The sequence below is a fragment of the Nostoc sp. UIC 10890 genome, from assembly GCF_054786515.1.
This window is the reverse complement of record NZ_JBSGKF010000001.1, coordinates 5,663,991-5,721,661: the sequence shown is the minus strand read 5'-3', so window position 1 is coordinate 5,721,661 and position 57,671 is coordinate 5,663,991. Positions and strand designations below refer to the sequence as shown.

At 42.0% G+C, this 57,671-nt stretch carries 50 protein-coding genes (2 of these 50 cut by a window edge); 25 read left to right on the top strand and 25 right to left on the bottom strand.

The genetic code is table 11. The features are described from left to right. From ACWATR_RS23790 to ACWATR_RS23775, 4 genes are all read left to right on the top strand, one after another. Positions 1 to 811 carry the 3' portion of a PLL family lectin gene (locus ACWATR_RS23790; RefSeq protein ID WP_460337889.1) on the top strand. It extends 116 nt beyond the left edge of the window, so 811 of the gene's 927 nt are visible here — the last part of the coding sequence; the start codon falls outside the window, past its left edge; its stop codon occupies positions 809 to 811. 27 nt (positions 812 to 838) lie between these two features. After that, a complete protein-coding gene (locus tag ACWATR_RS23785) occupies positions 839 to 1,522 on the top strand; it encodes a radical SAM protein (RefSeq protein ID WP_460337886.1) in 684 nt (227 codons plus the stop codon). 87 nt (positions 1,523 to 1,609) lie between these two features. Next, positions 1,610 to 2,617 (top strand): isopenicillin N synthase family dioxygenase, encoded by a 1,008-nt coding sequence (locus ACWATR_RS23780; RefSeq protein WP_460337883.1) that lies wholly within the window; start codon positions 1,610 to 1,612, stop codon positions 2,615 to 2,617. Positions 2,618 to 2,848: 231 nt separating this feature from the next. Beyond that, the gene (locus ACWATR_RS23775; protein ID WP_460337880.1) at positions 2,849 to 3,802 is read left to right on the top strand and encodes an isopenicillin N synthase family dioxygenase; all 954 of its coding nucleotides are present in this window, start codon (positions 2,849 to 2,851) and stop codon (positions 3,800 to 3,802) included. 85 nt (positions 3,803 to 3,887) lie between these two features. Here ACWATR_RS23775 and ACWATR_RS23770 read toward each other — a convergent pair whose 3' ends face one another. Next, complete coding sequence (locus tag ACWATR_RS23770; protein ID WP_460337877.1) at positions 3,888 to 4,721, bottom strand: aldo/keto reductase; 834 nt, start codon at positions 4,719 to 4,721, stop codon at positions 3,888 to 3,890. Positions 4,722 to 4,924: 203 nt separating this feature from the next. On the opposite strand from ACWATR_RS23770, the gene ACWATR_RS23765 reads away from it, so the two are divergent. The 5 genes from ACWATR_RS23765 (at position 4,925) to ACWATR_RS23745 (ending at position 12,563) form a co-directional block, all read left to right on the top strand. Beyond that, positions 4,925 to 6,196 (top strand): glycosyltransferase family 4 protein, encoded by a 1,272-nt coding sequence (locus ACWATR_RS23765; RefSeq protein WP_460337874.1) that lies wholly within the window; start codon positions 4,925 to 4,927, stop codon positions 6,194 to 6,196. A gap of 2 nt (positions 6,197 to 6,198) precedes the next feature. After that, on the top strand, positions 6,199 to 7,584 hold the full coding sequence (locus tag ACWATR_RS23760) for an MFS transporter (RefSeq protein ID WP_460337871.1): 1,386 nt from the start codon (positions 6,199 to 6,201) through the stop codon (positions 7,582 to 7,584). A gap of 179 nt (positions 7,585 to 7,763) precedes the next feature. Next, entirely contained in the window at positions 7,764 to 9,791 is a 2,028-nt protein-coding gene (locus ACWATR_RS23755; RefSeq protein ID WP_460337868.1) for an ABC transporter ATP-binding protein/permease, read from the top strand. Positions 9,792 to 9,919: 128 nt separating this feature from the next. After that, the gene (locus ACWATR_RS23750) at positions 9,920 to 10,345 is read left to right on the top strand and encodes a hypothetical protein (RefSeq protein ID WP_460337865.1); all 426 of its coding nucleotides are present in this window, start codon (positions 9,920 to 9,922) and stop codon (positions 10,343 to 10,345) included. Positions 10,346 to 10,415: 70 nt separating this feature from the next. Next, on the top strand, positions 10,416 to 12,563 hold the full coding sequence (locus tag ACWATR_RS23745) for a single-stranded-DNA-specific exonuclease RecJ (RefSeq protein WP_460337862.1): 2,148 nt from the start codon (positions 10,416 to 10,418) through the stop codon (positions 12,561 to 12,563). Between the two features lie 64 nt (positions 12,564 to 12,627). On the opposite strand, the gene psb30 is transcribed toward ACWATR_RS23745, so the two are convergent. Further along, the gene (gene psb30 / locus ACWATR_RS23740) at positions 12,628 to 12,771 is read right to left on the bottom strand and encodes a photosystem II reaction center protein Ycf12/Psb30 (protein WP_435023345.1); all 144 of its coding nucleotides are present in this window, start codon (positions 12,769 to 12,771) and stop codon (positions 12,628 to 12,630) included. A 192-nt stretch (positions 12,772 to 12,963) separates the two neighbouring features. On the opposite strand from psb30, the gene ACWATR_RS23735 reads away from it, so the two are divergent. The 4 genes from ACWATR_RS23735 (at position 12,964) to ACWATR_RS23720 (ending at position 14,427) form a co-directional block, all read left to right on the top strand. Further along, a complete protein-coding gene (locus ACWATR_RS23735) occupies positions 12,964 to 13,131 on the top strand; it encodes a hypothetical protein (RefSeq protein WP_460337858.1) in 168 nt (55 codons plus the stop codon). 6 nt (positions 13,132 to 13,137) lie between these two features. Continuing rightward, a complete protein-coding gene (locus ACWATR_RS23730; RefSeq protein WP_460337855.1) occupies positions 13,138 to 13,488 on the top strand; it encodes a YkgJ family cysteine cluster protein in 351 nt (116 codons plus the stop codon). A 101-nt stretch (positions 13,489 to 13,589) separates the two neighbouring features. Then, complete coding sequence (locus ACWATR_RS23725; protein ID WP_460337851.1) at positions 13,590 to 14,012, top strand: TMEM165/GDT1 family protein; 423 nt, start codon at positions 13,590 to 13,592, stop codon at positions 14,010 to 14,012. 112 nt (positions 14,013 to 14,124) lie between these two features. Next, positions 14,125 to 14,427 (top strand): TMEM165/GDT1 family protein, encoded by a 303-nt coding sequence (locus ACWATR_RS23720; protein WP_099100177.1) that lies wholly within the window; start codon positions 14,125 to 14,127, stop codon positions 14,425 to 14,427. Positions 14,428 to 14,832: 405 nt separating this feature from the next. On the opposite strand, the gene ACWATR_RS23715 is transcribed toward ACWATR_RS23720, so the two are convergent. Then, the gene (locus tag ACWATR_RS23715; protein ID WP_460337848.1) at positions 14,833 to 15,759 is read right to left on the bottom strand and encodes a cobalamin-binding protein; all 927 of its coding nucleotides are present in this window, start codon (positions 15,757 to 15,759) and stop codon (positions 14,833 to 14,835) included. 474 nt (positions 15,760 to 16,233) lie between these two features. Here ACWATR_RS23715 and ACWATR_RS23710 point away from each other — a divergent pair, with 474 nt between their 5' ends. Next, positions 16,234 to 18,426 carry a hybrid sensor histidine kinase/response regulator gene (locus ACWATR_RS23710; protein WP_460337845.1) on the top strand — a complete coding sequence of 731 codons (2,193 nt, stop codon included), beginning with the start codon at positions 16,234 to 16,236 and terminating at the stop codon, positions 18,424 to 18,426. A gap of 492 nt (positions 18,427 to 18,918) precedes the next feature. Continuing rightward, a complete protein-coding gene (locus tag ACWATR_RS23705) occupies positions 18,919 to 19,377 on the top strand; it encodes a hypothetical protein (RefSeq protein ID WP_460337842.1) in 459 nt (152 codons plus the stop codon). A 213-nt stretch (positions 19,378 to 19,590) separates the two neighbouring features. Here ACWATR_RS23705 and ACWATR_RS23700 read toward each other — a convergent pair whose 3' ends face one another. The 4 genes from ACWATR_RS23700 to ACWATR_RS23685 form a co-directional block, all read right to left on the bottom strand. Next, a complete protein-coding gene (locus ACWATR_RS23700; RefSeq protein ID WP_460337839.1) occupies positions 19,591 to 20,733 on the bottom strand; it encodes a BMP family ABC transporter substrate-binding protein in 1,143 nt (380 codons plus the stop codon). Positions 20,734 to 21,308: 575 nt separating this feature from the next. Then, a complete protein-coding gene (locus tag ACWATR_RS23695; protein WP_460337836.1) occupies positions 21,309 to 22,079 on the bottom strand; it encodes a WecB/TagA/CpsF family glycosyltransferase in 771 nt (256 codons plus the stop codon). Positions 22,080 to 22,322: 243 nt separating this feature from the next. Continuing rightward, the gene (locus ACWATR_RS23690; protein ID WP_460337833.1) at positions 22,323 to 23,390 is read right to left on the bottom strand and encodes a glycosyltransferase family 4 protein; all 1,068 of its coding nucleotides are present in this window, start codon (positions 23,388 to 23,390) and stop codon (positions 22,323 to 22,325) included. Positions 23,391 to 24,141: 751 nt separating this feature from the next. Then, positions 24,142 to 25,647, bottom strand: a complete 1,506-nt coding sequence (locus ACWATR_RS23685; protein WP_460337830.1) for an RtcB family protein — start codon at positions 25,645 to 25,647, stop codon at positions 24,142 to 24,144. Between the two features lie 597 nt (positions 25,648 to 26,244). On the opposite strand from ACWATR_RS23685, the gene ACWATR_RS23680 reads away from it, so the two are divergent. The 3 genes from ACWATR_RS23680 (at position 26,245) to ACWATR_RS23670 (ending at position 29,118) form a co-directional block, all read left to right on the top strand. Continuing rightward, on the top strand, positions 26,245 to 26,439 hold the full coding sequence (locus ACWATR_RS23680; RefSeq protein ID WP_460337827.1) for a heavy-metal-associated domain-containing protein: 195 nt from the start codon (positions 26,245 to 26,247) through the stop codon (positions 26,437 to 26,439). Positions 26,440 to 26,531: 92 nt separating this feature from the next. Beyond that, positions 26,532 to 28,871, top strand: a complete 2,340-nt coding sequence (locus ACWATR_RS23675; protein ID WP_460337824.1) for a heavy metal translocating P-type ATPase — start codon at positions 26,532 to 26,534, stop codon at positions 28,869 to 28,871. Positions 28,872 to 28,890: 19 nt separating this feature from the next. Beyond that, positions 28,891 to 29,118: a hypothetical protein gene (locus ACWATR_RS23670; RefSeq protein WP_460337821.1), complete on the top strand. Its 228-nt coding sequence runs from the start codon at positions 28,891 to 28,893 to the stop codon at positions 29,116 to 29,118. Positions 29,119 to 29,124: 6 nt separating this feature from the next. On the opposite strand, the gene ACWATR_RS23665 is transcribed toward ACWATR_RS23670, so the two are convergent. Next, positions 29,125 to 29,550 carry a heavy metal-responsive transcriptional regulator gene (locus ACWATR_RS23665; RefSeq protein ID WP_460337818.1) on the bottom strand — a complete coding sequence of 142 codons (426 nt, stop codon included), beginning with the start codon at positions 29,548 to 29,550 and terminating at the stop codon, positions 29,125 to 29,127. Between the two features lie 512 nt (positions 29,551 to 30,062). Here ACWATR_RS23665 and ACWATR_RS23660 point away from each other — a divergent pair. Continuing rightward, entirely contained in the window at positions 30,063 to 31,151 is a 1,089-nt protein-coding gene (locus ACWATR_RS23660; RefSeq protein ID WP_460337815.1) for an aromatic ring-hydroxylating dioxygenase subunit alpha, read from the top strand. 694 nt (positions 31,152 to 31,845) lie between these two features. On the opposite strand, the gene ACWATR_RS23655 is transcribed toward ACWATR_RS23660, so the two are convergent. Next, positions 31,846 to 32,526 (bottom strand): hypothetical protein, encoded by a 681-nt coding sequence (locus tag ACWATR_RS23655; RefSeq protein WP_460337812.1) that lies wholly within the window; start codon positions 32,524 to 32,526, stop codon positions 31,846 to 31,848. 93 nt (positions 32,527 to 32,619) lie between these two features. Next, positions 32,620 to 34,614, bottom strand: coding sequence for a heavy metal translocating P-type ATPase (locus ACWATR_RS23650; protein WP_460337809.1), 1,995 nt, complete (start codon positions 34,612 to 34,614; stop codon positions 32,620 to 32,622). Between the two features lie 556 nt (positions 34,615 to 35,170). Between ACWATR_RS23650 and ACWATR_RS23645 the strand changes: the two genes are divergently transcribed. Continuing rightward, positions 35,171 to 35,545: a hypothetical protein gene (locus ACWATR_RS23645; RefSeq protein WP_420762247.1), complete on the top strand. Its 375-nt coding sequence runs from the start codon at positions 35,171 to 35,173 to the stop codon at positions 35,543 to 35,545. A gap of 289 nt (positions 35,546 to 35,834) precedes the next feature. Here the strand turns inward: ACWATR_RS23645 and ACWATR_RS23640 are convergent, their stop codons facing one another. From ACWATR_RS23640 to pipX, 5 genes are all read right to left on the bottom strand, one after another. Further along, the gene (locus ACWATR_RS23640) at positions 35,835 to 38,510 is read right to left on the bottom strand and encodes a DEAD/DEAH box helicase (RefSeq protein ID WP_460337804.1); all 2,676 of its coding nucleotides are present in this window, start codon (positions 38,508 to 38,510) and stop codon (positions 35,835 to 35,837) included. A gap of 134 nt (positions 38,511 to 38,644) precedes the next feature. After that, entirely contained in the window at positions 38,645 to 39,463 is an 819-nt protein-coding gene (gene proC, locus ACWATR_RS23635) for a pyrroline-5-carboxylate reductase (protein ID WP_460337801.1), read from the bottom strand. A gap of 106 nt (positions 39,464 to 39,569) precedes the next feature. Beyond that, positions 39,570 to 40,172, bottom strand: a complete 603-nt coding sequence (locus ACWATR_RS23630; RefSeq protein WP_435025015.1) for a cell division protein SepF — start codon at positions 40,170 to 40,172, stop codon at positions 39,570 to 39,572. 366 nt (positions 40,173 to 40,538) lie between these two features. Next, entirely contained in the window at positions 40,539 to 41,207 is a 669-nt protein-coding gene (locus tag ACWATR_RS23625) for a YggS family pyridoxal phosphate-dependent enzyme (protein ID WP_460337798.1), read from the bottom strand. Then, positions 41,204 to 41,482: a transcriptional coactivator PipX gene (gene pipX / locus ACWATR_RS23620; RefSeq protein WP_069068710.1), complete on the bottom strand. Its 279-nt coding sequence runs from the start codon at positions 41,480 to 41,482 to the stop codon at positions 41,204 to 41,206. Before pipX ends, ACWATR_RS23625 begins: the two co-directional genes overlap by 4 nt. A 104-nt stretch (positions 41,483 to 41,586) precedes the next feature. Here pipX and ACWATR_RS23615 point away from each other — a divergent pair, with 104 nt between their 5' ends. Further along, on the top strand, positions 41,587 to 41,796 hold the full coding sequence (locus tag ACWATR_RS23615) for a hypothetical protein (RefSeq protein WP_460337795.1): 210 nt from the start codon (positions 41,587 to 41,589) through the stop codon (positions 41,794 to 41,796). Between the two features lie 567 nt (positions 41,797 to 42,363). On the opposite strand, the gene ACWATR_RS23610 is transcribed toward ACWATR_RS23615, so the two are convergent. The 4 genes from ACWATR_RS23610 to psaK all read right to left on the bottom strand — a co-directional run bounded on the left by ACWATR_RS23610 (position 42,364) and on the right by psaK (position 47,181). Next, positions 42,364 to 43,284, bottom strand: coding sequence for an energy-coupling factor transporter transmembrane component T family protein (locus ACWATR_RS23610; RefSeq protein ID WP_460337792.1), 921 nt, complete (start codon positions 43,282 to 43,284; stop codon positions 42,364 to 42,366). Positions 43,285 to 43,471: 187 nt separating this feature from the next. Beyond that, positions 43,472 to 44,842, bottom strand: coding sequence for a ribosome biogenesis GTPase Der (gene der, locus ACWATR_RS23605; RefSeq protein WP_460337789.1), 1,371 nt, complete (start codon positions 44,840 to 44,842; stop codon positions 43,472 to 43,474). Between the two features lie 520 nt (positions 44,843 to 45,362). Then, positions 45,363 to 46,559: a site-2 protease family protein gene (locus tag ACWATR_RS23600; RefSeq protein WP_460337786.1), complete on the bottom strand. Its 1,197-nt coding sequence runs from the start codon at positions 46,557 to 46,559 to the stop codon at positions 45,363 to 45,365. 367 nt (positions 46,560 to 46,926) lie between these two features. Continuing rightward, entirely contained in the window at positions 46,927 to 47,181 is a 255-nt protein-coding gene (gene psaK / locus ACWATR_RS23595) for a photosystem I reaction center subunit PsaK (RefSeq protein ID WP_069068715.1), read from the bottom strand. 121 nt (positions 47,182 to 47,302) lie between these two features. Between psaK and ACWATR_RS23590 the strand changes: the two genes are divergently transcribed. Continuing rightward, positions 47,303 to 47,935, top strand: a complete 633-nt coding sequence (locus ACWATR_RS23590) for a phosphoribosylanthranilate isomerase (protein WP_460337782.1) — start codon at positions 47,303 to 47,305, stop codon at positions 47,933 to 47,935. A gap of 128 nt (positions 47,936 to 48,063) precedes the next feature. On the opposite strand, the gene folE is transcribed toward ACWATR_RS23590, so the two are convergent. The 5 genes from folE to ACWATR_RS23565 all read right to left on the bottom strand — a co-directional run bounded on the left by folE (position 48,064) and on the right by ACWATR_RS23565 (position 52,932). After that, on the bottom strand, positions 48,064 to 48,771 hold the full coding sequence (gene folE / locus ACWATR_RS23585; protein WP_181928917.1) for a GTP cyclohydrolase I FolE: 708 nt from the start codon (positions 48,769 to 48,771) through the stop codon (positions 48,064 to 48,066). 91 nt (positions 48,772 to 48,862) lie between these two features. After that, the gene (locus ACWATR_RS23580; protein WP_069073546.1) at positions 48,863 to 49,588 is read right to left on the bottom strand and encodes an SDR family oxidoreductase; all 726 of its coding nucleotides are present in this window, start codon (positions 49,586 to 49,588) and stop codon (positions 48,863 to 48,865) included. 356 nt (positions 49,589 to 49,944) lie between these two features. Next, a complete protein-coding gene (locus tag ACWATR_RS23575) occupies positions 49,945 to 50,925 on the bottom strand; it encodes an acetyl-CoA carboxylase carboxyltransferase subunit alpha (RefSeq protein WP_069073547.1) in 981 nt (326 codons plus the stop codon). A gap of 162 nt (positions 50,926 to 51,087) precedes the next feature. Beyond that, positions 51,088 to 52,107 (bottom strand): long-chain acyl-[acyl-carrier-protein] reductase, encoded by a 1,020-nt coding sequence (locus tag ACWATR_RS23570; protein WP_181928918.1) that lies wholly within the window; start codon positions 52,105 to 52,107, stop codon positions 51,088 to 51,090. Between the two features lie 126 nt (positions 52,108 to 52,233). Beyond that, entirely contained in the window at positions 52,234 to 52,932 is a 699-nt protein-coding gene (locus tag ACWATR_RS23565) for an aldehyde oxygenase (deformylating) (RefSeq protein ID WP_460337777.1), read from the bottom strand. A 179-nt stretch (positions 52,933 to 53,111) separates the two neighbouring features. Here ACWATR_RS23565 and ACWATR_RS23560 point away from each other — a divergent pair, with 179 nt between their 5' ends. The 3 genes from ACWATR_RS23560 (at position 53,112) to ACWATR_RS23550 (ending at position 57,009) form a co-directional block, all read left to right on the top strand. Continuing rightward, positions 53,112 to 53,939: a carbohydrate ABC transporter permease gene (locus ACWATR_RS23560; protein WP_460337774.1), complete on the top strand. Its 828-nt coding sequence runs from the start codon at positions 53,112 to 53,114 to the stop codon at positions 53,937 to 53,939. Between the two features lie 195 nt (positions 53,940 to 54,134). Continuing rightward, the gene (locus tag ACWATR_RS23555; protein WP_181928921.1) at positions 54,135 to 54,398 is read left to right on the top strand and encodes a hypothetical protein; all 264 of its coding nucleotides are present in this window, start codon (positions 54,135 to 54,137) and stop codon (positions 54,396 to 54,398) included. Positions 54,399 to 54,561: 163 nt separating this feature from the next. After that, complete coding sequence (locus tag ACWATR_RS23550) at positions 54,562 to 57,009, top strand: filamentous hemagglutinin N-terminal domain-containing protein (protein WP_460337770.1); 2,448 nt, start codon at positions 54,562 to 54,564, stop codon at positions 57,007 to 57,009. A gap of 142 nt (positions 57,010 to 57,151) precedes the next feature. Here the strand turns inward: ACWATR_RS23550 and ACWATR_RS23545 are convergent, their stop codons facing one another. Beyond that, a protein-coding gene (locus ACWATR_RS23545; RefSeq protein WP_460337767.1) for an ABC transporter permease crosses the window boundary here: on the bottom strand, positions 57,152 to 57,671 show its 3' portion. The gene runs 257 nt beyond the window's last position; the window shows 520 of its 777 coding nt (coding positions 258–777); its start codon lies beyond the right edge, outside the window; its stop codon occupies positions 57,152 to 57,154.

Genomic DNA, 57,671 nt, shown 5'->3' with positions numbered 1-57,671 from the left:
TTTAGACGGATATTGCCAGTATGGTGTTACAGCCACTTCTTGGTCAGAGAATCGGCTGGATGTTTTACTCACAGCGAGTATTGGCCCTTTATGGCATAAGTGGTGGAATGGCTCAACTTGGAGCGATTGGCAAAGACTTGGTGGTTATTGTATTTCCTCACCGGCTGCGGTTTCTTGGGGATTGAATCGCATTGATACCTTCGTTTTGGGTAGCGATCGCGCTACTTACCGGACATGGTGGGATGGTTCAAAATGGAGTCGTTGGGAAAACCTTGGCGGATATTCCCACTATGGTGTCGCCGCCGCTTCTGGTGGTGAGAATTTGCTAGATATTTTTAATGTTGGCATTGATGGTGGGCTGTACCACAAGCGATGGAATGGTTCTACCTGGGATGAGTGGGAAAATCTCGGAGGGTACTGTGTTTCTGCACCGGCTGCGGTTTCTCACGGGATGGACTGCATTGATACCTTTGTTTTAGGGGGGGATGGTGCGATTTATCATAAGCGGTGCAATGGCTCAACCTGGGGTGGTTGGGAAAATTTGGGAGGGTATTGCCAGTATGGTGTCGCTGCTACTTCTGTTGCGAAAAATCGGCTAGATATCTTTACTGTTGGCTGTGATGGTGCAATGTACCGCAAGAGTTGGGATGGTTCAGTCTGGAGTGATTGGCAGCATCTTGGTGGTTACTGTACTTCTGCACCGGCTGCGGTTTCTCGTGGGAAAGACTGCATTGACACCTTTGTTGCAGGAGGCGATCGCGCCGTATACCACAAAACACTCCGGTTAGAAATCAGCAATCGTGTTGAATAACTGTTGACATTTTAGGAGTTCAAAACGATGTATATTTATCAAGTTGAAATTTCCAATTTTTGTAATCTAACTTGCTCTTACTGTCCTCATCCATCTCAAAGTAGAGCAAAAGGAAATATGTCATTTTCTACATTTGTAGATGTTGTTGAATTAGCAATACAATGTGGACAAAAAGATTTATTTCTTAACAATTTTGGAGAACCCTTACTTCATCCAGAATTATTCGATTTTATCTCTTATGCGAAAACGAAGGGAATAGAATGTAATTTTATCACCAACGGTATACTCCTTGATGAGGAAAAGGCATGGCGCTTGTCTGAATTAGGTGTGCGTGACATTTATCTGTCAGAACATCTTGCTGGGCAGAAAGAGCGTATTCAAGAAATGTTTAAGGAAAATTCTATTCCTTTGTCTATCGTCTATACCTATAATCCTCATCAGCAAGAAAAGCATGATTGGGCTGGACAAGTTAATTCTAAAACTACATCAGGTCGAAGCTTAACTAGTACGATAGAAAAGTATAAACCTTGCATTTTTGAAGCGAAAAAGCGAGTTGTGGTTTTGTGGGATGGAAGTATCAACACTTGTTGTATAGATGTAAATGGAACAGGTGTTGTAGGTTCTGTTAAAGATTATCTTGGTAGAACACATGAATATGAATTTAATTCAATCCCGCTATGTAGCACTTGTGATTTAATGCGTGAAGAATAATTTTTGAATCAGGCAGAGAATTCTATTTTTAGATAAATACTATCAATTACCAAGAAAAAATCATCAGTTTTTAGGAATGTTTTAACTATGACCTCAATCAATGAACTGGCAAAGCAAACAACTGTTGCATCACAGATACCCATTATTGACTTTCACCCTTTTATTGTGGGTGACAGCAATACCAAAACAGCAGTTGCTAACCAAATTTCTTGTGCTATTGAAGAAATGGGCTGTTTCTATTTAAAAAATGGAGTTTCCCAAACTTTAATCGACCAAGCCTTTACCCAAGCCGAGAGGTTTTTTACACTCCCATTAGCAGAAAAAGAGAAAGTAGCCTCAGCAGTAACTGGGCGAAGTCGGGGTTACATACCTTTTGAGAAAATGTTCATTGGCGAACAACCAGGACAATTACATGAGTCCTTTAGTTTTGCTAATGAATTTGACCCCAACAAATCTGGGGCTGACGATTATACAGAGTCCTTAGATGTCCCTAATCAATGGCCAGAAAATCCGCCGGAATTTCGTCAAGTTTTGCAGCAATTCTTTCAAGCTAGCCAAGAATGTGCTTTGAATATCCTAGAAGCATTGGCGATCGCCCTGCAACTACCAAATTCCTACTTTACCGATTTACATTCTCAGCAAAACCACGCCGGAGTTTTCAATTACTATCCCAACATTTCCCAAGCGCCAAAAACAGGACAAACTCGCTTTTTTGAACACACTGATTTAGGCAGCATCACCTTACTATTTCAAGATCAAGGAGGAGGACTAGAAGTATACACACCTCAAGGAGAGTGGATTACTACTTCTTCTGTTCCTAATACCGTTTTGGTGATGCCGGCAGATATGATGTCACGATGGACAAACGATAAGTTTTGCGCTACACCTCATCGCGTTTCCGTACCGACTGATTTCCATAAAGTAAAAGAAAGGTACTCATTTAGCTTTTTTGTGATTCCTAATTACGAAGTAGAAGTTACTTGTCTAGAAAGTTTCTTAAAAGCCGATGAATCTCCTAAATATCCCCCAACATTTGTAGGCGATCATCTCCTCAAAAGAACAAAAGACCGAGCCACAAAATATGGACGTAGTTAAGTCTGGTAATTCATCGCATTAATTATTTTCTGAGGTTCGTAGTGAGCGATTTATCGCTGAAATCTAAGAGATTGTTTTAAAAGTCATGATTGATGTATCAAATATTTTTTTACCCCACCCTAACCCTCCCCTTAGAAAGGGGAGGGAACTAGATTTTCCGGTTTCCCCCCTTTATAAGGGGGGATTAAGGGGGGTAATAATTCCGCCAACCTACTTACCGACTTTTAATTTATGAATTTCATTAAAGAACTCGAACAACAAACTGCAATTTCAACACAAATTCCCATCCTTGATTTCCATAAATTTACTGCTGATCAAGTCTTACAGGCCATTCAAGAAGTTGGCTGCTTTTACTTGAAAAACTGTGTTCCCCAAAATGCAATTGACCAAGCCTTTGGTAATGCTAATGGCTTCTTTGCGCTACCAGAGGCAGAAAAAAGACAACTCGCTTGGAAGGATGGCGCGGCTCTTGGATACTTTTACACTAAATATAACGGTGACTTTCGAGAAGCCTTCGTCTTTGGCGAAGCTGTTTTAACAGAACAGATCAATACAGATTCCCCTGTGGCGCAGCAGGTTCATCATCACCTGGGACAGCATCCCGCTTTTCGTGATGCTGTGCAGCAATTATTCACAGCTTGTCATGATGCTGGTAATCGTATTCTCAAAGCGATCGCCATTGCCCTAAACTTACCAGAATCTTACTTTAGCGATCGCCATCCTCAACAAGCCGACTATGGGCTGTTGCATCGCTACTATGAAGTATCAGAACCTCCCCAACCCGGAGAAGCCCGCTTCGAGGAACATACAGATTGGGGTAGTCTATCCTTACTTTTTCAAGATGAAAATGGCGGACTAGAGGTTTGCACCAATGCCGGAGAATGGATTGCTGCACCCCCACTTCCTAACACAGCAATAGTATTTATTGCAGATGTCATGCAGCGATGGACAAACGATAAATTCCCTGCTACCAAACATCGGGTACTAATGCCAGCCAATGCCCGTAGTCTTCCCGAAAGATACTCCTTAGCTTTCTTTCTCTCTCCTGGTGATGATACAGAGATTGCCTGCATTGAAAATTGCTTAGATACAGGTGAATCTCCTAAATACCCCCCAATTCTCACAAAAGAATATTACAAACAGAAAACTGAAGATTTAGCAAAAAGATTTAATGGTTCTAAATGAAAGGGAACAGACAAAAGTAAATCGCCTGTTCTCCCCAGAAACTTCTTAATTACGAATTACGAATTACGAATTACGAATTATTCCGTTACCAATTTTCAAGCAGGGCAATAGGTGCAGATGGTGGGGGAAAAGCAACGTCTAAAGCGCTCAATTCTTCTTTTGTTAACTGCAAATCGAGGGCAGCACTATTCTGTTCAACGTGGGTGATACTGCTGGCTTTGGGAAAGACGATCGCCTCTTGATGCAACAACCAAGCGATCGCCACTTGTGCAACTGTTACCCCACGCTGTTGGGCAATTGATTGTAATTTGGGATGTTTGAGTAGTTCACCTTGTAGCAAAGGCGAATGTGCCATGATCGGGATTTCTCTTTGCCGACACCAGGATAACAACTTCCACTCACCATTGCGATGCTGCAAATTGTAGGGGATTTGATTTGTCGCAATGGCTTCACCTCCGGGTAAAGCACTGGCTTCTTCCATATCCTCAACATCAAAATTGCCAACACCATAATCTCGAATTTTGCCGGATTGTTTCAACGTCTCAAATGCTGCCAAAGTTTCTGATAACTGTACAGGCCCCCGCCAATGCAACAAATAAAGGTCGAGATAATCTGTCTGCAAGCGCCGTAAACTATTCTCACAAGCTGCGATCGCCCCTTGCCCAATCGCATTACGAGGCGCAACCTTACTAACCAGAAAGACTGATGAACGACAATTAGCGATCGCTTCGCCGATTAACGTTTCCGCCCTACCCTCACCGTAAATCTCTGCTGTATCAATCAACGTCATCCCTAAATCGATTCCGCGACGCAAAGCAGCAATTTCATTTTCATGCTGGGCGATCGCTTCACCCAGTCCCGCAGTCCCCATTCCCAATACTGGCATCAATCGACCGGAGGTTAAACAAATAGTTTTCATCAGCAATTTCTTAACTTAAAACTTAAAAACTAGCTTTACTTATCTTCAAATATTTTTACACAATAAAACACAAGTATTTAACTTTTCTATTAAAAAAATTGCTCTTTTCTTTACGCCTTTTAGTGATAAAAATCTTAATTTAAAACACCCAACTAATAACTTATTTTATTTAGCTTTTACCTAAAACAAACATCTAATTAATTATGAAAATTGCCTTCTTCGATTATCCTGTCACCCTAGCCGAACCACCTAAAACTGGAGGAATCCGCTTAGTATCTTATGCGTTGGCGCGACGTTTAGCTCGTGCTGGTCATGAAGTTTTATTCTATGGCTCAAAAGGTCACTATCAAGAATTAGAATATCACGAAGATGGCATTACCTATCGCCGCATTCCCGAATCATGGGTTGATAAAATATTAGAACCATTAAACTTTCTTGATATCTGGAACATATCTCATCCTCAACGACCTTTCTATGCTTCTAAATTATTTTATTGTGAATTTTACCGACAAGTCGCCAAGGATATCCAAGCACAGCAATGTGATGTAATTCATATAAATATTGTTTTTCAATTTGTTCCCCTCATGCGTGCCTATAACCCACAAGCAAAAATTGTCTTACATATACATAGCGATTTTCTCCCATTGTTCGATCCCATAATCGTAGAAAAGCACCTTAAGTCAGTCGATTTAGTAATTGGATGCAGCGATTATCTAAAAAATCAGGTTCGGAAATACTTGCCTCACGTTAACAGCCAAACTTTATATAATGGTGCAGATACTCGTCACTTCGCCGTCCCTAATCATCACAATAAAGAAGCCAATAAAAAAGATATTAAACAAATTCTTTTTGTGGGCAGAATTTCACCAGAGAAGGGTATACACGTTTTAATTAATGCCTTTAATAAAGTAGTATCCCGTTATCCCCAAGTACAGCTAAAACTTGTCGGTTCAGAAACCGCATTAGTCCCGTGGTACACACTTGATAGAAAAGACCCGCAAATTCAGAATCTTCATCCTTATTACCAAGGTAGCTATCGATCGCAATTGCAAGAGCGAATTGCTTCTAACGCCACCAATTCGGTTTTTTTTCTAGGCAAAGTTCCCCATTTCGAGCTATTTGAATATTATCAGCAAGCAGATATATTTATTTTTCCATCTGTTTGGAATGAGGCATTTGGAATGCCAATTATCGAAGCAATGTCGATGGGATTGCCTGTTATTGCTACCCGTGGGGGTGCTTTCCCTGAACTGATAGAGGATGGGAAAACAGGGTTATTGGTCGAACGCGGGGATGTGGATGCTTTAGCCGACGCAATGCTGCGCCTGCTTTTAGATGACAATCTCAGAATTGCAATGGGAGAACTTGGAAACCGCCAAGCAGTTGAAAAGTTTGATTGGGATCGTCAGGCGCAAAAGCTATTGCACCAATATCAAGAAATAAAAAGTTTGAACATGCATACACTTAGGAGTTGATCGTGTTAGCAAGTATAGAAAAAACGCCACTGACTATTTTCCGTGAGATGAAACTGTTTATCATTGTTTGGGTGGGACAGCTTATTGCATCTATTGGTAGCAGCATCACCGCATTTGCTTTGGATGTTTGGGTTTATGAACAGACAGGTTCTGTCACCCAATTTGCTCTTATTACCCTTTCCAATACTTTACCTCTGATCTTACTTGCACCTGTAGCTGGGTTATTAGTGGATCGGTGGGATCGGAGATGGACAATGATTCTCAGCGATTTATTTGCAACTTTAGCAACAGTAGCGATCGCTGCTTTATTTATCATCGGTCGATTGGAAGTGTGGCACATTTACTTAGCTAATACCTTCAGTGCTATCTTCATGGCTTTTCAGATACCTGCTTTCATCGCTTCCATAACCCTATTAGTACCAAAACAGCACCTTGGTCGTGCGAATGGAATGCTGAGTTTCATGAACGGTACGGCGCGGCTTGTCGCACCACCTTTAGGAGGTATCTTACTAGGGATAATTTCTCTGCAAGGGATTATCGTGCTGCATTTAACTACCGTATTTTTGAGTATTACTCTTTTGCTGCTAGTTCAGTTTCCTAAATCCAGCACTCCTGTTATTGCAATTGAGGAAAGTTCTTTTCTCAAAGAAACAACTTATGGATTAACCTATTTATTGGCTCGTCCAGGACTACTAGGAGTATTAATTATCTCAGCTTATAGCCTTTTTCTTGTAGGATGTGTTCAGGTTATTACTATACCTCTGGTGTTATCTTTTGCTCCCGTAACAGTTTTAGGGACTATTCTTTCACTTTTTGGCGTTGCTATTTTAGCAGGGGGTTTACTGATTGGTATCTGGGGAGGTCTAGAGCGTAATATGAATACGATATATAGCTGTATGTTGCTCACGGGTGTGTTTCTTGTTGTTGCCGGTTTGCAAGCTTCTATTTATGTCTTCATTGTCGGCATCTTCTTATTCTTTTTGATCCGACCAATAATTGCTAGTTCAACACAAGCTATTTTTCAGGCGAAAGTAGAACCATTAGTGCAGGGTAGAGTCTTTTCTATTAAAGGAGCGATCGAAGCTGTAGGTTTACCCCTAGGCTATATTACGATCGGGCCTTTGGCAGAAAAGGTGTTTGAACCCTTAATGGCTACTGATGGTTTGTTGGCAGGTAGTATCGGACAAATTATTGGTGTCGGCACAGGTCGTGGTATGGGACTTCTGTGCATCATCATGGGAATTTTGACTATTTCAGCAACTTGTTTTACCTACTTCTACCCTCGCCTACGATTTGTGGAAGATGAACTACCTGATGTGATTGATGAAGTTGCGTTGGCTACGTCCGCCGCAGGCATCGCAGCTGTACCGACCTCAGATATCCTCTAAGGTCTGAGAGGATGTCTTACTCAAACTCTTATTTTTTAGTTAACTAAAAGCAAACTAGGTAAGGATAATTTCCAAAAAAGCAATAGCTAAAAAGCTTATCCAGTAAAATTTTCCGGCTATATTTGCCTTTACTTCAGTTATACAGTCATAGAAAATTTTCGACGTACTTATTATAAAATATGCAAGCTCAAGTTCTTCGCAATCAAACCTTAAAAGATACTACTTCTCCATTATCGGCTTTTAATCGATTTTGGGAGAATGTTAGAGCGATCGCAGGGCCTTATTGGTATCCAACAGAGCCAGGAGATAGAGCATTTTCAGATGTGATTCGCGCATGGGGAATGCTCATTCTCTTGATATTATTAATAATCGCGCTCGTGGGCGTAGCTGCCTTCAATACCTTCATTAGTAACTATCTAGTCAATGTCATTATTGAAGAGAAAGATATTACTAAGTTTACTCAAACCTTGTCAATTTACGGCGTTAGCCTGATCTGCGTAACCTTCTTGGTAGGATTTTCTAAATTTGTCAGAAAAAAAATTGCTCTTGATTGGTACAAATGGTTAAATGATCGCACACTATCAAAATATTTGAGTAAGCGTGCTTATTATAGAATCAATTTTAAATCTGATGTTGATAACCCAGATCAACGTATAGCTCAAGAAATTGAACCCGTTACCAGTAATGCTCTCTCGTTTTCAGCTACTTTCTTAGAAAAAGTGTTGGAAATGACGGCTTTTTTAGTAATTGTTTGGTCAATTTCCCAACAGATCGCTATTGTTATGCTTGTTTATACGGTCATAGGAAATTTGATTGCTATTTATTTTACTCAAGAATTGAATAAGATTAATCAAGAGGAACTTGAACTTAAAGCTGAATATAGTTATTCCCTAACTCATGTTCGTAATCACGCTGAATCGATCGCTTTTTTTCAAGGAGAAAAGCAAGAATCAAATATAATTCAGCGCCGATTCAGTAATCTCCTAAAAAATGCTGAACGCAAGATTAATTGGGAGAGAGGTAAGGAAATTTTTAACAGAGGATATCAGGCTATTATCCAAATATTTCCGTTTCTAGTACTTGGGCCATTATATATTAATGGTGAAATTGATTTCGGACAAGTTGGCCAAGCCAGTTTAGCTACTGGTTTGTTTGCTAACGCTATGGCAGATTTAATTAGTGAATTTGGAACTTCGGGAAGATTTTCTAGCTATGTTGAGCGTTTATCTGAATTTTCAGATGCTTTAGAAGAAGTAACTAAGCAACCCGAAAATATTAGTACTATTAAAACAATAGAAGAAAACCATCTTGCTTTTGAAAATGTCACCTTACAAACGCCCAACTATGAACAGGTAATCGTTGAAGATTTATCGTTGTCTGTTCAACCGGGAGAAGGTTTATTGATTGTCGGCCCCAGTGGTCGAGGTAAAAGTTCTCTATTGAGAGCGATCGCTGGTTTGTGGAATGCGGGAACTGGTCGTTTGGTGCGACCTCCTTTAAAAGAAGTATTATTCTTACCCCAACGCCCATATATAATTTTGGGAACTTTGCGCGAACAATTGCTCTATCCTAATACCAGTCGTCAAATGACCGACGCAGAACTCAAAGAAGTTTTGCAACAAGTTAACCTACAAAACTTACTGAGTCGAGTCGATGGCTTTGATACAGAAGTTCCTTGGGAAAATATATTATCGATAGGAGAACAACAACGTCTTGCTTTCGCACGACTGTTAATTACTCATCCTAGCTTTACTATATTGGATGAAGCAACAAGTGCTTTAGATTTAAAAAATGAAGGAAGTTTATATCAACAATTACAAGCGACAAAAACAACATTTATTAGTGTTGGACATCGAGAAAGTCTATTTAATTACCATCAATGGGTTTTAGAACTTTCACAAGATTCTAGCTGGCAACTTTTGACTGTGCAGGATTATCGAACTCAAAAAGCAATTGTCACTATTCCTTCCACAAATACTCAAATAAAAATAGATGATTCGTCTCAAGATAAATCTCTAATTCAATCAGAAACAAGCATAGTCGAAGGGTTATCTCATAAAGAAATGAACGAATTAACCTACTATTCCGTTACTACTATTAGAAGTAAGGCAAGCAAAGGGGAAACTATCACTAATAGAGACGGCACTACCTATCGCTATGATAAAGATCCCAAAGTATTGAAATGGGTAAAACTACCGATTACATAAAGCCTCACCTACTTGAATACCACTGTACATAAATACTGGGAATTACCAATAGTAATTCTGGAAAATATACTGAGGTTTGATGGGATTGATTAAAGTAATATTTCAGTACAGTGTTTGTACTATGTATTATGTTTAGACCTCTATCATTTGCTTTAGTCGCAGCTACCATTGTAGTTGCAGCAATCAATAACCCCAGCTATACCTTTGCTGGAACTTGTGCTTCTAAGTGTGGTTCTCGCCCAATTCAGTTTACACCTGGGCAACACATCCGAGTTGAAGTCGTAAATAGTACACCCAACCTGATTAAAATCCAAAAGCCCTCCGGGACTGGTGCAATTTCTTTGAGTCCAGGACAGAAATTAAATCTAGAACAAATAGAGGGTACAGAACCAAATACATCTTTGATATTTTGGAGCGAAACAGGTTTATCACTACAAGCAATTGTCTCGAAACCTAACTTTGGCACATTGCGGCTAGAACTCCGTCCAACTTGGCGCTCTCCAGGCGATCGCTCGTTGTATATTATGGATGATGGTAAGATAAACGTGTTTTAGCTCGCAAATAGTGTTATTAGTTATGAGTTAAGAAACAACTACTCATAACTGAAAACTCCTAACTTTTATTGTGCTAGACCGAGCTGTATCTGAAGTATCCAAACCTCGCAGACGCTTACCTGATCAGCGCTGGCAAATTTATCCACAAAAACCAGAATTTGCCCAAAATCTGGCTGTTTTGACAAATATTTCACCGATTATCAGCCAGTTGTTGATTAATCGGGGTATGGAAACACCAGAACAGGTACAAGCATTTTTAAATCCAGAGTCTTTAGTTTTGCCTTCACCGTTAGAAGATTTTCCAGATTTGGCGATTAGTTTGGAGTTGTTGCAAAATGCGATCGCTTCTCAAACAAAAATTGCGATTTGTGGTGACTACGATGCTGATGGAATGACCAGCACTGCTCTACTTTTGCGTAGTCTCCGCACTTTAGGCGCACAAGTAGATTATGCTATCCCCAGCCGGATGCACGAAGGTTACGGTATCAATAAACGCATAGTTGAAGAATTCCACAGCGAAGGTGTAGGATTAATTCTGACTGTAGATAATGGCATCTCTGCGTTTGAACCAGTTGCGAGAGCTAGAGAACTTGGTCTTGCAGTGATTATCACCGATCACCATGATATCCCCCAAAAATTACCACCAGCTAACGCTATTCTCAATCCCAAACTAATAGCAGAATCCTCACCTTATCGGGGTGTTGCTGGTGTTGGTGTTGCGTATATTTTGGCAGTGTCTCTAGCGCAACAGCTAGGGGAGACTAAAGGCTTGATTCAGCCGATGCTAGCGCTGTTTACACTGGGAACGATCGCAGATTTAGCCCCCTTAACTGGCGTAAATCGCCGTTGGGTGAAACGCGGTTTACAGCATTTACCCAAATCCAACTTAGCTGGGATACAGGCGTTAATTCAGGTAGGTGGAGTGCAGGCGAGGGATGAGGGAGCAGGGGGAGCAGGGGGAGCAGGGGGAGCAGGGGAGCAGGGGAGCAGGGGAGCAGAGGAGAAAATTCCCAATCCAAAATCCAAAATCCAAAATCCAAAATCGCTCAAGCCTGAAGATATCGGGTTTCGCCTGGGGCCGCGAATTAATGCTATTGGTCGGATTGGTAATCCTCAGACTGTGATTGAATTGCTGACTACAGATGATATGGGGGTGGCGCTGGAAAGAGCAATGCAGTGCGAACAAATAAATGCTTCTCGCCAGGAAATGTGTCAGCAAATTGAACAAGAAGCGATCGCTTATGTAGAAGCAGAATTTGTTGCATCTCTACAAAAAGACCGTGTATTAATTGTTGTTCAACCCAATTGGCATCATGGCGTTATTGGGATTGTCGCCTCCCGTTTAGTAGAACGCTACGGCGTTCCCGTGTTCATCGGTACTTATGAGGATGAGGGACATATACGCGGTTCAGCACGCTCAATTCCAGAGTTCCATGTATTTGAAGCTTTGGAATATTGTCACGATTTACTAGGCAAATTTGGTGGACACAAAGCAGCCGGGGGATTCTCTCTACCAGCAGAGAATTTACAGATGTTGCGATCGCGTTTGATTGAGTTTGCTAACCAGTGTCTTGAACCCCAGCATCTCAAGCCTCTGCTCAAAATTGATGCCGAAGTCAACCTCAATCACATCAATCAGCAACTTTATCAACAGCTTAATGCCCTACACCCCTGCGGTATGGAAAACCCCGATCCAGTTTTCTGGACACCTAATGTCCAAGTAGTTGAGCAAAAAATCGTTGGTAAGGGTCACATCAAACTGACAATTGCCCAAACTATTGATAATCAAGAGTACAGAATTAAAGCGATCGCCTGGCGTTGGGGCGACTATTTCCACCTACCATCGCGAGTGGATGTCGCTTACAAACTGCGAGAAAATTACTTTAACGGTAACACCACCATCGAGCTAGAGTTAATCGGTGTCAGACTGCCAATTCAGCTTCAACAATTTTTTGTTTCGCCACCTACCACATCAAGCACTACCTTTGAGTACAATCAGCGACAGTATACGTGTGGTTTCTATAAAAACGGTATTGAAGCAGAATTAAGAATTAAAAATTCTGAAGGTAAAGTTTTAGCTATGCAACCAGGACATACAATAGGTTTGCTAGGCACTAATCGGCAAAACGCCAAAGAAGTTGATATTTCTCAACCACAGTATGACAATATTATCCAAGCTGCCCTTCAGGCGTTATCAGTATTGAGTGCTGATTCATGAGTTATGAGTTTTAAATTCCAAAATTTTCTTCTACTCAGCACTCAGCACTCACTACTCAGCACTCTTATAGGTTGCCGTTGCGAAATGCCAGCACAAAGATTACTGCTGGACCAGCAATCACAATTAGCGCCACGGACAGCAATTGGAAAATAACTTCCCAATTGATACTTAGAAAAGCGTTAAACAAGTCAGACACAGCGTCAAACATTTTTCCTTTTCTCCTCTTAATTGTTTTAAAAAATTCAATAACTTAATTACAAAACCCGCAATTGATCATATCTGGCTATGGCCTATTAGATTTAATTTACTTAACAAAATTATAAGAAAAGACATAAAAACGTAAAATAGGGGATTGGGGACTGGGGACTGGGGGACTAGTTCGATTAAGGCAAGAGACGCGATGAATCGCCGTCTCTACAATAATCAGTCTTTCGTTTTGATGGCGATTTATCGCGTCTTTGTGATCTCGAATTTTCATCAAAAAACCTTAACCGAACCGTATTGGTTCGCAATCCCCAATCCCCAATCCCCAATCCCCAGTCCCCAGTCCCAAATCCCCAATCCCTAATCAAAAATGTCAAATTGGCAATGTGTAAAGCAATGTGGAGCCTGTTGTAATCTTGATCCAGCAGAGCGTCCAGATTTGGAAGACTATCTCTCACCACCAGAACTAGAACTCTACCTCAGCATGGTAGGCGAAGGGGGATGGTGCGTTAATTTCGACCATACCACGCGAGAATGTCGCATCTACGCCAATCGTCCTCGCTTCTGCCGCGTGGAAACAGAAGTGTTTCAAGATATGTATGGAGTTGAACCAGAAGAAGTTAACGATTTTGCCATTGACTGCTGTCGCCAGCAGATAGAAGGGGTTTATGGCGATCGCAGTTTAGAAATACTACGCTTCGACAAAGCTGTTGGACTTTGACACTTCCACCCTCCTTTTTTTTGTATGTAGTTGCAATTTATTACAACAATCTGAGAATATGATAGAAATATGAAAGCAACCTAGAAACAAAACTACTGCCTGTGAAACTTGACTCTGCACCTTTGGAGATTTCTGGCATATCTCAGACTGAGATCGAGCTAGAACTAAAAGACAGCACTGATTTGAACTTGACTCCTGCGATCGTTCAACCTGTAGTTGCCGATAGTCCTCAAAAGCAGCAATCAGCACTAGTAGTTTTTGGTACAACTTTTGTAACCATTTTTCTAGCAGAAATTGGAGATAAAACTCAGCTATCCACCCTCTTAATGAGTGCAGAATCTCATTCGCCGTGGGTGGTATTTATCGGATCTGCGGCGGCGCTGATAACCACCAGCTTATTAGGTGTGCTTTTAGGTAGTTGGATAGCCAGGCGACTCAGCCCAAAAACTGTAGAAAAATCAGCAGGCGTGATGTTATTGATGATTTCGCTAATGCTGTTTTGGGATGTATTGGTTGGTCATTAGTCATTTGTCATTAGTCATTGGGTATTACAAAACTCTTCCCCATTCCCCATTCCCCATTCCCCATTCCCCATTCCCCATTCCCCATTCCCCATTCCCCATTCCCCTAAATAATATGGATTGGCATCTTTTAGGACTGAGTTTTATTACAGTTTTTTTATCAGAATTGGGTGACAAAAGTCAGCTAGCGGCGATCGCACTTTCAGGACGTTCTAATTCTCCCCGTGCAGTATTTTTTGGTGCAGCAGGCGCATTGCTGTTGACAAGTCTGTTGGGATCTTTGGCTGGGGGTGCAGTAGCCGAATTGTTACCTACGCGTGTGTTAAAAGCGATCGCAGCTGTAGGATTTGCCATTCTCGCTGCACGCCTGCTGTTATTTAACAATGAACCATCAGCAGATTCAGAACAAACACCTTAAAAAAGAATTCAGAATTCAGAATCCAGGAATCAGAATTACTCCCAATACTTGTCGGTTAAGGGGGAAAGGGGAAGGTGGGCCCCCTCTGGGGATAAGGGGCGGGGGGAAAGGGAAATTAAAAACCTTTAACCCAAATCCAGTAACCCTTTCCCAAAACCAAACTTTGGGTTCAAAATGCAAAACCCGAGTAGTATTGGAATTACTCCTTGTGGGTATTGGAACCCGCCAAGGCTTGAAACCACTCGAATTCTTCTTTAACGTGAGTTCGATGAACCTCTCCCTCCCAGCCTGCCTCTGGGAAACGTAAAGGGAGGAGCAACGAAAAATTCAGCTTTTTGCTCCCCTCTCCGAGACGGAGAGGGGTTGGGGGAGAGGTCAAATAAGACTTGTCGAACTCACGTTTCTTTACAAACGTTCCCAAGCGGTTCCTTTGTAGCCGTATTGAAAAATTTCTGGATGCAAAATTTCTGCCAAAATTTCTAGAGAATCCACCAGTCGAGGCCCTGGACGATTGAAGTAAGAATTGCCGTCAGTAATGTAAACTCTACCAGCCTTAGTAGCATGTAGTTTTTCCCACTCTGGACGTTGAGTTAATAAATTGGCTTCTTTGCGAGTGCGATTTAAATCAAAGCCACAAGGCATAAAAACAATTACATCGGGATTAGTTGTTAATAGTGTTTCCCACCGCAGGATCGGAGAAGGCTGACCTGTAGCGCAAAATAAAGACTGTCCTCCTGCTAAATTAACTAATTCAGGAATCCAATTAGCGGCAACCATCAAAGGATCAGTCCACTCGATACAGGCGACAGTAGGCAGTTCATCTAAAGAAAGTCCTTGGAGTCTTTGCTGACAAATTTTGACACGAGCTTCTAAATTTTCTAAGATTTTTACCGAGTCTACGTCAAAGGTGTTGCCGACTCGCTCAATGTCAGTCCAAATATCTTTGAGAATATTGGGTTGTAAAGAAATAATCTGAGGTTTACTGTCAATGAGTGTAGCAACTGCTTTTTCCACTTCGTGTAAGCTGACAGCACAAACATCACACTGGTCTTGAGTGAGAATGTGGGTAGGCTGCAATTTCTCTAAAACATCTGTTTTGATTTCATAAATACTGAGAGCCGATTGCAATAAATTATTCACATCGTCGTGAATTTGGCTGCTGGAGGCATTGGAATTTAAGCGTGCTTGGGTACAAATCGGGCGATTGTGGATTTCTGGAGGGTAGTCGCATTCGTGCGATCGCCCCACAATAGCATTAACCAAACCTAGTGTCGCTAAAATCTCCGTTCCACCGGGAATCAGGGAAACAATTCTCACATTACTATCCGTCATCGCTCCACCTCCACAAAAGCTGCCATTGCTTCAATTCTTGCAAAATTTAAGTCTTTAGGCATCTTTCTCTAGGAGAATCAAGGGTGCTTTGATAGTAAGCACTAAGCAATAAATTGAACTAGGGACTAGGACTAAGCACTGGGGATAGGGAAGAGTTTTTCTAAAATTCAATCCCTATGACCCAGTGCCAAATTCAAAATTTTATTACTAATTATACTGTTTAACAGTAGAATCACTTAATAATGTAATCCTTAAAAATGTTAATTACCCCCTAGCAAAAACCACTGATATGAAGTAATAGAAGCGACTAGCCAAATCTAGTTTGTAACTCATTATCCACAATCATAAAATTTGATTAGAAAAATTATACTTTCCGGTTATGAAAAACCATATCAAGTAATTGTAGTTATACAAAGAAAGTTCTAGTTTTCCGTAGAACTGCAAGGCAAAATTATTTCTTCTTGAGGGCAACTAATGCAGGTGGTGTCAGCTAGAAATATTACAGAGCACAACCAGGCCCAAGAGGCTTTCCGAATCAGAGAAAATAGTCGGCGAAAACAAAGCCAGTCTCTGGTGGAACTGGCAAGAAGCAAGACATTTCAGGAAGGTAATCTCAATGCGGTTTTGAGGGAAATCACAGAAACTGCTGCTCGGACACTCTTGGTGGAGCGAGTTGGGGTATGGTTATATAATGAAGAACGTTCAAAAATTGAATGCATTGATTTATATGATGTAAGGACTAAAGAGCATACCTTTGGTAACTGGCTTTTAAAAACAAATTGTCCTGCTTATTTCCAGGCTTTAGAAGAGGAACGTACCATTGCCGCACATGATGCCAGAAATGATACAAGAACCCAAGAATTATCCGAGTCTTATCTTTCCGTTTTGGGCATCACATCTTTACTGGATGCACCGATTTGGCTAGAGGGTCGTTTGGTAGGCGTAGTGTGTCACGAACACATAGGCGAAAGTCGCCAATGGACTTTGGAGGAAGAGACTTTTGCTGGCTCGATTGCAGATTTCGTGACGATGGCTATAGAAGCGAGTGAGCGAAACTTGGTGCAGGAAGCACTACGACAAAGTGAGGCGCAATTTCGGGCGATTTTTGAGCGTTCCTCTATCGGCATTGGACTTATAGATATGAAAGCGCAGATAGTCGATACTAATCTGGCGCTGTGCGAGATTTTAGGATACAGCCGAGAAGATTTATACGGCAAGCGGTTTACAGATTACATTTCCACAGAAAGGGGGGATTTAAAACTTTACAAGCAACTGATGTCAGGAATTCGCACAGACTTAAAGACAACTTCGAGAGATAACTTACAACCCTCCAAACATCAGGAACAGCTTGTTGAAAGACATCGGATTGAGATGGAAAGACGCTGCCGGCATCAAAATGGTAGCTTAGTTTGGACTCATATCTCAGTTTCTGTTATACCAGGCAGCAATGGTGAACCTGAGTTTTTTTTAGCGATGATTGAGGACATTACTGAACGTAAGCAAACAGAGTTGAAACTGCGTGCCTCCCAAGAAGCAGCAGAAGCCGCCAGTCGGGCAAAAAGTGAATTTTTAGCAACCATGAGCCATGAGTTGCGGACGCCTCTAAATGCGATTATGGGTTTGTCACAGTTACTGCAACAAGAAATAGTTGGCTCTCTCAATGAAAAGCAGAACGAATATGTAAGTTGTATATATAGTAGTGGTGAACATCTGCTGGCATTAATTAACGATATCCTTGACCTATCGAAGGTAGAAGCCGGCAAAGAGGAACTGTTACTGTCACCTTTGCCAGTGTCAGATTTGTGTAATTATGTCATATGGACAGTTCGCGATCGCGCCTTAGAAAAGGGATTGCAACTCACACATGAAATTCACCTAGAAGCGGATATTTGTATTGCTGATGAGCGGCACATCAAGCAAATGCTACTCAACCTGCTCACTAATGCTATTAAATTCACCTCAGTCGGTCAGGTATCACTGGTAGTCAAAAAAGCACCGCAAGGGATAACATTTACAGTTTCAGATACTGGAATTGGCATAGACTCAAATCATTTTCAATTTCTATTTGAACCGTTTAAACAGCTTGACAGTCAGCTAAATCGGCAGTATGAAGGCACTGGACTGGGTTTAGCTTTAACGCGCAAATTAGCGCGTTTGCATGGTGGAGATGTTACCGTAACATCGACTTTGGGAAAAGGTAGTCAGTTCACTCTGTTTCTACCAAATCCAGTGCATCCGAGAGATGAGGGGGCAAATTTTACCTTGTCCTCCTTGTCTTCCTCTTCCCCAATCATCCCCACAAATAAAACCATTTTGCTTGTGGAAGAAGAAGAAAATACTGCCACAGTGCTGCAAGATTATCTCCACACAATTGGCTACCAAGTCAAGTGGATAGATAATAGAAACGACTTTTTGAAACAGGTGCAGAACCTCCAAGCAGATTTAGTTTTTTTTGATTTCCAGTTAGTAGAGGATGTTCGCATATTGAATTTGCTGAATATCCTTAGACAAGAGTCTTCTTGGGAAGATTTGCCAATTGTAATGATGACCATTAGCGAACCTTTAGAAGAGGAAATTAGCAAGCTACCAGGGAATGCGAATGACTACCTAGTTAAGCCAATTCGGATAGTCCAACTAGAGTCAATACTAATTAGATATTTGAGCTAATTGGTTATAAAAAATGTGTTTTTATGACCAATTAGTGAAAAAACATATAATATATTTTTACTCTGACTCTGAAAAAATTTTCTCATTGTCACATAGAGAATAATAGCTTATTCTCATCAAGTGTTTCTGAGTCGGTTAGAGCTAATTGTTTTGATGAAAAAGTCGATTTTTTTAGCCAATATTCTACACATTACTTTCATCATTTCATTTTTAAAATCTTTCAGAGTAATACAAGCATCAATTATGTATTATGTAATTTATAGCACCTTAGTCTACGTAGCTGTGATTGGTGTTGGCGCAGCCTCTCGCAAAGAAGCGGCATGAAGTCCGGGGATGAAGTTTCCTGCCGCTTTCAATAAAATTTATTTTACTCTTTGCATAAATCAATAGAAATGGGGTGAAAAGTGATCAAGCTCTCGTGGAAGATAAGCACTCCACAAAACAAAAAATTTAGAAACCCCATCATGATTATGGGGTAAGGGGTAATTAAGTATGATTCATCACATATCAATTTCTGTTCAAAATCCCCTGCACGTTGCCCAAGTTCTGGCTGAAGTATTGAATGGGCAGGCTTTTCCCTTTTTCCCTCACCCAGGTAGCTATATGGTTTTTCCCCTTGACGAACATGGAACAGGAATTGAAGTTTATCCATTAGAAACTCAGCTAATACCTGGTGAAGGAGATAAGCAGTGTATATTTACAGAAAATGTTACTCCTTCTGGGTTCACAGCGACTCATGCAGCAGTCTCGGTTTCTTCTAGTCAGGAAAAAATTGAGTTGATTGGCGAACGGGAAGGTTGGAAAGTATTACGTTGTAACCGCGACTCTTTTTTTGATGTTATTGAGTTCTGGTTAGAAAACAAAGTCATGATAGAACTAATCACACCGGAAATGTCGGCTCAATATTTGGCGGTAACACAGCCGGAAAATTTGAAGAAAGTTTTTAGTTGATAACTCAGCTGCTCCTAATTTAACAACATCATTCAGGAGGAAAGAGGCAGGAGTAAGTCACCTTCAAAAGCGTCAGACTTAGGCTGTGGACAATGCCAGATGCTCCAATTGTGTATCGCACTGGAATGTACCTCACTCAAGCGGGAACCGCTATATAACTAAATTAAAAAATTAATAAAGAGAAACCCTAGTATTGTGTATTTTTGAGCAGTGCTAGGATTTGGCTTTGGGAATTGACCCTTCGATTCCCTCAACATACCAATCCATCGCCAGTTGTCCCCGATCATCCAACACCTTACCCTTTGGCACTCGCACCATCCCTTTTTGATCTTTCACCGGGCCATCAAAAGGATGTGCAGTACCCTGAATAAACTCATCACGCTTCGCATTCACCAGTTGTTGCACATCAGATGGAATCGCCTGATTCATCGGGGAAATATCCACCATCCCTTCACCAATACCATCCCAAACATCTTGAGGCTTCCAAGTGTTACTCATTACAGCCAAGGCTTTATCTGTATAGAATTTGCCCCATTTGTTAATAGGTGATGTCAGGTGAGCTTTTTGACCAAACTTACTCATATCAGTGTTGTAGCCAAAAGCATAAATATCTTTTTCCTCAGCAAATTGGACAACTGCACCAGAGTCGGTATGCTGTGTTAGTACATCCGCACCTAAATTGACCAAAGCTTGAGCAGCTTCTCTTTCTTTAGTTGGATCGTACCAACTTTGTACCCAAAGTACCTTAACTTTTGCTTGGGGATTTGTTAGCCGCACTCCTTGAGTGAATGCACTGATTCCTCGAATTACTTCTGGAATTGGGTATGCGCCAATAAAACCAACTACATTTGATTTTGTCATCTTGCCAGCAATCATACCGGTTAAATAACGCGGTTCTTCAAAGCGTCCCAAATAAGTACCAACATTAGCAGCACGCTTGTATCCTGTACAGTGTTCAAAGATAACATCACCAAAGTCCTTGGCAACTTTAATTGTTGGGTTCATGTAGCCAAAGGAAGTTGTAAAAATCAACTTATTACCATCTAATGCTAGTTGGCGAATCACCCTTTCAGCGTCTGCGCCTTCGTTGACATTTTCGACAAAGGTAGTTTTTACCTTATCTTGGAGATTGGCTTCCATGTCTCTGCGACCCAAATCATGGGCATAAGTCCAACCAAAATCACCTACAGGGCCCATATAAACAAATCCCACCTTCAGAGGTTCATTTACCGCCATAGGTGACACTGAGAGGGACACATCCGGCTGTAAATTGGAATTTCTACCTTGAAAACAACTAGTTAAGGCAAAGCTAGATCCTGCTAAAGTGACATACTTTAGAAAATTCCGACGATCCATATTCTATTGATTGGATTTACCTGTGTAAATAAATGGGTAAAAAGGTTTTTTTGATGGCTATTAGCACCAGACACGGCTTAAATTGGCTACTTATTTAAGTTTAGTTTAATTTTAGCTTTTACTTTTGCTATCAATTTACTTAAGAAAGAAGACAAATAATGCTTAAATTTATACAAGCAGCAAAAATTTTTCACAAAACGTATATTTGAAGCCAGCTTTGTAAAAGGAATTGGGGATTGGGTAACCACCGAAACATACGACGCTAGATAGTGAAGCGTTAGCGACGCGATCAGTTAATTTTAGAAAAAATGGTTCTTCAGTAATATGCCAAAAATTTAATGGAAAGGTAAAAAATCAAACTTATTGATATTCATCATAAACTATATTATTATTAGCCTTAACATAGAATTTCAGCTATTAATTTAGCATATAGAATTCCTCTTTTCTTTTCGAACAAAATTTGATGTGGCGTGGCAAAGCTAATGCACTATTTTAGCTGTGTCACACCACTACGTATCTTTTGAAAAACAAAATAGTAGTCTTATAGTTAATACTGAAAAACCGAAAAATTTTACTCAGCGATTTGTGAGCATTGCTTGAGTAATTCGCTGTTTAAGTACACGATAAAAAAATAATGGAATGCCTACAATATAACGATCCCAGAGACGGGTAGGTTCCGTAATTAAGCGTGTTAACCACTCAAGTCCATTATCAGTTAACCAACGTGGACCGCGGTATATAGAGTCAGTATAAAAATCTAGACAAGCACCTAAAGGTAAAAATACAGTAGTTTCAATTTTATTGAAGTTATCTAAAATCCAGCGTTCCTGTAACGGCATACCAAAACCAATATATAAAATATCTGGTTTAAATTTATTAATTTTGTCTATTACCAAATTATTCTCTTTTCCTGATTTATCAAAATAACCATGATGTCCGTGTATACGCAAATTAGGCGCAATTGCTACTAACTTAGTAATTGCTTTATCGACTACGCCGGGTTTTCCAGCTAACAAAAATAAAGAAAGGTTTTCTCTCTCACATTTTAATACTAAATCTTCTATGTAATCTGGTGCTGTCATGCGATGTGCAGATTGCACTGAATAACCGTTTAATCTAGCTCCTAGTAATACACCAAATCCGTCACAAAACACTAAATCAGCCTTATTCAAAAAATCTCGATACCAATACTTTTCGTATGCTAAATTCATAGCTTTGATATTCACATGTTCTACAATTGTCTTTTTTTTACTTTTTGCTGCTTCTATTAAATAATCTATTAATTCTTGTACTTTAACTTTATGGAATCTTGTGTCAAGTAATTTCACTTCAGGAAAAGTTTTCATTTCTGAACCTCATTTATTAGCGAACACACTAAATCGAAAAAGAGATGAACAATAAAACTAGTGACTTGAGCATTCCCTTAATTGTTAAGAATATTAATTTCATACTTTTTAATACCTGCTTTCCTTCTAGAGGATGAATTGCTTAGTTTTTAAGTTCAGTATTTAATAGACTGCATAAATCCCTTAACTATAAGGGTAACTATATAACTAAAAAAACTGCCTATCTTTATATCAAGAATGCTCTCAATCTATAACTGCTTCATAAATGCATTTCAAAGATACAAAATAATCCTTTATATCCAAATGTTTAACGCTGAGTCGTGCATTATTTCCCAGAGATATTCTCAGATTTTCATCTGTAATTAAGGATTGCATTGCTTCCGATAATTGTTGAATATCCCCCGGATTAACTAATAAACCATTCTGGTCTTGAGTAACTATTTCGGGTATTCCTCCTACTGCGGTAGTGATAACTGCCAAACCCCAACTCATTGCTTCTAGTAGTGCCATAGGCAGACCTTCATTGTAAGAAGGCAACACAAATACATTAGCTTCAGTTAAAAGCTCGTCGCGTTTTTCTTGATCTACCCAGTCAAGAATAGTGATGTGGTCAATAAGATTTAGAGTTGGAATCAAACTGCGAGCTTTTTCTACATCTCCATCCCCCGCCATAACTAACTTTGCTCGGCTTTGTTGAGCAGCAGGTATAGAAGCAAATGCCTTAATTAAATCAAATGCACCTTTGCGCTCACCAATGCGCCCTAAAAATAAGAAAAATATCTGCTTGGAATCTATTCTTTGTGGAATTTGTGCGGGAATTTTTACTGGGTTAGGGAGAATTATAACTTGCTCTGATTTCAAACCAAGGTTTTCAATATAGAATTTTTTCCAGCTATCTGATAAAACAATAAAATGGGTAGATTTACGAAATGACCAACTGAGCCACTGCTTAAGCAATTGAGGAAGTTTAGAGTAAAACAAATGAAAATCAGCACTATGAGTATGAATAATTACTGGTTTTTGAAATAGCCAACCAACAATAGTAGTAATTGAGTGACGAAAAGCACTACCTCTATCAGAAACATGAATGTGAATTAGGTCAGTTTTTTGGTTTAATAAGTTCCAAAATAACTTAGCTATTGCTTGCAAAAACACTAACACCTTATGGACAGTAGAACCATTCGGTAAAGTAGTAATATGTGTAATTTGAATATCAGATGTAGTTTTTTCAAGAATGAGTTTTTCCACAGAAACTATTCCACCTTGGCGGTCTAAGCTTTCGCCTAACATAGTAATTTTCATGGGACTCATAATTGCTATTAATCTATTTTTTAAATTCAGTATGCTGCTGTATATATAAGCTATAATTAAAGATTTATTATAGATAGATAGCTTATATTGTGAACTAGACTCTACTAAAAGCATTGCTAGAGCTAATTGTACTTACTCTATTGGGCGCGATCGCGGCTTCACAGATTCCTTAAATATGCACTTTTGTGATTTTTTGCAGTATTATTTACCTCCATAACAAAAACCTGCCTGCCATAGTAAGTGTTAGAGGATGTTTAAAAAGTATAGTTGGTAACTATTGAAGGGATGGGGGTTTCAAGACCTCTCAGGAGTGGGGGAAAGGTTTGAAGAGGGGGTTTAGAGTATATAGCTTGCGACTTTTTAAACATTTAAAACGTTTACTTAAGTAACTTTAACTTTTTAATCCCGTAGAATATATCATGTATCATGTCGATAGCCAAGACAATATAAGAAAAACTGAACTTTACTTATTTTTGACAGGGGTTTGGGCGTAAGTTTACACTAATGGCGTCTTCCCCGCTTTTGGCTACGGGCGATCGTGTCCCCACGCTACAAGAAGTAGTTGAGTATTTTTTTATTTGGAAGTCTCTCAACTGTAAAGTAGACATCTCCAAAAGGAATGTAGCTATGCGGAATTTTGCTTCTCTACAAGAATTCTGGATAACGCATATTTAATTTCTGGAGATGTCTACCAATAAAACCAAAGTAGAGACGTGGAATTTCGCGTCTCTACATTTCTGCGTAGGAACCCTTACGCCTTAAACGTCAACACCGGACTCAACCGTGCCACAACATCAACCATTTCTGCCTCAACCTGCACATCAATCACAGACTGAATTGGTTTGTAAGCAGCGGGTGCTTCTTCAATGCGGCGTTCTTGACGCAGGGTGATGCAGTCTACCCCAGTTAATCCCAGTTCTGCCTCACTTTCAGATGCACCTCTGCGATTGAGGTCGAAGCGAGAATGAATTCTTCCCGCCCCGTGTGAGGCCGAATTACAAAATGCTGGATTGCCTCTACCCACCATCAGATAAGAATAAGCACCCATTGAACCTGGGATAATCACTGGTTGCCCTAAATGGGCGGGACAAGCGCCTTTGCGTGTTATCCACTTCTCAATTTTGGATTTTGGATTCTGGATTTTAGATTGGAAAGATTTTGTATACAACGTCTCTACATCTTCAAGTGGTGGCAAGGTGATGTTATGCGGCAAGTCATAAACTAGAGGTGCTTCCACATCTTTGTATACTTCTCGTAAACGCAGACGTAGTAATTCCGCCAACAGCAGGCGATTGACAAAGGCATAGTTAGCAGCAGTGGCTTCAGCTTGTAGGTAACTGGCGACTAATTCGGGGTGAGAATAAGTAGAGAGAGGAAAAATCTGAGACTCAGGGTATTTCAGACCTTTTTGCCAAGTGGCCTTAGCTTTATCTCGCCACATTCCCCCAATATATTTACCCACGTTTCGAGAACCAGAGTGAATCATAAAAGCTAGCTGTCCTTCGCGCACTCCCCAAGCGTGGGCAAGTGTGCGATTTTCGACTTTATCAACCCGTTGCACTTCTACAAAATGATTACCACCGCCAATAGTTGCCAGTCCGCCATCGCGTACTAGTCCAGCATCGGGAACTAATTCTTCAGGCGCCAGTTTCCAGTTACCATCCATTGAACCACCTAAGAAGATGCGATCGCTCTCTTGGGCAAGTTGTTGCAAATCAGATTTGACTACACTCCCCGTAGGCTTATCTAGCATGACATCCAGCCAACCGGGAACTCCATGCTGAAATAGCGATCGCATTGCGTGAGCAGTCATCGTCACGTCACGCGTACCGAAGAAGTAATCCCCCTTCATACGTTCTACAAATTGGTCGCGCTTTGCCAGAAATTCGTCGATTGTCAAATCAGCAACATGCAAGCGCATCCCACAATTGATGTCAGAACCGACAGCACCAGGGATGACTTGACCTACAGTTTCTACGACTGAACCAATGGCAACACCCGCATCACCTGGGTGAAAGTCAGGCGTGGCACAGGCACGACAAACACATCCACCTGACGGGTGGCGGACGCTTGCTAAATTCGCTAACTGCTTCAGTGCCTTAGCTTCTACGGGAAAATCTTCTGGTAGTAATACTTCTGCTACAGGGGCATCAGGAGAATTAACTAGACGAACTGAATAAGTGCAATTGTTATAAGTTACATCTAAACCTTGCCGCTCTAAAGCACGCAAGAGACGTTTCAGATTTTTTGGCTGCATGAAAACTCCAAATAGAGTCTTAAAAAAGACTCTTTGTTGTGAAGATAATGAGGAGACTTGGGTTCAGCAGCCGCGTCTCAAGTGGTGCGGAGGGTTGTTTTCTCTACAATTCTGAGAAAACAACAGGTTAATTCTGACTAATGTGGTTATATAGCCTTAATAACACACACTTTCAGCGGATGACAAGTGTTTTGTAGTACGTTGTATTTTTGATGGGCAACGGTTACCTTACATCTTGCACCTAGCCCTAGCGATTAGAAATCGTAGCTATACAAACGAACGCGAACAGCGCCTCGCAGACAAGTCCGCGGACTAACGCAAAATCAAGGCTTTTCAACCTGCCTCCGCAGGTTTTGTCTGTGTAGCCGCGACTTCTAGTCGCCTGGTGCAAGATATAAGTTACTCAGCTAAACCAAACTTGTAAAGAAATTTGAAGTTTAACGAAAAACTTTTAAAAATCTCTAGACTCTCTAGCCGGCTAGAGAGTCTAGGATAAATTCAAGGCGACTCTCTTTCCAGTTATTTCTGACTGTTGACAGATGTCCCTCAGTCATCCAGCTTGGTTTGGCTAGGTTGTTCATTTTATCCCGTAAATCTATGACTCTCCAACTCACAGTACCTAATATGTCTTGTTCTGTTTGTGCAAGCACCATCACCAAAGCACTTCAGGCAGTCGATGCTAATGCTAGTGTTCAGGCTGATCCAACAACCAAGCTTGTCAGTGTAGAAACTCAAGCATCAGAAACAACAATTAAGGAAGTATTGGCCGCTGCTGGCTATCCAGTTGCTTAAGGGGACTGGGGACTGGGTACTGGTAGAATGACCAATCCCTAATCCCCAATCCCCAATCCCCAATTCCCAGTCCCCAATCCCCAATCCCCAACATGGATACTCTCACACTCAAACTTCGAGGCATGAGTTGCGCCGCTTGCGCCAACAACATCGAAAAGGCAATTCGCTCTGTTCCTGGGGTAAGAGACTGCAACGTTAACTTTGGAGCAGAACAAGCTACCATCAAGTACGATCGCTCTTTAGCAAATTTAGAGAAAATTCAAACTGCGATCGCATCTGCGGGATACTCTTCTTACTCACTCCAGGAAGAATTGCTTTCTGAAGAAGATGATGCAGAAAAAGCAAGTAGGCAAGCATTACAACGCCAACTCTTCTTCAAAGTAATGGTGGGAGGTTTAATCAGCATTTTCCTACTTTTGGGGTCGTTGCCGATGATGACTGGGCTGAACTTACCCTTAATTCCAAGCTTCTTGCAAAATTCTTGGGTACAGTTAGTGCTGACAACACCCGTTGTGTTCTGGTGTGGTGGATCTTTTTACCGGAATGGCTGGAAATCTCTCAAGCGCCATACGGCGACGATGGACACGCTAATTGCTTTGGGTACAAGTGCAGCGTATCTATATTCTTTGTTTGTCACCATTATCCCGAAATTTTTTATTGCTCAGGGCTTGATACCTCATATTTATTATGAAGTTGCCGCCATTGTCATTACCTTAATTTTGTTGGGGCGGTTACTGGAAAATCGTGCTAGGGGACAAACTTCTGAAGCCATCCGTAAACTCATCGGACTGCAAGCCAAAGATGCCAGAGTCATTCGTGATGGTGTGGAAATTGATGTTCCCATCGCCGAAGTCAGAATTAACGATGTAATTTTGGTGCGTCCCGGTGAAAAGATTCCCCTAGATGGCGAAGTGATTACAGGTGCTTCGACAGTAGATGAAGCGATGGTGACTGGTGAAAGTTTGCCAGTTAAAAAGCAGCCGGGAGATGAGGTAATTGGGGCGACGATTAACGGTGCGGGTGCTTTTCAGTTTCGGGTGACACGAGTTGGAAATGATACGTTTTTGGCTCAAATCGTCAAACTAGTGCAACAAGCACAAGGTTCTAAAGCACCTATTCAGCGCTTGGCAGATCAGGTGACAGGATGGTTTGTACCAGTTGTGATTGCGATCGCGATCGCCACTTTCGTCATTTGGTTTAATTTCACGGGCAACCTCACCCTAGCCACAATGACAACGGTAGGTGTACTAATTATCGCTTGTCCCTGTGCTTTGGGTTTAGCTACCCCCACTTCTGTAATGGTGGGGACGGGCAAAGGTGCAGAAAATGGCATTTTGATTAAAGGCGCTGACAGCTTAGAACTAGCACACAAAATTCAAACGATCGTTCTAGATAAAACTGGCACTTTGACTCAGGGAAAACCGACGGTTACAGACTTTGTCACTGTCAACGGCACAGCTAATGGTAATGAAATCAACCTTTTACAGTTAGCAGCAACGGTGGAACGAAATTCTGAGCATCCTTTAGCTGAAGCGGTAGTGAAATATGCCCAGTCTCAAGAAGTGAGTTTAACAGAGGCAGAGAACTTTGCAGCTAATGTAGGTAGTGGCGTGCAAGCAGTTGTTGCAAATCAGCTTGTGCAAATTGGTACACAACGCTGGTTAACAGAACTTGGAATTAACACCATCAGTCTCCAGCAGTATCAAGATGCATGGGAAGCGGCTGGTAAAACAGTCATTTTGATTGCTGTAGATGGCGAATTACAAGGAATAATGGGTATTGCCGATGCCCTCAAACCTTCATCAGCAGCAGTGGTGAAAGCCTTACAGAAGTTAGGTTTAGAAGTAGTAATGCTCACCGGAGACAATCGTAAAACTGCCGAAGCGATCGCTCTGCAAGTTGGCATCCAGCGAATCTTTGCCGAAGTGCGTCCAGATCAGAAAGCGGCAATTATCCAATCTCTGCAAGGGGAGCAGAGGGGCAGAGGGGCAGGGGAGCAAAGGAGCAGAGGAGTAAGGGGAGAGAATTCTGATAAATTCTTACTCAAAACTCAGCACTCAATTGTCGCAATGGTAGGTGATGGGATAAATGATGCGCCAGCCCTAGCACAGGCTGATGTGGGAATTGCTATTGGTACGGGAACAGATGTTGCGATCGCAGCTAGCGATATCACTCTAATTTCTGGCGATTTGCAAGGAATTGTCACAGCTATTCAACTTAGTCGCGCCACCATCAACAATATCAAGCAAAATCTCTTCTTTGCCTTTATTTACAACGTTATTGGTATTCCCATTGCGGCGGGAATTCTGTTTCCTATCTTTGGTTGGTTACTCAATCCTATTATCGCTGGCGCTGCGATGGCTCTTTCTTCGGTTTCTGTTGTTAGCAATGCCCTGAGATTGCGTAACTTTCAACCAAAAATTAGCTCATAATTGCAGGATAATTTAGCAAATGTTCAGTCAAAAAACGCTTTGGGGAAGCCTTACAGCTTTAGTGCTGCTCACTGGCACATCAGGTGTAACATTAGCAGAAATGCCAGCCCACTCACCAGAGCAAAGCAGCCAATTCCAGCGCATCGAGCAACCTTTGGGCTTGAAAGTTGGGGTTGCGATCGCTGGTTTAGCCTTTATCGGACTAGAATTGTGGTGGTTTCTTCTCTATAAAAGTCCTGATTCCTGATTGGTGTCAGCACTGAAAGGTGTTTTGAATAATCGGACAAATTGTCTTCTCATGATGGTCGCTGATATTCTTCCAGCCTGAAAGTAATCCCTTTATTTCAGAGCGTAAAGTTAACAGCTGATCAATTTGCTGATCAATCTGCAATACCTTCTCTTCAAGCTTTTCTTTAATTTCACCACAGGGAGTTTGTCCTTGATCATAAACCTGAAGAATATTTCTAATCTCTTCTAGGCTAAGACCAAGATTTTGTGCCCTTTTAATGAATGCTAGACGAGTTAGCACATCCAATGAAAACTGGCGAAAGCCTCCCTCTGTTCGTCTTGATGAATTGATTAAACCTAAACTCTCGTAATAACGAATTGTCCTGATGGGGATTCCAGTTAAATCTGTTACTTGACCAATTAAAAGCAGTTTTTTATCTTGAGTTAACACGGTAACTTTTCCCAATTCTTGTAATTATTATTACATATTTTTGAGGCTATTTATAAAGCAAATCTTAAGTAGGGTGTGATATGGCTTTAGCCTAACGCACTGTGTTATGTGGCAGTGCGTTAGGCACTTAAATTATCTTTTTCGTAACCACCAATCATATCGAAATAAGCGCCTAACACACCTACATAAATTTTATTTTTAATTTATAAATTATCTCTTGTGTTTGAGAGATTGGCAAAATATTTATATCAGTAGTTAAATTTTTTATCTGACTAGAGATTTTACTAAGTTTTAATTTTTCAAATATCCATTGATGATGGATATTTGTTGATCTAAACTGATATTTACCTAGCAAAAATTTGACACTTTTGATAATAAATACTCAAAATAATACCTTATTGATTTTATCCATTGATTAGGTAACTGTTTGTCATGGTACTGAAAGTAACTGTTTTTTTTGAGTTCCCATGTTACTTCTAGATTAACTGCTTCACTTCAAGTGAAACCATAAAATGAATCTCAACTCGCAGACTTCTAGCTCAATCCGTAAACCTAAAATTTTCAATAATCCAGAGCGTTTTATTGAGGGATGGTATTGGGTAATACCCTCTCAAAATCTGCGGGTGGGTGAAGTAAAACCTATCACGATTTTGGGCAGAGAACTAGTTATTTACCGTGGTAAAGATAAAAGAGTAGTTACCCTTGATGCCTATTGTCCACACATGGGCGCTCACCTTGCTGAAGGCAAAGTTGAGGGTAATGCACTACGTTGTTTTTTCCACCACTGGAAGTTTGATGCTGAGGGGATGTGTATTAATATCCCATGTTTAGATGTACCACCTTCCCTAAAATTACAAACTTGGCCCACTGCTGAAAAATATGGGATGATTTGGGTTTGGACTGGAGAAATACCACAACAACCTCTACCTTTTGTTCCAGAGTTAGAACAAAAAGAGTGTGATGTCGCCATCCATTCCCACTTCTTGCTGAACTGTCACCCCAATGTGGTGATGATTAATGCGATTGATGCTCAACACCTCAATACAGTTCACAAATTGCCACTAGAAATTATTTTTGAAAGACACGAACTTAACGAGAATGCGATTATCTTCAGTAATACTACACCCATCAAAGACAATTTCTTTTTGATTAAGCTCATCCGTCTTTTCTACAAAAATGTCATAACTTACAGTATTTGCTATTGGTACGGTAGCATTGGCATTGTGACAATTGGCCCTGATTTCTTCCATGTCCACATGATGGTTGCAGTTCGCCTCCACGAAGGGGGAAAAACTGAAGGCCAAGTTCTGTTGATGACTAAAAAACGTAAAGGAATTTTTGGTTTGTTATGCAATCGAGTTGTACTATGGCTGACTAAGATTACAGCTAAGTACTTTCTCATGGGTGATATCAAGATTCTGCAAACAATTCAGTTTGATTTGAAAACTCCCATCAAAGCAGATCACTCAATTATACAGTTTATTAACCATGTTGAAAAACAGCAATCTCTAATTTGGGGGACTTGGAAAGAAATGCGATCGCGCGATGTAGAGAGCAAGCCCAAGCGTGAAAGATGGCAAGATACAATGAGTAATGACTAAGTAAGTCGGCGCAATTAAAGCTAACTGGTGGGGGCTGTCCTTTGTCATTGGTCATCAGTCATTGATAAGGGTTTTAAGCCTATTTAAGTTTCGTAACATAATTTGGTTTGTTCCCACCGACTTACTTAACATCATGTCTAGATGACCAGAATTCCGTCAGATTTCTTGGTCAATTAAACAGACGCTATATCTACCATTGTCAAAAATATTTGCAATAAATTAATCGTTTGTAGGGACTTACAGATATACGTCCCTACAATGTATGGATAGCAGATATTTTATGAAAAAGTATAATTAATAAAGTTTAAAAGTTCAATAAAGTTACTTTTAACTTTTAACTTATTTTTTACTGAGCCACCATATTAATAAAAAGAAGTGGCAAAGCCACTTCCTAATTCCCAGGTAGAACCTAAGTTATGAGTATAACGACTACAAAATTTTGAAATAGTATAAACAAACACCAATTAACTGAATATCTCTATTTTCCTTGTTTTCTGGGCGGGAAATCCTGATTTCCATCTGCCAAATAACTGTATATTTACATAAGTTTCATGATTGCAATGCAAACTCAATTTTATCTAGTTCATCGCTAATATGGCGCTTGTCCCATTCTGGCTGAAGTGTATCTAGTTTTTGGTGCGATCGCCGCTGCTTTTCCTTGCAAGGCTTCCAACAAGCAATCTGTGAAAGTACATCATTCCTGACTAGGATTCAATACAACGATAATTTCTGTAAGCCTCACTCCCAGACGTTTCCAGTGGGGATTGCTAGAGGAAAAAGTACTATCCCCTAACACTGCTTGGTAGTCATTGGGGAACTTTTCAGAAGCATTGGAAGCAGCGTTTACTCGTAAAATGAGTTTGCCTTGATAACGGGATAATTTACTACTATCCAACAAGATAGTACCGCCGTAATCCCACTCCAATCCATAGAGTCTAAAGTTACCTAACTTCTTGCGTAATTCGCTTAATGGGGTTCCAACACCAATACCTTCGCGGGTTTTCCAAGCCCAAGCCAGGTTACGCACATCTAGAGGTTTGGTACGAGTCTTATCACTCCAAACTACTAAGAGCGATCGCCCCTGATTTAGGTTTAACTGAGTAGCTGCAAAACTACCTATTCCTTCGGGGCCTGAAATGGTTTTATCAACGAGACGAGACGCGCCAAATAGCTTTACTAAATCTTTCTTAGTCGTTGTGCGTGTAATCGGCCCAACTCTTTCCCCAGGAACAATCAAGGTGTCTGTTAATGGTTGCGACTTAGCAACAGTAACTGGATGATTAATTTTCTGCGGTAGTGCAAAGGCTGGATTTGCTGAATAGTTTAGCAGTAAAGCTAAAGTAGCTGTAGCAATACCTTTGATCGATGAATGCATAAGTTCTATTTTGGGTAGCAGAATATGAGTCACAAGTACTCATCGTTTAACTACTACAATTTCCTCATTACAGATTCCCGATTTCCCAAAATTTTATTTCATCGCTCTAGTTGCGTTTAAAATTGCCAGCAAGGCTACTCCGACATCAGCAAAGACAGCTTCCCACATTGTCGCTATACCTAAAATACCCAACCCAATAAATACACCTTTAATTGCTAAAGCAAAGCCAATATTTTGCCAAACAATTGTGCGGGTTTTTCTAGCGATTTGTATGGCTTCTGCCACTTTTGATGGTGCATCTGTCATGATCACAATATCGGCAGTTTCTATCGCTGCATCTGAACCTAACCCGCCCATCGCTATCCCAACATCTGCTCTAGCGAGTACTGGTGCATCATTAATGCCATCCCCAACAAAGGCAACTTTACCATGCTTGCCGGCGGTGCTGAGTAACTTCTCAATGGCATGAACTTTTTCTTCAGGTAATAACTCTGCTTCGTAGGTATCTATGCCAATCTGTTGAGCAATTCGAGAAGCGATCGCTTGATTATCTCCTGTCAACATTACTGTTCTCTCTACACCCATTCGCTTGAGTGTTTGAATAGCAAGTCTTGCATCTTCTTTGAGTTCATCAGCGATGACAATATATCCAGTGTAAATATTATCAACTGCTAGATGAATAACTGTTCCCTCTAACTGGCAATTATCATGAGCAATATTCTCTCTGTGGAGCAGGCGATCGCTTCCCGCTATCACTACCCTATTTTCAACCTTGGCTCTAATTCCATAGCCTGCTATCTCTTCATAATCTCTCATCTCAAACTCATCGATTTTTCCACCATAAGCCTTGCGGATAGATTGAGCGATGGGATGATTTGAGTGTGATTCTACCTTGGCAGCTAATTGCAATAATTCTTGTTCGTCAAAGCCATTTTTTGGTACTATCTTTGCTACTTTGAATACCCCTTTAGTTAAGGTTCCAGTTTTATCAAAAACAACTGTATTGACTGCATTTAAAGTATCTAAAAAAGTAGAGCCTTTAACTAAAATACCACGTCTAGCTGCACCTCCCACACCTCCAAAGTAACCTAAGGGAATACTGATAACGAGTCCACACGGACAGGAGATAACAAGTAAAATTAGGGCACGATAAACCCATTCGGAAGAAGTTGCACCAGAAATGAATAAAGGAGGTAATATTGCAACTGCTAAAGATGTAAAAACTACTATTGGTGTATAATATTGGGCAAATTTAGTAATAAACTTTTCTGTTTCTGCTTTTTTACTTTTGGCATTTTGCACCAAGTCTAAAATCTTGGCAATGGAAGATTCATCAAAGAGTTTTGTGACTCTAATGCTGAGAACACCCATTTTATTGATCATCCCAGCCAAAACTGTTTCTCCTTGCCTCACTGTTCGCGGCACAGATTCTCCAGTTAATGCAGATGTATCAACTTGCGAATTACCATCTATAATTTCGCCATCTAAGGGAATCTTTTCTCCGGGTTTTACGACGATAATATCCCCAATATTTACTGTTTCTGGCGATACTTTCTTGAGTTCTCCTTCTATTTGGATATTGGCATAGTCTGGACGGACTTCCAATAATGATTTGATCGAATTACGGGAACGACTGACAGCAATATCTTGGAATAATTCTCCAATTTTATAAAATAACATTACTCCGACAGCTTCGGGTAATTTATGAATTGCGATCGCCCCTAATGTCGCCACTGTCATCAAAAATGTTTCATCAAATACTTTACCTCTGAGTATATTGCGCCCAGCAGTTTTTAAAACACTCCATCCACTTAATAAATAGGCAGGTATAAAAAGCAGATATTCACCTATTGAATAGAATGTATTGTGTAATTGATCTTCAAAAATTACACCAGGCACATATAAACTTAGAATCACTATTAAAGGCAATACCTCATTTTTAAGATTGAATTCTCCACCGTGATCGTGATTATGGTCATGGTTATGATTCTCATCATGATTGTGATTATGAAAATGGTTATGATTCTCGTGATGATCATGTCCACAGTTGGAACAACCTGAAGATTCTAAATGTATTTTCCGCTTCATTTTTTCTGTTGATGCTAGTAAAGTACTTAAGATATAAGCCTTTTTACAAATTTAATGAAAAAAAGAAATTTTTACAAGTTGAGAAATTAAGAACGAGAATCTATATCATTTTTATTGCTAAATATTTATACTATCTTTTGGTTTAAATTAAGATTTATAATCTTGTAAATACAGTAATAGCAGTTCTCATACCATTTATGTTGGAAGATGTGCCTATAGGATTGATGCAAAACTACAGACTGTGGTGGCAATTCATGTAGACGCATACTCCTAGGTCGAAGCAAGCTACACAAAGCGTCTTGTAGAGAAGCGGCTACTCTTACGAAAACGCTTTCAGCGTATTGCTGCTATGCGAATAAAGCGCAACCTCACATAGAATTGGTATCAATTGTATTGCTGAGTTCTGCTGTAGCAAAAAATTTGTGATCAAACTGAGTAAACATGGAACTTTCTTGAGTAACAAGTGTCAAGCCAGCTATTCTCAGAAAAAATTAACTTGAAGTTTAAAAGTTAATCGAATACCCTAAGCTAGTAGACAATTTTCTCAAGGAAATCTATGAACAAAAAAATTATCCTGAATTTGCTTTCTAGTTCCTCAATTTTTGTGTCGCTGATGTCTACGCTGGCAGTATTGAATCCTGCCCATGCTAGTATTACTCAGCGATTAATGCACACACAAGACGGTCGTACCTGTATCACTAACCCACATGGTGGAAAAGATTTTGTGTGCATTCGAGATTCAGAGAGAAAACAGCCGTATACCTCTACACGTTCCTCAACTATTGTCACATCAGTATCAGATGAGAATATTGCTATGTTGAACTTTACTGAGGAGGAAAGTGATGCTGCAATTCAGACATTTGGCTGTGACTGTCCATACTGTGTAAATTCTTTGCGTCAGTTGCGCGGTACTGGAAACTTGGTGTACTAAGCTTGAATAGTGCTGATAGCGACTATAACTTATGTTAAATATACGTGATTAATTACGTATAGAAGATATACGAAACCAAAAAAGCATTTTTAACTAATTACCACTACTATTATTTGGTCAAATGTAAATTCTATTACTAGGGGCAATTCGTGAATTGCCCCTACATCGTCTAGTAGTCTGTCAAATTCATTTTTACGGTTAGAGAGACGCGATAAATCGCCGTCTCTACAGGGAATTATCCGTCAATTAGTTCTTGACAGACTACTAGTTTTGCGTCAGAGCGCCCTGTTTATTCAACCACCTCATTCACAGGGAATCTATCAATCAACTGCATCGCCCGATAGGCATTTCGTTGGAAAGAGTCTGGCAAATGGGGAACGTGGGGTATCTGCGATAATAAATCCAACGTGCGGCGTAAAATTCTCACCACATCGCCTTCATCCAAAGTGGTGTTCTCGCAGAGTTCTGTCCACTCGATTCCTAGCGCCCATTGTTCCACTATGGCAATTAACTCAAATTCCAACCATATCGGTAGTGCTACGTTATAGCGCCGTTGTAGTTGGAACATTTGACGACGAATTCCCCGCAATTTGGCTAAGGCTTCTGCGACTTCATTACTAAGCTCAAAGTTAACTTTGCTATCTGGACGGGGCGTTTCCATCACTAAAGCGGCGGCGGCGGCGGCTAAATGGTGCGGATCTAAGTTGTCCAATTCACCACTAGCGAATACTAAACCTAGCCACAATTCATTCTCGCCTCGAATGGCGGCAGCAATTCGCCCTAATTGGGTAGGAACTAAATTATCTAAAGCGCCAAAGTGTTGCAGGATTGCAATTAAATTCAGAAACTCTTCCCAATGACGTTGTGACTGTTGCTCGACTTGCCCTTGCAACTGTTCAAGTTCGGCTTCTAGTTCGACATAGCGGGCCCGTCGCTTGAAAAGCGTGGCAGCATTGCCTGATTGATGTAGGGGATGGGCTTCTAATTGCTCTTGGACGGCGGTAGTGCGACTGAGTTGTTCTGCTACTTCTGGTGCTAGATGCAAGGATTCTATCGGATCAGGAATACGCACAGCGATCGCAAAGCTTTCTTCGTTACCACGGCGTGACTGTCCTGGCTTCAAAGGCATCTCTGGCGGTGGTAGTATATGAGGCGGCACTTCAATTCGCGGCAGTTCAGCGTACAAATCGACTACATCCCCTGTGGTTGCCACATACCAACGGTTATCGTGCCCTAAGCATACCAAGTAAGGAGCTTGACCAGAACCAGGTGATTTTCCTACTAACACTGCGGTTACTGGTGAAGACACTGTGATATTTTTGCCTTTGAGACTCAATAGAGTTCCTGACACTGCAAAGCCCAACATCATCACCAATTCTTCTTGGCGATCTTCCTGTGCTTGCTCTTGCAAGGTCTTTAATATCTGGCGTTCCACTTTCAGGCGTTGCCGCAATTTCTCATAAATCGCCAGTTCATTTTCATCAACTGCGGCGATTTGCTCATGCAATTGAGCTAATTGTCTTTCAAGTTCGGCAATCTCGTCATATTCTGGTCTTAAATGCAAGGTTGCCATGTACTGCCCAAAACTGCGTTCTATCAGTTCCCTAGTTTGCTCTAGGGTGTGGGTTTGCAGCAAGTTGAGTACCATGCCATAACTGGGCGTAAACTGGCTTACAAGGGGGTCTGGCTTGGATGTTCCCAAATACGCGGCTTCTTTGGCTCCTTCAAAGGGAGTTTGGACTGTCACCACATGACCTTGTTTATCCATCCCCCGGCGGCCTGCGCGTCCCGCCATTTGCAAGAATTCGGAAGCATTTAACAGGCGGTGTCCGGTGTCGGTACGCTTAGAAAGGGTAGAAATTACCGTTGTCCGGGCGGGCATATTAATTCCCGCTGCTAATGTTTCGGTGGCGAATACCACTTTAATCAGCCCTTGCTGAAATAGTTCTTCTACCAGTGCTTTCCAAGCAGGCAAAATTCCGGCGTGGTGGGCAGCAATTCCCCGATACAGGGGTGCAATTTGTCCAGAACGCCCTGCTTCAGGATTGCGGGCTAAAAAGTCATCAATCTGTTGCCGCAAAATCTGGGACTCTTCATTATTTACCAGCCATAAATCTCCGACTTCCGCCACTGCTTTATCACATCCCCGGCGGCTGAAGATGAAGTAAATCGCTGGGAGCATATCCCGTTGCTCTAACTGGCTCAAGGTATAAATGATACCAGGAGCTTCAGGTCTACCACTTCTCCCCCTGTCCCTTTCTCCCCCTCTCCCTTTCTTTTTCTGAAGGCGGGGGTTAATTTTGGTTTTGCTATCATTCAACAGGGGAAATAACCCTTTAGGATTGCAAAAGTGAAATTCTAAGGGGACTGGGCGAAAATCGGAGTAAATCAGGTCTGTTGGCCCGTGAACGCGATTTAGCCAATCCGTGAGTTGATCGCTATTAGCAACCGTTGCTGAGAGGGCTGCTAGTTGGACTTCACGAGGACAATAGATGATTGATTCTTCCCAAACTGTCCCACGCTGGCGATCGTTCATGTAGTGGCACTCATCAAGTATCACCGCTTCAACGTCTACCAATGAGATGCCGACTTGCCCAATGGGTGTGCCATAGAGCATATTTCGGAAAATTTCTGTGGTCATCACTAAAATCGGTGCATCTCTGTGAATGGAAGCATCTCCAGTTAACAGTCCGACTTGATCAAACCCGAATTTTTCTCGAAAGTCACGTAATTTTTGATTCGACAGCGCCTTTAGGGGAGTCGTGTAAAAGACACGTTTTCCTCTCGCCAGGGCACGATAAATGGCGTATTCTCCGACTAATGTTTTGCCCGAACCGGTGGGGGCACATACGACTACTGAGCGTCCGGCGTTCAGGGACGCGATCGCTTCTTTTTGAAACTGATCCAGTTCAAAGGGAAATATAGACCCTAAGTCAAGTTCTGGAGACGGTGCAGGATAATTCACTCAATCACATTTGCAACCAGATTGTTTACTATATTAACGAGTCTTTTGTCAACTTCGTTATTAGTCATTTGTCATTTGTCCTTTGTCACTTGTTCTTTGCAAATGACCAATGACTAATGACCAATGACTCTTTATTATTTTCCCAGCTCTTGCGATCGCTCTGTGGCAGCTTTGACTGCTTCAATTAAGGCTGAACGAAATCCTGCCTGTTCTAGCTTGGCAATTCCCGCAATGGTTGTACCGCCAGGGCTAGTAACGCGATCTTTGAGTTCTGCTGGGTGCATTTTGGTTTCATGCAACAGTTTCGCTGTTCCCAGTACGGTTTGCAAGGCTAGTTGATTAGCAATTGCTCTAGGTAAACCTGCGGCTACTCCGCCATCAGCAAGTGCTTCTACTAATAGTGCCACGTAAGCCGGGCCACTACCAGATAACCCTGTGACTGCATCCATCAGCGCTTCTGACACTTCCACCACTTCGCCTACAGCAGAAAAAACTTGCTGTGCTATTTGGTGATGCAAGGCATTGGTATATGCACCTGAACAAATCGCGGTAACTCCCGCTCCCACAGTTGCTGGGGTGTTGGGCATTGCTCTAATCACTGGCAATTGCACAAATGCAGCTTCCAGCTGATTTAAAGGCACACCCGCCAATATGGAAATGATTAGCGGTGAATGTTCTCTATTAAGAATATCAATATCTGCTAATTCTTGAGCGATCGCACTAAATACCTGCGGCTTCACTGCCAAAAAGACAACTTCTTTTGCTTCAGTGAAAACCCGGCTATTATCTGTCGTCACGACAACATCGTAGTGCTGTTTTAAGAAATCTAGGCGTGAAGATAGCGGTTCGCTAACTATGACTTCTGATGGTTGATAAATTCCACGCGTGATAAGGCGGGATAAGAGTGCTTCTCCCATTACCCCACCACCAATTAAGCCAAATTTTATAGTCATTGATCATTAGTCATTAGGCATTAGTCATCAGTCGTTTGTCATTTGTCACTATGATCAAAACCCAGGACAAATGACAAAGGACAAAGGACTAATAACTAATTTAACTTTATTGTGCCATCCGATTAGTTTCGTTGCCCCAACTTTGATTTGAAGGGCCTGTTGTCGGACGGGAGGGACGTGCAGGTGGTTGTGGTACTTCATGAAGAACGCCACCTTGGGTGCTAACTTGGACACAACTTGGTGTAAACAAAAAGATGCTCTCGCCGATGCGCTCTTGATGTCCATCTAGTGCGTAAGTACCACCCGCAACAAAATCTACTGCTCGTTGAGCTTGATCTGGGTCCATGATTGTCAGATTTAATACCACTGACTTGCGTTCTCGCAGCGCTTGAATTGCCTGGGGCATTTCTTCAAATGTGCGTGGTTCGAGTACCAAAACTTCCGAAATTCCGTTAATTGCTCCTGGCATACCAATCACATTCCCCATTGGCTTTTGACCTGTTGCTATATCATCTCCCATTGTAGGCACTGGTTCGCGCCAGCGTCGATTTTGAGCGGCTGTGCTTTCTTGTGGTGCTGGTTGGGGATTTTCTTGCTGATACAGATTTTGGTAATTATTGTCTGTTTCTGGTTCTTCTTCGTAATACTCGTATTCCACTTGCTCATTTAGACCCACAAAGTCTCTGAGTTTGGAAAAAATGTTGTTCATTCTGTGTGTACTCTCCTGGTGCGAATAGCCTGAATTGACTTGGCTGAGGATTAGTTGAGATAGGAGCGCTCGCTACATCGGTGGATACTTCAGCAAGTGTATTGCTATTTGTAGCCCATACTACGGGTTTTGGCGATGAACTGACACTTATTGGAAAGGTCTGTGCATCGCCTAAACATAATAATGAGTCAAGATTATATCCTAAGGTTTATCCGAAGGAAACTTCTTTATACCCTATTTTGCCTTGGCGATTGCTCTTGTCAATACTATATCCTTTGTTTCCAATTGCACCAGTCTGTTACAAAATTCTTGTCAACAAATCCTGATCTCTATTAATACCGTCCTCAAAGGCTGATGATTAATCGGCTAAGAGCGATCGCCAAACAATATGGTTCCTAATCGTACCATCGTTGCGCCTGCTTGCACTGCCAGTTCGTAGTCGCCTGACATACCCATAGATAGGTGCTGCATTTTAATATGCGACCAATTTTGCTCCTGGATTTCTTTTGCTAGTTCACGATTGCGATTAAACACATTAAGAATTTCGGAATCATTTAATCCGGAAGGCGGAATTGTCATCAAACCTTGAATTTGTAAACTTTTGTATTGATTGAGTGTGGGTAAATCAGCCAAAAGTTCTGGCACACTCCAACCAGACTTGTTGGGATCGGGGAGAATTTTCACTTGCAGGCAAACTTGGGGACTCACTCCTAGCTGTTGCGCCAATTGGTCTAAGCGCTGTGCCAGCTTCAAATTATCCACGGAGTGAATCCAATGGAATTGTTCGATGGCTTTTTTGGCTTTATTGCTTTGCAAATGTCCAATAAAGTGCCAGGTAATATCCGGTAAGTCTTGCAACTCGGCTTGTTTACTGGCAGCTTCTTGGATACGACTCTCCCCGAAATCACGAATTCCTGCGGTGTATGCAGACCGAATGTCCTGGGCAGAAACTTGTTTGCTAACGGCAATCAATTTGACTGAAGTTGGCAGTGAGGAGCGAATGGAAAGAATACGTTCGGAAATCGAACTGTTCATTGGAAGGTGCGCTGGAAAACACTCTGAAGCTGATCGTACTCCTGAGAATGCCCACTGCGCCGCAGGGTACGTAAGCGATTTTCCAACATCATTCTCGCCTCAGTACGTCCTAGAGACTGGAATTTGACACCTTTAACGTCATTTGCCACCAAAAAAAATAAGCGCTGGGCATAAAGTGTGGTGAACAAATCCTGGTTTTCATCAACCATACAGATTTTGTAGAGTAAACCCCAAGTTGGATGGTTTATGTAAGTTTCTGCGTTTTCTGGATTCATTTAAGAGTCAAGGTGTTGTCAAGGTGGGAGTATATATATCTTTTCGCAGTGAATTCCAAACATTCAGACGATAATACCAACATTCGCCAGAATATTTGCTTAAAATGCGAAACTGCGGTTACGAAGACCTTGATCTAGTTTCTAATGGGCAGATGAAGCTAGTGGTAGTGAAGCGGAATGGTACAACAGAAGCCGCGAAGCGTAGTAGAGGCTGGTTGATAAACATCACCATCTGCTTTGGTGATTTCAATTTACCAATCTGTAGGGACAAGGCACAAAATAGTCCTGATCTTCTAGTTGAAAGTTCGGCGTAGAAAGGAAAAACATCCTTTGAAGTTTCCAAAGGCAACGGCAAATTTTTCAACTTCTTTCCATACTGCCACAACTGTCGCTGAATGGCACAAAATCTGGATTGGGGATTGGGGATTGGGGACTGGGGATTGGGGATTGGGGATTGGGTACAGAAAATAAAACTATCTTCTATTGATTATCTAGCGTTTTCAGTGCTGGAATTGGTGTCTGAGCTTTGTGCAGAGATTCATAAGGGTACTCGGTCAAAAATCTTAAAATTAGTTTGTAGTGTTCGCGCAATGCTGGTTAATACCTAAAATCTACAGGAAATACTAGGGGATCAATTTTATGGCTGGGTAGCTGTTCAATTTACCCTACCATATCGTTACCTATACCTCAATACAGTTCGGTTAAGGCAAGAGACGCGATGAATCGCCGTCTCTACAATAATCAGTCTTTGGTAGAGACGGCAATTTAATGTTTTACTTCTGACGCCTGTTAGCGGTAGCGTGGCGTTTAGCCCATTCTGACTCCTGAATTCTGAATTCTGAATTCTGCTGTATTACCTCTTGCCATTATTCGGGGCAAAATTAGACCTGAGTTCCTATAGTTACCCGTATTCCCCAGAATAAGATTAAAGTTGCGATCGCCAGCCAGTCACGCCCTTTTAATCGTAAGTCGTGCCACTGGACTCGATGCTCATTCGGACTGGTAAAACCCCGTACCATCATGGCATTCGCCATTTGATCGGCTCGTAAGAGCAGATTTTCCAAAAGTCTCTCTGCAACTGTCATCCAAACCTTGAATGCTCCTTTTAATCCCAGCTTTTTCCAATTAATTGCCCTTGTCATCACGGAGCGGAATAAATTTTGCACTTCTTCTAAAACTAGGGGAATAAAGCGCAAGGACAAGGTTAAAGTTAAAGCAATTTCTGTGACGGGCAACTTGAAGCGTCGCAAGGGTTGCATTAGGCTTTCGATGCCAGATGTGATTTCTTCTGGTGCGGTTGTCAACAGATATAGGTTGGTACTATAAATCACGGTAAATATAAGTGTACTCAGGCGTACTGCCAAACTTAAGGAGTAGCGAGTTATTTTGACGGGGCCTTTGTGAAATAGTACGTAGCTGTATTTTTTGTTATCAACTACTTGCTCTTGAACAAGATTATTGGAGGATGCTGGCTGGGTTAAGATTTGTTCATTAGCTGGCAAACGTGGCTGATAATCTATACCCATTCCATCAGGACTGATGGCTGCGATCGCTAAGATAAAAAACGATAGCATTAATAGCCAGCCCATTTGCTGCTGCCATACTCGTCGGGGAATTCTGGCAATCAAGGTGGCAATAATCAATACTACCACTAGCAGCACACGCCAAAGGTTGTTGGCCAAAACATAGCTTGTTAAAAAGCTCATCAACCAGGCGAACTTGACTCGCGGATCAATTTTATGCAGCCAAGTTTGGGGTTGTTCTAGATAAAGTCCAAGTGGCAGCGATCGCAATAAATCCATTTTAGAGTTAGAAGTTAGGAGTTAGGAGTTAGAAGTTTTGACTTTAACTCATAACTTTTACCGTGTGCCGCTATCAAACTCAATTCGATAGGGTTCTATAATTAGCAATTTTCGCTTTAACCAATAACTCTTGTACAGACACAATTTAATCGCGTCTCTCTTGTACAGACGCGATTCATCGCGTCTCCTAACTTATTTTGACGCGAGTTGCTCTATTAACATTACCACTTTCGGCATCACGGACTTTTTTGCTCCGCCACAGCAAAATAATTGGTGTGCCTTTAAATCCTAGCTGTTGCCTAAATTGCCGTTCAATGTAGCGGCGGTAGTTGTCGTTGAAGCGTTTAGAATCATTGACAAATAGTGCGATCGTTGGTGGCTGGCTACTTACTTGTGTACCATAATAAATCTTGCCCTGACGCCCACCACGAGATGCTGGCGGTGAATGCCAACTGACGGCATCTGTTAAAACTTCGTTAATTACTGATGTGCTGACACGGCGTTTGTGTGATTCAGCGGCCGTTTTCACCAATTCGAGAATCTTTTCTACCCGTTGTCCTGACAAGGCACTCACAAAGATTGTTTCTGCCCATTCGGTAAAATGTAACCGTGATTGCAGAGTTTTTTCGTAGTCGTAGATTGTGTAAGAGTCTTTTTCGACGGCATCCCACTTATTAACGACGATGATGCAAGCTCGACCTTCCTCGATAATCCGCCCAGCTAATTTTTGGTCTTGCTCGGTAACTCCATCTACAGCATCTATGACTAATAAAACCACGTCAGCGCGGCGAATCGCTTTGAAAGCACGGTTAATACTAAAGAATTCTGTGCCGTATTCGATGTGTTTCTTTTTGCGAATGCCGGCGGTGTCAATCAAGCGGTAGGTTTGTCCGGCTCGTTCAATAACGGTATCAATAGCATCACGGGTTGTGCCGGAAATTGGGCTGACAATTGCCCTCTCTTCCCCGACAAAAGAATTGAGTAAGCTCGATTTGCCCACATTGGGGCGACCCACAATTGCTACTTTGATTTCATTAGTTTCTGGGATGTCTTCAACAGCAGGTATGTGATTAACTAATTCGTCGAGTAACTCTCCTGTACCACTGCCATGAATTGCGGAGATAGGGTAAGGTTCGCCCAATCCCAATTCCCAAAATTCGGCAGCTTGCATTAAGCCTTGGTCTGGAGATTCACATTTATTTACAGCTAGTAGTACAGGTACGCGTTGTTGGCGCATCCATTCGGCGATTTCTAAATCTGCCGATGTGGGGCCTGTTTGACCATCGACTACAAAAATAGCGCCACACGCTTCTGCAAGGGCTGTCATTGCCTGTTGGCGAATCAGTGGTAAAAATTCGGTATCATCATTAAAAACTAAACCACCGGTGTCTACCACTAAAAATTCGCGGCCATTCCAGAAAGCCGGCATGTAAGTGCGATCGCGTGTCACTCCCGGTTCATCATGGACAATCGCCGTTTGTTCCCCGGCGAGTCGATTAACCAGGGTGGATTTGCCCACATTTGGGCGTCCGATAATTGCAACAATTGGCAGTGCCATAAAACCAGGGTAAGTGAGAGACGTATTATATCACGTACTTACATTTTACTCACTTTCAACTGGAAGTTTTAATTTAATTTTTTAGGATTGGGGACTAGTAGTTCGCCAAGGAAACTTGGCGGGGTAAAGGGGAAGGGTGAAGGGGGAAAGGGTTTAAATCCCTTACCCTTTTCCCAGTCCTCACAAGCGCATTTTTGGGTTGGCAGACTACTAGTACCGCAAGGCGGAATTAAAAATTAAAAATGAATACAGCATAAGGGTTTCGTTGATTTGGAATGATTGGTTTATTTCCGCCGTGTTGTACTAGGGACTGGGTATTGGGGACTAGGAAAGAAAAGATGAGTAAGATTTGCTTGGATTCCAATGCCCACCTATTCAGTGATGTCATGCTTTTAAAAATAAAAAAAGGTAGGAAATCCTACCTTTTACCCAAAAAAAGCATTTTGTAACCAAATACCAAATTAAATATCACACACACTTTTGACGTATCGATTGCAAACCTATGACGAAGTTGTGACGTTTAATTTGTAGCTGATTTCGCGATTACTCCCAGTTGCAACCCTAGTGGATAACTTCCTTCTTCCTTGATGCGCTTAATTTCAGCATCGGTTATCCGTAAATTTAACTTTTGTGCCAGCGATCGCACAATATCTCCCCGGTCAATTACACCAGCTACGGCTCCAGCGGGAGAAAGCACGGTAATTCTAGGTAACTGCTCATTTTCTAGCTTGTTAATTACCTCAGCCATTGATGTTGACTCTGCAACGGTAGGTATTTCTGTCAATGGACGCACTATGCTGTGTAAGGTTTCGGTTTCCCATTCACTCCTTTGGGTTAAACGGAAATCGTCAATGGAAACTAGACCCCGGTAACGTCCATCAGAAGCAGCAAAATAAACCTGTGAAGGAGAGTTTTCCAAGAGGTATAAATCGGCAAAGGAGCGTAATGTCTGGTCAGCATCAATTACCCGAAAGTCACGGGTCATTGCATCGGACGCCACTACCTTGAGCAAGCTTTCTTGTAATGTGGTCATGTTGTCATAGGTGTTGGCGTTGCGGACAGCAAACCAACCTAACAGCGCAATCCACAAACCAACTACTAACTCTTTGGTAATAAAATCTACAACAAATCCCAACGCGATCGCAGCATAACCCAATATTTGCCCCGCCTTTGCAGCCCAGTGTACGGCTTGAAAACGATTACCTGTGATTTGCCATAGTGCTGCTTTTAACACTTGCCCTCCATCTAGAGGTAAGCCGGGAATCAGGTTAAATAGAGCCACCACTAAATTAATTCTCGCCAAATCTCCAACCATGACACTGAGGGGATTCGTATCAGGTATCGCAAAAGCTGCTAGACGGAGCAGGACAAATAATATGATACTTACCAAAGGCCCAGCGATCGCGACTTGAAACGCTTTGAAAGGAGTTTTAGATTCTTCTTCAATGGCAGCAATCCCGCCAAACATAAATAGGGTAATTGAATTAACTCTAATCCCTTGCGATCGGGCTACTAAGCTATGACCCAGTTCATGTAACAATACTGAACCAAACAGCAGCAGTGCCATAACTATTCCAGCACTCCAAGCTATAAGATTCCCCCATTCCTGATAAGCTACCCCAAAGTTGAGGGTTGCCAACCCTAAAATCACAAACCATAATGGGTCTAAAAATAGGGGAATTCCAAATAAAGACCCAATTCTCCAATTTGTTTGCATTACATTGTCCTAAAACTAGATATTGCCAGTAGTTTTTATACTGGAATACTACGCATACTTGTATACAAATTTATTATTGAGCATCAATTCGGTAGTGCCGAGTGACGCAATGCTCTTACTTTCTAGAATAGACAATTAATGGCTGTTGGGTGTGGGCATTGGGCATTGGGCATTGAGGAGAGGCAGAGGGGTAGGGATCAGGGAGCAGAGGTGAAAGAGAGATAATTTTAATTTCTTATTCTCTCCCTTGCCCCCTGCCCCCTGCTCCCTTGCTTCTTCCCTACTCCCCACTCCCCCTGCCCAAAATTCTTTTTAAGAGTGTTTGTATTGACCGCGGCGTTACAAGTAACGCCGCGGTCATCAAAAACTACAGACGACCGATGTTAGTCAGTCCTAAAACGATGCCAATGCCAATAATATGACCAAAAGCCATCGCACCAACGAATGTTGGAATACTAATCGGCAGGATAGGGAACTTGGGGCCAACTAGGGGTTTTTCAATCCTAGTACTTAGTAAAACCATTACTAAGCTGCTGACACTGATGATGATCGCTACTGTAGGATTCCACGCAGGTGTTGCAGGAACAGATGCAGCTAGTGCTAGAAAAATAGAGGAAATCAAGCTTTTGTCTCCTAAAGCGAAAAGTTAATCGTAGACCAACAAGATTATAAAATTACAAGGCCCAAAAGTTTTTTAGATAGTTTAGACTTTTCAAGTGATTATTTAAATTTGTCAGATATTCATGCGCGTTAAGATTTGCGGCATCACTCAACCACAGCAGTCTATAGCGATCGCCTCTCTTGGCGCAACGGCACTAGGATTTATTTGTGTACCAACTTCACCCCGTTACGTTACCACGTTGCAAATTCAGGCAGCAGTAGCAGAACTCCCGGCAAATATTGACAGAATTGGTGTTTTTGCCAACGCTAGCATCCCTGAAATCTGCCAGATAGTTGTTGATTCTGGGTTGACTGGTGTCCAGTTACACGGAGACGAATCACCAGAATTTTGCTACCAATTGCGTCAATCTTTACCCAAGGTCGAAATTATCAGAGCCTTGAGAATTCGGAGTATTGAGCATCTTGACACAACTGCTGATTACACAAAATATGTGGATACTTTGCTACTTGACGCCTACCATCCGCAACATCTGGGTGGTACAGGCAAAACTTTAGATTGGACAATGCTAGAACAATTTCGCCCTAGTTGTCCTTGGTTTTTAGCAGGAGGACTGACAGCCGATAATATTGTGGAAGCCCTAAATCAGGTTAATCCTAGCGGCATAGATTTATCTAGTGGTGTGGAACGGACACCAGGAGATAAGGATTTAGATAAAGTAGCCAAGTTGTTTGAGAAATTAGGGAGTAGGGAGTAGGGAGTGGAGAGTAGGGGGAGATGAGGGAGATGAGGGAGATGAGGGAGAATTATTAAATAAATCGCTACCTTGTCTATGCCCATTCCCCATTCCCCATTCCCCATTCCCCATTCCCCATTCCCCATTTATTAAAAGAATGCCGGTTGGTGACGAATCAAGTTAAAAAATTCTTCACGAGTTTTTTGTTCTTCTTGGAACACACCAACCATTGCGCTAGTGACAGTCCAAGAACCTGGTTTCTGCACGCCCCGCATCACCATACACATGTGGCTAGCTTCCATCACAACGGCAACGCCTTGAGGTTCTAGAATGGTCTGAATTGCTTCGGCAATTTGGCGCGTTAATCTCTCCTGCACTTGCAAGCGGCGAGAATACATCTCAACAATGCGGGCCAGCTTACTCAATCCCACAACTTTTTGGTTGGGGATATAAGCAACGTGTGCTCTACCCATAAATGGCAGCATGTGGTGTTCGCACAGACTAAAGAAATTAATATCTCTAACTAGTACCATCTCGCTATGCCCTTCATCAAAGATGGCATCGTTAACTAGTTCTTCAAGAGATTGATTATAGCCACTGGTAAGAAACCGCATTGCCTCGGCTACTCGTTTGGGTGTTTTGAGGAGTCCTTCGCGTTCTGGATCTTCACCAACACCCAATATTAGTGTCCGCACGGCGTCCTTCATTTCCTCCATCTGTTCCTCTTTTGGTGGGCACACATCTGCTGGTCGCCCGTTATGAGTATTGCGATCGGGTCTAGGAGTTATGGCTTCTGCCAAGTCGGGAATCAGAGGCGATTGAGAGTAATTGGAACCGTTGGAACTAGCGATAGTCATGATTCAGTCTTGGTTATGGTTTAGTCATTGGTCATTGGTCATTAGTCATTGGTCATTAGTCATTTGCAAAAGACAAAGGACGAAGGACTAATTAGAGTGCGCCAGCGCTGGGCATCAGGATCAATTCATCAATCACTGCCTGTTGTGGTAAAAGTACAGCGTAAAGAATTGACTGAGCCACAATTTCCGGGGTTAACATTTTGGAACGGTCTAGGTTGACATGGACTGTTTCTGTATCCCAAAGTTCGGTATTGACTGCACCAGGACAAATAGCTGTGACACGAATGCCGTGGGTGCGTTCTTCTTGCGCCAGGGTTTGAGTGAGGGCAATCAAACCAGCCTTGCTGACGCTATATGCTCCCCAACCGGGAAAGGGCTGCTTGGCGGCAATTGAAGCGACATTGATAATTGTGCCTGTGCCCCGATCGCGCATTGAAGGTAAAATCCCCATAATGCACCCAAACACGCCAGTCAGATTCAAGTCAATTACCTGTTGCCAGTCTTCTAGGGGAGTTTCGCTCAAAGTGGCTGTATAGGCTATGCCCGCATTGTTTACCAGAATATCTATATCACCAAAGTCAAGGGCGATCGCTTGGATCTTGTCTTTTACTTCCGAGATCCGCGCTAAATCTACAGCGTAAGCTTTCGCTTCCACCCCAGTATGCTCAACGGCTTCTCTTACAGCCTCCAACTTATCCAAAGAACGACTGACTAAGGCGACATCTATTCCCGCTTTCGCAAAGGCTAAAGCCGTTGCTTTCCCAATTCCACTACTTGCCCCAGTAATCAGGGCGCGTCGTTTTTGCTCAACACTCATGGTGTCTCCCAATTTTTTGGCAGTTCCCAAAGCCTATTACCACCCAATTATTTACATTTCTCGGTTTGGATAGATTAAAGGAGTCTAAAAATCTGATGATTTTCATTAGGCAAATGCTATGATGCTGCACAATAGCACCCATATTGTGGGTTTTAGCAGTGAAGACAACAAATCATTGCCTGGAAAACCACGCTGTACATTCAAATTAGATTATTTACAAAATACAAAACCCACTCAATTAAGTTGAGTAGATTTACCAAACATGCAAATGCCTATGGCTAGATTGTTAAAAATCTTTAAGCACATAGGCAATTATAGCATTGCTGATCGGCTAATCAATCATTAATGAAGTGCTGTTAGTGGGCAACTTCTGTAAAAACACCAATTTTGCGGAATTTTTCATAACGCAGTTGACGGCGTTCTGGAGCGGTTAAACGATTGAGTTCGTCCAAGTTTTCTAGCAGCACTTGCTTAAGAGTATTAGCGGCTTTTAGAGGGTCGGAATGAGCGCCACCAGTGGGTTCGGGCAGTATTTGGTCAATAATTCCCAATTTTTTCAGGTCGTGGGAAATAATTTTCAGAGCCACGGCGGCTTGGGGAGCCTTACCAGCATCTTTCCACAAAATGGCGGCGCAGGCTTCGGGAGTGGCAACGGTATAAACGGAGTGTTCAAACATGAGTAGGCGATCGCCTACGCCGATACCAAGTGCGCCACCAGAACCACCTTCCCCAATGACTGTGCAGATAATTGGCACATCTAAGCAGAACATTTCCCGCAAGTTATAAGCGATCGCTTCTCCTTGACCTTGATGTTCTGCTTCTACCCCAGACCAAGCTCCTGGTGTGTCGATAAAAGTTAGTATCGGCATACTAAACTTGTTGGCGTGTTCCATCAACCGCATGGCTTTGCGGTAGCCGCCAGGGTAAGGCATTCCAAAGTTACGGGCAATATTATCTTTAGTATCCCGACCTTTTTGATGACCCAACATCACCACAGGTTGTCCACTCAGACGACCGACACCACCAACTAAAGCCGGATCGTCACCACCACAGCGATCGCCATGTAATTCCATCCATTCATCACTAATAGCCTGAATGTAATCGAGAGTACTGGGGCGACGCGGATGACGAGCGACTTGCAATCGCTGAGACGGGGATAGACTCGTGAAAATTTCCTCACGCAGTTGCATGGCACGTGCTTCTAGTTGGCGAATTTGACCAGAAACATCGACGCCATTTTCTTCTGCAAGTTGCCGAATTTGATCAATTCGGGTTGCAAGTTCTGCTAGGGGTTTTTCAAAATCTAGCAGTAGCGGTTTACGCTCGGTAGTTGCCATCGTAGGGGTTATAAGTTACGAGTTATAAGTTATCTATCCTTTGTCCTTTGTCCTTTGTCAGTTGTCCTTTGTCAGTTGTCCTTTGTCTTTTGTCCTTTGCAAATAACAAATGACTAATGACCAATGACAAATGACTAATGACTAATGACTAATGACCAATGACTAAACTAGCAGCGGTCTAAATCCGTGTTTTACTGACACCCGACCAATCTGCTCCATTTTGTCTACGGTAATCTGATTCCGTCCCCACGAAAAGTTCGTGTATAACTTCTCAAATTCCAGCAGCATTGATTCGGCAAAACAAGCAAACAACTGGCGGGCTGGCACGTCCATATTGACGATTTTCATAATCTTCCAGTCAATATCCAGGGAATGCTCTACGATTCCACCATTTAACACGTGTACACCAGGATGCTGAATTTTGGTTGCTAAGTTTTTGGGATAACCACCATCAATCAACAAACAGGGCTGTTTCAAAGTAGTGGGGTCAATTTCCACGCCTCTGGGCATACTAGCAACCCAAACTACAACATCAGCTTGGGGCAGTGCTTCTGTCAAACCCATGATTTTCCCTCGCCCCAATTCGCCTTGCAACTCTTTGAGACGTTCTTGATCACGGGCGATCAACAAAAGTTCTTGGACATCTGTTTTCGCATCTAGCCAGCGTGTAACTGCACTACCAATATCCCCAGTTGCCCCACATATAGCAACAGTCGCTTTTGACAGATCAATTCCCAGTTGTTTTGACGCTTCTTCCACCTGCTTACAAATAATGTAGGCAGTATGTGTGTTTCCGGTGGTGAAGCGTTCAAACTCTAGTTTGATGTTGCGGACTTGGCTAAACTGCTCTAACTTAAAGTTTTCAAAAATAATTGAGGAAAATCCGCCTAAAGCTGTGATGTTAATGCCGTGCTTTTGTGCATGGGCCATGGCGTTGAGGATTTTGCGCGTTGCGGCTTTGATGCGGCGACTAGCTAGCATTTCCGGCAAAAAGCAAGACTCTACATATCTTCCTTCAATTTGTTGCCCAGTTACACTGGTGACAATAATGGTATCAACAATTTGCGGTGGGGCGCTACACCAAAAGTCTAACCCTTGATCGGCATATTCTGGGTATCCCAATTCTTGAGCTACCGCTTGAGCGTGTTCTAAACTAGTCAGATGTCCAATTAGACCAAACATGTAGTGATTATTAGGCTTATGCTATCTTGAGGCGTGGAATTTAGTAGAGTTGGGAGTTAAAAGTTAGGAGTTCTGAGTTCTGAATTTCAATTACTCAGCACTCAGCACTCGTTACTGGGCACTCTTTTAAGCAGCAATGAGTCCGTAAGCTGACAAGCGCATGATATCGCGAGTCGTGAAACCGATGTTACTTAATGCTTCTCCGTATTGAATCATAAAGTCTTCTACCAAAGCATCTTTTTCCATTGCCATTGTGTGGGCATCACCTTCTACTTGGTTGAGCATTCTCCAAACTATGGGTAGGTTCTGGCGGTTTGCAAGTTCAAGTTCAGCTTTGGCTTCTGCAAAGTGTTCTTTGAGCCAAACTTCTCCAAAGTTGAGGTGACTATATTCTTCTTTTACTACTCCCTCAGTGATTTTGCGGGCAAAAGCGTCGGCGACGGGGATGTAAATGTTATATGCTGCGATCGCAAAACATTCGATAATCAAAGACTGAATCAATAGACAAGTGACGACTTTACCTTCTGCCGCCGCAGTTTGGAAGTTTTGGTGTAGTCCAGAGAAAAACTCCTTAGCAAATTCCAAATCTGGGGTGACTTCCAAGTTGCGTCCACAAGCTTCAAATCCTTTCTTGTGGCGGCTTTCCATCTTGGAGAGGCGAATCAACTCATCATGAGATTCCGGCAGCAGTTGGGCTAGGGTGATGTAATTTTCATGGGCTTCTTGTTCCCCTTCAATCACGATCGCATTAATCCGGCTATAAGCATCTTTGTATGTTTCGCTCTTGAAATCTAATCCTTTAAATTCGTCTGTAAGCTGCGGCATGGTTATGTTTACTCCTGTAAACCTGAATTATTTGACACCAGGATTCAATTTACCCTATGAACTGAGGGTAACAATCACTGTGGTTTAATTTAACTTAACAAGTAACTATGTTTATAGATTAACTGTTGCTGGAGGAGATGCTCTAGTCCTAGCGAAACAAATGCTTTGCAGTTTGAGTTATGTCTAAACCAAACCCGAATCTAAAATCTGGCGATTTTTTGAGTCTAGTAGTCTTACTGCTAGGGGCATTTATCGTTCTACTACCGCTGTTTGTGGTCTTTCTCACCTCCTTTGCACCGAACGCCGCCAGCCCAGAAAATTTGTCCAAAAATAACTGGTCTTTAGCAAATTACCGCGTTGCGTGGCAACAGGGAAAATTTTTGCTGGCGTTTGCTAATTCTACCTTGGTAGCGATCGCTGTGACGGCGTTTCAGATTGTCACTTCTGCTTTGGCTGGTTACGCCTTAGCACGCCTGAAGTTTCGGGGACGCCAAGCACTGCTATTAGTCGTTTTAGCAACTTTGGTGATTCCCTTTCAGTTATTGGTGATTCCCATCTTTTTGGTTTTGAAGTGGGGACACTTGATAAATACATATTGGGCGCTGATTTTACCCACTGCGGTCAACGGGTTTGGGATTTTCTTGTTACGTCAGTATTTCCAGACAATTCCCGTGGAATTAGAGGAAGCCGCAGCCATAGATGGGGCGAACCGACTGCAAATTTTGTGGCGAGTGATGTTACCTTTAGCCCGTCCGGCGTTGGTAACACTATTTTTGTTCACTTTCATCGGTGAATGGAATGATTTATTTAAGCCTTTAGTATTTACGACACGACCAGAATTAAGAACGGTGCAGCTGGCATTGGCAGAGTTTCAAGAGCAATTTACGAATAATTGGCCCTTGATGATGGCAGCAGTGACCATAGCGACAGTTCCAGTGATGGTATTATTTCTCATCGGTCAGCGTCAGTTCATTCAGGGTATTGCGGCGACAGGGATTAAGAATTAGCAACAAAACCTATATGTAGAGACGCGATAAATCGCGTCTTCAAAGACCAATCATCTACACCAATAACCCTTAAACCAAGCGTATGTATAAAGGCAGTCCAGGATTAAAATATTAATTTTTGTGACACTATGCGTAATTTTTCCTAGCCAAGCCGAATCAACAATGATACACATCCTTTAGGAAATGGAAACAGTTATGGACTCTGAAACATTACAGAAGTTACAAGCAGAAGTTGAGCAGAAACTACTTGAAAGCGTTAATAACGCCGGCTTATACGCATTGCTTGAAAAATACGGTGTATTAGATGATAGAGCTTTGACAGTTCAGTGGCAGTGCAATCTTGACCCAAATAAAATCAAATCTGGTAATGCAGGCACAGAACAGGAAATTGTTCTAATGGAAAATTCATGGTGTATCCCTTGCCCGTCAACTGGCGACCCTTTCGGCTGCAACTGCTAAATAATTTAGTCTTTGTACTGTAAAAAGTTTATTCTAGTGAGTATAAAAATGCTGAACTTTGCATTTACTAGTTAGGCTACAGAGATAATCTTAAGTATCACTATACCTAATTAGCAAGGAGCAGTATTTCAATATACTCTTACTTTTTGGGTGCAAGTTTCTAATGTCTGGAAACCGAAGCAGTTGGTGCTGGGAGTTAGGAATAGTGAGTACTTTAGCAATTGCTGGAGTGCTCAGTTTCTTTGAGAATTTTGCCTTAGCCCAAATACAAAGGGATGGCACACTTGGATCTGAAAGTTCAATCATTACGCCAAAGCTAATCGATGGTCAGTCTATAGACCAGATTGATGGTGGGGCAGTTCGTGGTACAAACTTGTACCACAGTTTTGAACAGTTTTCTGTCTCCGCGGGAAGTACAGCCCACTTTAACAATGCAATAAATATTCAAAATATCATCAGTCGGGTAACAGGTAATTCGATTTCTAATATAGATGGCATTCTGAAAGCTAACGGCACAGCCAACCTGTTTCTGATTAATCCTAACGGCATTGTTTTTGGGTCAAATGCTTCTTTAAATATCGGCGGTTCATTTGTGGCAAGTACGGCAAGTAGCTTGAACTTTGCTGATGGTACAAAGTTTAGTGCTACATCTCCTCAAACTACACCTCTACTGACACTAAGTGTTCCCATTGGTTTGCAATTTGGAGCAACTGCTGCTCCCATCCGCAATCAATCCCAAGCCAAACCAGATGGCGCAGTTAATATCTTTAGGCAAGGCGTTGGTCTACAGGTGCAGCAAGGCAAAACCTTGGCACTTATAGGCGGCGATATAACGCTAGAGGGGGGAAATATCACAGCAAAGGATGGAAGAGTTGAGTTAGGAAGCGTCGCTGGTAATAGCCTGGTAAGTTTAAGCCCAACAAACCAAGGTTGGGCATTGGGATATGAAGGTGTTCAAAATTTCCAGAACATCGAACTAATCCAGTTAAATAAAATTCGATCTATTGTAGACGCTCATGGAGAGGATGGCGGCAATATTCACATGCAAGGCAGGCTTGTGCGGGTAGCTGGCAGTCTGCTAACTGTAGTTGATCCCTCTGGAGGACAATCAGTAGGGGATTTGACAGTGAACGCCTCAGAGTCTGTATTAGTTGAACAAGATGCGCGACTGTTAGTTCAGAATTTCTCCACCGGAAACTTCGGAAACATGAATGTCACTACTAAGAAGTTGGTAGTCAGAGGTGGAGCACAATTGTATGGCCAATTGACCATAAACGCTTCAGATTCCGTGGAACTGATCGGCGGCACTTCCATTCCCCTCTTCCGAGATGGTAGTGATTTAATATCCAGTGGATTATTTAGTGCAACTTATGGCGATAAAAACGCTGGCGGCATCACAATTAACACTGGAAAGTTGCGTATCCAAGGAGGGGCAAGAATATCAACAAGCTCTGAGGGCACATATAGGTATATTCCTAACGAACTTACACCAGCAAATACAGGAAAAGCAGGAAACTTGACGGTGAACGCCTCTGAGTCGGTAGAACTAATTGGAACCTCACCAAATGGTTCTAGGCTCAGTGGCTTGTTTTCTAGAACTGAAGGGCCTGGAGATGGCGGAAACTTGACCCTAACTACAGGGCAATTGATTATCAAGGATGGGGCTGCAATAAGTGTGAGCAGCCAAGCTCGAAAAAATGTAATCTATATCGGAGATCCCACTAATTTAGGGAAAGCAGGTGATTTAAATATAATCGCTCGCTCCATACTTTTGGACAATAAGGGAAAACTCACAGCTGAAACCGAGTCAGGTCGAGGCGGGAATATTACACTACAGGTGCGGGACTTATTACTGATGGGCCGCGAAAGTAAAATAACCACTAACGCAGGTACGACAGGACTTGGTGGAGATGGCGGTAATATCACGATCAAAGCACCTAATGGCTTTATGGTCGCTGCTCCCTTTGCAAATAGCGATATCACTGCCAATGCCTTCTCTGGTTCTGGTGGTAAAATCACAATCACCGCTAAAAATATCTTTGGGTTTGTACCCCGCACCCGTGCAGAGGTAGAGAGACTTGATCCGGAAGAAATAAACCCGAAAAACCTACGAACAAGTGACATCACAGCATTTTCTCAACAAAACCCTTTATTAAATGGCACTGTACAAATCAACTCGCCGGATGTTGACCCCAGTAAAGGATTAGTGGAATTGCCTGTAAATCTAGATGATGCTTCGCAGCAAATTACGGCTGGTTGTAATTCTGGTGGAAAAATAGCCAGTAGTTCATTTGTTGCTACTGGGCGTGGAGGATTAGCACCCGATCCCACAGAGCTATTGATAGCTGATGCGGTGCTAGCAGATTGGATCACACTCTCTCCAGAGAGTCAGAATCGTGCTGACAGTATTCAGAAAGAAATGGGTGTTCAAGCGCAGCCAAATACAGAAGAAAAATCACAGAAAGTTAATTCTGTCAATGAACCTACTCAAATTGTGGAAGCCCAAGGATGGGTAATAGATGCCAATGGGAAGGTGGTTCTGGTTGCTCAAGTACCTATTGCGTCGCCCTATAACTCCTCGCTCACCGCTACATCTTGTGCTGCTAATTAGAAATCGACTTTGTTGACGCCCTTTGTATTAAACTAATTGGTCGGTGCGTTGGCGATCGCAACAGAAAGAAATAAGTTATCAAGAAAGGCAGAGGGCAGGAGGCTCAGTTGGCAGAAGGGAATTCTACCTCCTGCCCCCTACCTTAACTCACCAACTGCGCGGCAGAATTGAAAAATTGACGACACAACCCCTTCGTAACTAAAAGTGTTGTCAACAAGTTAGCGAAAGCAACCATAAATATAATCAAAATTTCATAAGATACAGCATCCAGGGGTTTAACACCTGCTAATAATTGTCCGGTGGTAATTCCTGGTATTGCCACCATACCGATGAGAATCATTTGATTCAGAGTAGGAATCAATCCGGCTTTAATGGCGTCTTTGCGATACTGGCTAACTGCTTGCTCTGGAGTTGCACCTAAGCTTAAATGAGTTTCTATTTCGAGATGGCTGGAATTAATGGTGCTGACAAAACGATCGCCTGCGATCGCCGCTGCATTGGTAGCATTACCTAAAACTATCCCTGCTAAAGGAATTATATACTGTGGTTCATACCATCTCTCTGGTTGAACGATCAAGAAGTTGGTGTAAAGCACTGTCAGGGCGGTACTAATTAAAATTGCACCCCACACCAAAGGCAACACATGAGGAATTTTTTGGCTG

Coding starts and splice junctions, on each gene's coding strand:
- ACWATR_RS23580 (WP_069073546.1), bottom strand. CDS start 49,588: ATGAGTGTTGAGCAAAAACGACGCGCCCTGATTACTGGGGCAAGTAGT.
- ACWATR_RS23715 (WP_460337848.1), bottom strand. CDS start 15,759: ATGACGGATAGTAATGTGAGAATTGTTTCCCTGATTCCCGGTGGAACG.
- ACWATR_RS23780 (WP_460337883.1), top strand. CDS start 1,610: ATGACCTCAATCAATGAACTGGCAAAGCAAACAACTGTTGCATCACAG.
- ACWATR_RS23705 (WP_460337842.1), top strand. CDS start 18,919: ATGATTCATCACATATCAATTTCTGTTCAAAATCCCCTGCACGTTGCC.
- pipX (WP_069068710.1), bottom strand. CDS start 41,482: ATGAATCCAGAAAACGCAGAAACTTACATAAACCATCCAACTTGGGGT.
- ACWATR_RS23785 (WP_460337886.1), top strand. CDS start 839: ATGTATATTTATCAAGTTGAAATTTCCAATTTTTGTAATCTAACTTGC.
- ACWATR_RS23770 (WP_460337877.1), bottom strand. CDS start 4,721: ATGAAAACTATTTGTTTAACCTCCGGTCGATTGATGCCAGTATTGGGA.
- ACWATR_RS23655 (WP_460337812.1), bottom strand. CDS start 32,526: ATGCATTCATCGATCAAAGGTATTGCTACAGCTACTTTAGCTTTACTG.
- ACWATR_RS23720 (WP_099100177.1), top strand. CDS start 14,125: ATGGATTGGCATCTTTTAGGACTGAGTTTTATTACAGTTTTTTTATCA.
- ACWATR_RS23555 (WP_181928921.1), top strand. CDS start 54,135: ATGGACTCTGAAACATTACAGAAGTTACAAGCAGAAGTTGAGCAGAAA.
- ACWATR_RS23570 (WP_181928918.1), bottom strand. CDS start 52,107: ATGTTTGGTCTAATTGGACATCTGACTAGTTTAGAACACGCTCAAGCG.
- ACWATR_RS23565 (WP_460337777.1), bottom strand. CDS start 52,932: ATGCCGCAGCTTACAGACGAATTTAAAGGATTAGATTTCAAGAGCGAA.
- ACWATR_RS23615 (WP_460337795.1), top strand. CDS start 41,587: ATGCGAAACTGCGGTTACGAAGACCTTGATCTAGTTTCTAATGGGCAG.
- ACWATR_RS23660 (WP_460337815.1), top strand. CDS start 30,063: ATGAATCTCAACTCGCAGACTTCTAGCTCAATCCGTAAACCTAAAATT.
- ACWATR_RS23645 (WP_420762247.1), top strand. CDS start 35,171: ATGAACAAAAAAATTATCCTGAATTTGCTTTCTAGTTCCTCAATTTTT.
- ACWATR_RS23680 (WP_460337827.1), top strand. CDS start 26,245: ATGACTCTCCAACTCACAGTACCTAATATGTCTTGTTCTGTTTGTGCA.
- ACWATR_RS23765 (WP_460337874.1), top strand. CDS start 4,925: ATGAAAATTGCCTTCTTCGATTATCCTGTCACCCTAGCCGAACCACCT.
- ACWATR_RS23600 (WP_460337786.1), bottom strand. CDS start 46,559: ATGCAAACAAATTGGAGAATTGGGTCTTTATTTGGAATTCCCCTATTT.
- ACWATR_RS23560 (WP_460337774.1), top strand. CDS start 53,112: ATGTCTAAACCAAACCCGAATCTAAAATCTGGCGATTTTTTGAGTCTA.
- der (WP_460337789.1), bottom strand. CDS start 44,842: ATGGCACTGCCAATTGTTGCAATTATCGGACGCCCAAATGTGGGCAAA.
- ACWATR_RS23730 (WP_460337855.1), top strand. CDS start 13,138: ATGTCAAATTGGCAATGTGTAAAGCAATGTGGAGCCTGTTGTAATCTT.
- ACWATR_RS23700 (WP_460337839.1), bottom strand. CDS start 20,733: ATGGATCGTCGGAATTTTCTAAAGTATGTCACTTTAGCAGGATCTAGC.
- ACWATR_RS23735 (WP_460337858.1), top strand. CDS start 12,964: ATGAATCGCCGTCTCTACAATAATCAGTCTTTCGTTTTGATGGCGATT.
- ACWATR_RS23670 (WP_460337821.1), top strand. CDS start 28,891: ATGTTCAGTCAAAAAACGCTTTGGGGAAGCCTTACAGCTTTAGTGCTG.
- ACWATR_RS23590 (WP_460337782.1), top strand. CDS start 47,303: ATGCGCGTTAAGATTTGCGGCATCACTCAACCACAGCAGTCTATAGCG.
- ACWATR_RS23575 (WP_069073547.1), bottom strand. CDS start 50,925: ATGGCAACTACCGAGCGTAAACCGCTACTGCTAGATTTTGAAAAACCC.
- ACWATR_RS23685 (WP_460337830.1), bottom strand. CDS start 25,647: ATGCAGCCAAAAAATCTGAAACGTCTCTTGCGTGCTTTAGAGCGGCAA.
- ACWATR_RS23710 (WP_460337845.1), top strand. CDS start 16,234: ATGCAGGTGGTGTCAGCTAGAAATATTACAGAGCACAACCAGGCCCAA.
- ACWATR_RS23550 (WP_460337770.1), top strand. CDS start 54,562: ATGTCTGGAAACCGAAGCAGTTGGTGCTGGGAGTTAGGAATAGTGAGT.
- ACWATR_RS23630 (WP_435025015.1), bottom strand. CDS start 40,172: ATGAACAACATTTTTTCCAAACTCAGAGACTTTGTGGGTCTAAATGAG.
- psb30 (WP_435023345.1), bottom strand. CDS start 12,771: ATGTTTGACGCTGTGTCTGACTTGTTTAACGCTTTTCTAAGTATCAAT.
- ACWATR_RS23690 (WP_460337833.1), bottom strand. CDS start 23,390: ATGAGTCCCATGAAAATTACTATGTTAGGCGAAAGCTTAGACCGCCAA.
- ACWATR_RS23750 (WP_460337865.1), top strand. CDS start 9,920: ATGTTTAGACCTCTATCATTTGCTTTAGTCGCAGCTACCATTGTAGTT.
- ACWATR_RS23695 (WP_460337836.1), bottom strand. CDS start 22,079: ATGAAAACTTTTCCTGAAGTGAAATTACTTGACACAAGATTCCATAAA.
- ACWATR_RS23650 (WP_460337809.1), bottom strand. CDS start 34,614: ATGAAGCGGAAAATACATTTAGAATCTTCAGGTTGTTCCAACTGTGGA.
- folE (WP_181928917.1), bottom strand. CDS start 48,771: ATGACTATCGCTAGTTCCAACGGTTCCAATTACTCTCAATCGCCTCTG.
- ACWATR_RS23610 (WP_460337792.1), bottom strand. CDS start 43,284: ATGGATTTATTGCGATCGCTGCCACTTGGACTTTATCTAGAACAACCC.
- ACWATR_RS23625 (WP_460337798.1), bottom strand. CDS start 41,207: ATGAACAGTTCGATTTCCGAACGTATTCTTTCCATTCGCTCCTCACTG.
- proC (WP_460337801.1), bottom strand. CDS start 39,463: ATGACTATAAAATTTGGCTTAATTGGTGGTGGGGTAATGGGAGAAGCA.
- ACWATR_RS23775 (WP_460337880.1), top strand. CDS start 2,849: ATGAATTTCATTAAAGAACTCGAACAACAAACTGCAATTTCAACACAA.
- ACWATR_RS23755 (WP_460337868.1), top strand. CDS start 7,764: ATGCAAGCTCAAGTTCTTCGCAATCAAACCTTAAAAGATACTACTTCT.
- ACWATR_RS23675 (WP_460337824.1), top strand. CDS start 26,532: ATGGATACTCTCACACTCAAACTTCGAGGCATGAGTTGCGCCGCTTGC.